Below are 57,671 nucleotides of genomic sequence, written 5' to 3'. Positions count from 1 at the left end.
GGGGCGGAGTTTGTGCCGGGTACCGGGGGCACCCGCGACTTGCTGACCACTGCGCCCAACGGCGCTACCGTTTACGCGATCATCCCGGGCTTCAACGGGAAGGTGGGCGCGACCGATCTGGCGATGGACGCCAACGGCGTAGCGCAGCCAGGCGTGGGCCGGCAGGTTTACCTTTCCGGCGTCCCGGGGCTTGCTGCCGGCTACTACACCCTGTTGCCGGCGCAGTATGCAAACGTACCTGGCGCGATGCGCATCTACCAGGACACGGGTTCGCGCGATATCGCACTGGGCCGTTCCAGCGCCTTTGCTGATGGTGGTTATGCCGTCAGCGGCTACTACGCTGACGCGTTCACCGGCGCCCACGACGCGCGTACGACGACGTTCGTGGTGCAGTCCGCCCCGGTGTGGCAGCAGTACTCGCAATACCGCCTGACCGACGCGGATACGTTCTTCACTTCGGTGGCGGCGAAAAACGGTGGCGTGGCGCCCCCGCTCGCTGCCGACGCCGGCCGCCTGCAGATCGGTGCGGGACAGCGCCTCGACCTCGGTGCCGCGCTGGACGCGACGCCGGCCACGGGCGGGAGGACCTCGCAGGTGGATATCGCCGGCGAGGCGATCGAGATCCTGGGCAGCCAGGGAACCGCACGCGATGGCTACCTCGGCATTTCCGCCGATGGGCTCACCACGCTGGGCGCCGGTAGCTTGCTGATCGGTGGTACACGACGCAGCGATACGGATGGCGACCATGTCGATGTCTCCGCGAACAGCCTGCTGCTGTCGAATGATGCCACGCATCCGCTAGCCGGCCAGGAAATCGTCCTGGTCGCCAACGGGGCGGGTGATGGCATTACCCTGGAAAGCGGCAGCCTGCTCGCGGCGCGCGGCGACGGCAATCCGGTGGCAAGCCAGCCCCTGGTGTTCGGCCGCGACGCCGGCACGGATGTGAGCGGTAAGCCGATCACCGCGATCGACGGCAATGGCGCGCTCCTGCGTGTGTCGCAACATGGGGCCGCGGCTATCGTTCGCCATGGGCTTGCGGACACCACCGCGGCTGGCCAGCTCGCCATCGGCGCCGGTGCAAGCGTGCTGGGTGACCATTCGCTGACGCTGGATGCGACGGGCCGCGTAAGCGTGGATGACCAGGCGCTGCTGACGGGCGACAACATTGATGCCACGGCCAATCGCATCGCCTTTATCGGCGTGGGCGCGGCGGCCCCTGACAATAGCTTGTCCATCGGTGCGGCCACGCTGGCGCAGTGGCGGAGCGCGGATAGCGTGATCCTGCGCAGCCGCGGCGATATCGACTTCATCGGTGCGCAGGATATCGCGGTTGACCATAGCCTGTTGCTCAGCGCAGGCGCGTTGGTCGGTGACGGTAACGATATCGGCATCCACGCGGGCACGTTCACGTTCGCCAATCTCCTGGGTGCGGCGGCGGGTAACGCGCTTGCAGGCGGCGGTACCTTGCGAGTCGACACCGCCGAGCTGGACTTTGGCCAGGGCACGGCGACGCTTCGTGGGTTTGGCGCATTCGATGCCACGGCATCCTCGGGCATCGCCACGGCCGGACAGGGCGGGGTGGACTTTGGCGGTGCCTCCGTGGACCTCACGGCGCCGGCCTTCGTTGTCGATGGCGGCACGGCAACCACGCTGACGACGACGGGCGCCATGCGGTTGCACGGTGCGGACGGCACGGCGCTGACGCGCGATGGCCTCGGCGGCTCGCTTACCCTGCGTGCGTCTACCATCGACGACAGCATGGATCTCACCGCCGCCGCAGGGAGCCTGACCCTCGATGCGACCCAGGGCGGTGTCCACGTTGCGCAAGGCGCCACGCTCGACGTCGCCGGGGTGACGAAGCAGTTCTTCGACACAGCCGCCTATGCGCCGGGTGGCACCTTGACCCTCAACGCGACCGGTGACATCGCCGTCGACCAGGGCGCGGCCATTCGCTACGGCGGAGCGGGCCAGGCGGGCGACGCCGGGGCATTCAACGCCGGCGCTGGCGGAAACCTCGCACTGGGTGGATCGTTCGATGGCCATGCCGCGGCGGGATACCGTGGTGGATACCTCACGCTCGGTGCGGGTGGCGCGCTCGACCTCGATGCGCTCGCGGCGCTGGCGTCCACCAGTGGTGCTACCGGCCTCGTCGACATCACCAGCGGGCAGGGCGATCTGGCGCTCTCGGCCGGCCATACGCTCGCCGCGCAGAAGGTTTACCTGTACGCCAACGGTGGAAAGGCACGTATCGACGGCATCGTGGATGCCAGTTCGCCGGCAGGCAGCCACATCGAGGTGTGGGGCCGCCAGGGCGTGGATATCAACGGCACGCTCGATGCGCACGTGACGACGCCGGAGCAGCGCGGCGGCGATGTGCTGCTGGGTACGACGGGTACGTCCGACGGCACGGTTGACGGTACGTATGGTTACGAAGTCGTACAGCGTGCCGACGCGGGTTACATCCACATAGGCGCCGATGCGGTGATCGATGTGTCGGGTGGCGCGAACACCGCCTTTGCCGGCGGCAAGGTGAGCATGCGTGCGCCGCTGCTGTCTGATGGGGATGTGCCGATTACGGTCGATAACCCCGCCGCCATCAAGGGTGCGCGCGATGTCACGATCGAGCCGTACGCGGTGTGGAGCACGAAGGATGACTTCACGGATCCGTCGAAGCACTTTGATGGCGTGATTGACCCTGCCGGCTGGTTCAAGGCCGACGGTACGACGATGGTGTCCGGCACCTGGACCGACGACAAGGGTGCAGCGCTGCCGCCGCCTGCCGACCTCGCCCAGCAGGCCGACTACCTCACCCGCTACTACTTCACGCCGGATGCCATCAGCACGGATCACGCGGGCTTCTTCGGCTATGCCGGAGGCGACGCGGCCAATGGGCCGGGCACCTTGATGGGGTTTGTCCAGCAGCCGGGCTTTACCTTCGGCGATCGCTTCGCCGGAATAGGCAACCTCAACCTCCGTCCAGGCATCGAGCTACGGAACCCCGCCGATGGCACCAACGGCGGCGATATTCGGGTCGTGACCAACTGGAACCTCGGTGCAGGTGTCACCGGCAGCGATGGCAAGATCCACCTGGCATACCGTTATGACGGTGAAGCGCCGATCCTCACCGTGCGGGCGGCCGGCGATGTGGATCTGAATGCGAGCATCACCGACGGCTTTTACCAGTCGAATGATGGCGCAACGCTCAACGATCCGCCGCCGGATGATGGTGGTACGCCGGACGACCCCGCCTACGATGCTGCGGTGACGGCCTATCAGGCGGCACAGGCTTACCTTGATAACAACGGTCACCTATGGGACGGCTCGATCAACTTGGCAGACGGTGATGCGGCCAACGGAATGACGCCCGGCGGCGGCACGGCGGACATCACCAAGGACCGGTATTACCAACCGCTCACGGCCCCTGCAAAGAATCAGCTTGACGACTACTACGTCAATTACCAGAGGTACGTTGGCGAGTATGGTGACGACGTCAATGTAGCCTTCTCCTGGCTCTTCTGGGCGACGAATACGACCTCGGGCTTCCTGGTCTATAACCCCACCACTCAGACCGCACCGCAACCCTCGGCCTACAGCACGTATGTCGACTACGCCAGTGGCTACGAGAACTGGCTGGAAACGCATTTTGGGTTTGGTCAACCGATCAACGAGACTCCCTCGCCGCTGATGCTGCCCATCGATCAGGATTACACCGCCTGGTCGGGTAACTACGAGACGTACATCTCCGGGCACCAGACGTACATGTTCTACGTGTTCTCCAGCGTCTCGAACGGGATTGCGCCGCAGTTGTACTACGCGCCGTTCGCGCCGAAGGAACATCCCAAGGATCCGCCGAACCCGGCGTACACGGCTGCGTTGTCATCGTACCAAGCGGCCCAGGCGTACCTGGACGGCAACGGCAACCTCTGGAATGGCACCATCAACCTCGCCGACGGGGACGCGGCGAATGGCATGACGCCGGGGGGTGGTACAAAGGACATCAGTAAAGACAAGTATTATCAGCCGCTGACGGCACCCAAGGCCGGACAGTCTGATGCTTATTATACGAACTACCAGAAATACGTTGGCGAGTACGGAGATGATGTCAATGTGGCATTTGCCTGGCTGTTCTGGGCAGCGAATTCGACATCCGGCTTCCTGACCTACAACCCCACTGCGCAGATCGCTCCGCAGCCGTCGGCGTACAGTACGTATTCCGACTATGCCGTCGACTACGAGAACTGGCTGGAAACGCATTTCGGGTTTGGTCAGCCGATCAACGAGACCCCTTCGCCCCTGATGCTTCCCATCGATCAGGACTACACCGCCTGGTCGGATAACTACGGTACGTACATCGCCGGGCACCAGACGTACATGTTCTACGTGTTCTCCAACGTCTCGAACGGGATCGCACCGCAGCTGTTCTACGCACCGTTCGCACCTCGCGACGACGCGCTGGTGACGACCCGGCCTTCGATTCCCTACGGAAAGCCGAGGGCTGACAATTCGCCGTCGAACATGCCCACCTACGGCAATGCGACGTCACTCGCATCGGCCACGCTCATGAATGGGCCGAGCACGTCATACCGGTTCACTGCCGGTGCCGACGTGAGCGGCACCGACCCGCTCGCGACCTTGGCATCGTCCAGCGCGGACGTGCAGCTGGATGGTCACTTCGAAGTAAAGGACACGGTGACCGATCCCACGATCGTCGGTCCGCGCAACAACTTCCAGGGCAAGACCCTGGTCATGCCGACGACCATTCGTACCGGCACGGGCGATATCGACATGACAGCTGCCGGCGACATCCGATGGCTGGATGCGGACTCCCCGGCCACGGTTTACACCGCGGGTGCACCTGCGGATGGCACGACGGCGGCCACCGATATCACCGTGGTCCGGCCGTCGGTCGTGGCCCCGGGATTTACGGATACGCAGCCTGACATGCTGGTGAATGGCCTGGTCAACCCCGATCATGCGGGTGATGTTCACCTGCACGCCGGTGGCGACATCCTTGGCCTCCAGAACGTCGTGGATGCCGATGGTAGCCAGACGAAGGGTGCGGCGGGCACCTCGGTCGCCCAGTATTGGTGGCAGTGGATGCAGATGGGTAACTCGGTGGATGGATCACGCTCATCCATTGATTTCGCGAATTTCCATCAGGGCGTGATGAGCCTGGGTGGCAACGTCGATGTAGCCGCCGGCGGCGATATCAGTGAGCTCTCGGTCTCGCTTCCGACGACCTGGTACAAGAATCCCGATGGCCAGTCCATCACCACCGTGGGTGGTGGAGACCTTAGCGTGCATGCCGGCGGTGACATCCTTAGCGGGACCTACTTCGTGGCTAAGGGCACGGGCGACATACGCGCCGATGGCGCTATCGCTGCCTCGCCGTCGCTGATCGGGGTTAATCCGGCGGCCGCCGTGCCGGGCGTGGAGGATATGACGTCAGTCTCGACGATATTTGCGCTGCAGGATGCACAGCTCACGGTGCGCAGCCGCAGTGGGGCGGATATCGGCGGCGTTTACGACCCGTCCTACTTCCGCTCACCTCAGCTATTCCCGTTGTTGCCTGCAGGGCAATCGGATAGCCAGGGTTACTCGACATCGTCGTCGTTCGACGTTTCGTCGTCCGCTGGGAATGTTGTATTCGGCAGCCTTGGAGGGGTTGTGACGACCTTCGGTGCAAGTATCAAGGCAGGCCCGATCCTTCCGGCGACGGTGGCACTCAGTGCGCTCGGTGGCGATATCGATATTCGCACCGGCGGTGAACTGTTCCCATCCTCGACAGGAAACCTGACTTTGCTGGCGGACAAGAGTGTTGCCCTGGCCTGGGACTCGAGCGACGCAAAGAGTAACTACCTTGGGCTCATTGATTCGTCCCCGGATGACATGCCCTCACCGTTGAACCCCATTTCTTCGGTGGGTGACAGCTGGCTCGGGTTCGATGCGCAGGGCAGTCAGAGGAATTCGGCATTCCACCTGCCGACGGCATTGCATGTCGACGATACGAATCCTGTGCGTGTCTACGCGCTCGGTGGTGATATCGTGAATGGCGACGTCGGGCCGGGCGGCTTCTGGTATGACATGCTGACGTTGATGCCGTCGAAACAGGCGTATGTCCGGGCAGGCCGCGATGTGATTAACCTCTCGCTGATCGGTCAGCACACCCGGCGCGACGACATCACCTGGGTGTCGGCGGGACGCGACATTTACGACACGCCTTATCCCACGACGTTCCAGAGGCAACCGACCAACCCGTTCGCGACCTTGCAGGTGCCACCCGCCATTGTCGTCGGTGGGCCGGGTACGGTGGTCGTGGATGCCGGACGCGATGTTGGTCCGTTTGTCAGTCAGGCGGATCTGTCCAAGATTGCGCAGCCTGGCGTCAAATTTGTGACCGGGGTCCAGACGGTCGGCAATCTGTATAACCCCTACCTGCCGCACGAGAGCGCCGATGTCCTCGTAAACTTCGGTATCAGCCCCGGCATCGACGCGTCAGGGTTCGTCAACCGCTACCTCGAGGGCGGCGATGGCCTGCAGAGCCTGGTACCCGATCTCATCAGCTTCATGCAGCGTCGCGTCGCCGGCGCATCCACGGCGACGGGGCTCGCGAGTGACGATAATCTTGCTCCCATGACGGCCGACGAAGCCAGGGCGCTGTTCGCCAAGCAGCCGGAAGTGATCCAGCGCATGTTCGCCGAACAGTCGCTGTTCAAGTTGCTTGCCACCGTCGGAACCGACTACAACGACTCGTCCAGCGTGTATGCCGGTAAGTATGCGCGTGGTTACGAGGCGCTCGACACGCTGTTCCCGAGCGCATGGGGATATACGGCGAACGGATCGGGGCAGGGTGGCCTCAATGGCGCAGCCCAGACCATCACGACAGGCAACCTGGATATCCGCAGCTCGACCATCCAGACCCAGCAGGGCGGTGACGTCACGTTGCTTGGGCCGGGCGGGCAGGCGCTCATCGGCAGTACGGCCGCACCCGCGCAATACGTTACCAGCGATGGAACGGTTGCCGCGGGCCCAAACACGATGGGTCTCCTCACTCTCGAGAAAGGCAATATCAACGTTTTCACCGATCGCAGCCTGCTGCTGGCCCAGAGCCGCGTCTTCACGGAGCAAGGCGGTGACGTCACGATCTGGAGCTCGAACGGCGACATCAACGCCGGCCAGGGCGCCAAGACCAACAGCGAAGTACCTCCGCCGACCTTCCTTTGCGATAACGATGCCTGGTGTCGCCTCGATGCACGCGGCCAGGTAGCGGGCGCGGGTATCGCCACGCTGCAATCCGTGGAAGGCGCGCCAGAGGGCAATGCGTATCTCATCGCACCCCGCGGTACGGTGGATGCAGGCGACGCAGGTATTCGCGTCTCGGGCAACCTGGTGATCGCCGCCGCACGCGTCGCGAACGCCGACAACATCCAGGTGAAGGGCGATGCGATCGGTATCCCGGTGACCGCGGCCGTGAACGTGGGTGCGCTCAATGCCGCGAGCGCTGCCGCTACCGCGGCGTCGCAGGCTGCGGAAGACGTTGCGCGCAAACAGCAGGGCGATGCGCGCGACAAGATGCCGTCGGAGATCTCGGTGCATGTGCTGCGTGATGGGGATAACACGTCGAGTGTCGCCCCGGTATCGGGCTACGACAACGCGTCACCCGTGCAGGTACTTGGCAGGAAGGGGCAGGAAGGGCAGCTGACTGATGCCGAGAAGAAGGCGATGCGCGGTATCTGACAGAGCATGGAGCGCGCGGCGGCAGGTATGCCGCTGCGCGCGCGTTCGATGACACATCGTGTGACAGCACGCCAACCACGTTTCCGCATTTGCCGAAGTAATGAAGCCATCATAATCACCGACACCGCAGCAACATGTTCGGGTAACCCTGGAGTGCGATGGTAATCGGGCCCCCAAATGGGGGGCTTCTATGCGAAGGGGATACACCATGCGTTGCGATTTTTCGATGGGAAACACCCGCATGAAGTTCGTCGCGGGCGCTGTGCTGCTTAGCCTCGCCTCGATCGCTTCCGCCCAGAGCGTTCCGCTCACCGGTGGTGGCGCCACGCTCCCGGCGATCGGTTACACCGGTAGCAATGCCACCGGTAAGCTGGTTCCGGCGGCTGGCTCGCTGCTGTATGTCTACGCCAACAACACCGGTGGCGTCGCCAGCACCTACTGCACGACCGGTAGCGGCGCCGGTAAGAAGATCCTCGCCGGAAACGATCCGTCCAACTTCGGCGTCAACAACGCGTGCGGCTCTACTGCCCCGGCCGGCTTTGGCGGCACGAGCCTGCCCCAGGCTGACTTCGCGGGTTCGGATGCGCCGATGTCGGTCAGCGAGTTCAACAACTACGTCACGGGCCACGGTGCGGGTTCGGAGCCGGTGCAGCTGCCGTCGATCTCCGGCGCCATCGCTGTGGTGTTCAAGAAGTCGGGCGTGACCTCGCTCAACCTGACCGAGACGCAGATCTGCGGCATCTTCTCCGGCACGATCACCGACTGGAGCTCGATCTCGAGCGCTTCCGGTCCGATCCGCATCGTTTACCGCGGTGATGGCAGCGGCACGTCGTTCTCGTTCCTCAACCACCTCTCGGCCGTGTGCCCGGCCAACGGCGGCGCTTCGCAGTTCAAGACCAACCAGACGTTCACCGCTGGTGTTCCGTCCTACCTGGGTTCGTACAGCTCCTCCGTTGCCGCTACCGGTAACGCCGGCGTCATCACCGAAGTGAACTCGGCCACCGTCGATGGCTCGATCGGCTATGCCGAAGTTGCCAACGGTGTCACGGGGAGCGCCCGCTTCGCTTCCGTGTTCAACTCGCATGCCGCCGCTGGTTCGGCCGCGATCAACCCGAACACGGGCTTTGGTTCCACGGCTCTGAGCGTCGCGCTGTCGTATGATCAGGCGATCGCCGACACGGTGGACGCCAACGGCCGTCCGACCTTGACCCCGCTCACGACCTCGCACCAGTGCGTTGCCGTGGTGAATCCGTCCACCTACGCTGACCCGAACAGCGGCTACCCGATCCTCGCGGTGACCTACCTGCTCGGCAACCGCAACGGCAACGGCTCGAATGCCGCCGCCGTCCGCGGCATCCTGGGCATGCCGTACAACACCACGCTGCGTCCGCAGGTCACCAAGATCGGCAAGATCCTGACCGGTTACTCGTGGCTGGCCAACGCCGACCTGACCCAGTCCAAGGTCGACGGCTGCGTCATCAACTGATCCTGCTCCACCGTCCAGGAAGGATGAACGAAGGGACAGGCGCAAGCCTGTCCCTTTGCGTTGTCGCCATTCCCGACCGCACGGCGACGCGCGGTTGAAACACACGGGTGAGAGCCTCGCACCATGGCTTATCCGCGCTACCCCTGCCGGCCGTTGCAACAGGGCTTCAGCCTGCTGGAGACCATCGCTGCGATCCTCCTGCTTGCGCTTGCGTTTGGCGCCGTCATGCACGTGGCCGGCGCAGCGACCCAGTTGACAGGCCACGCGCGCGAGCTCAGCCGCGTCGGCATGTGGGCCGATTCATCGCTGGATGCAGCGGGGCGTGAGGTGCCGTTGCAGATAGGGACGCATGAAGGCTGGTACGACAAACGGCATCGCTGGCGCATGACCGTCGCGGCGCAGACACCGTTTCCCGGGCAGGCGAAAGACCTGCACATGTATCACGTCGGTCTCGATGTCATGTGGAAGGAGGGTGCGGCGGAGCGTACGGCGCATTTTGCGACGGTGCGCCTGCAGGACGAGCCGTCGCCACCTTCATCCAGCTCGGTGGCCATGCCATGAACTACGCGCGGGGCTTCAGTCTGCTCGAAACGCTGGCTGCGCTCGCGCTGCTCGGTCTCGTCCTGCTTGGTGTCTATTCCGGCGTGCGTTCGACCACGGTCAGCGTGGGACGCGGTGCGACGAGCGTTGCAAGGCTGGATGAAATGCGTGGGGCGCGCGAGTTCCTTCGCCGCTCCCTTTCTTCGGCAACGGCTTTGCCCTGGCGCTGGAACGAGGCAGGGGTACCCGTCGTGTTCGAAGGCGATGCGCGGCATCTTCGCTACGTATCGGTGTTACCTGGCTACCTCGGCAAGCTGGGGCCACAGGTGATCGACGTTGCGCTGGGCAAACCCGAGGTCGCTGGCCAGCCGGGGCAAGAACTGCAGGTATCCCTGGCGCCCTTGCCGACCAGCCACGCGAAAACTGTCGAGGGAACCCAGGAGGTGCTCGTCCAGCGGGTGCGTGGGTTGTCCGTGCGCTATGCGGCACGCGGAAGCGCACAGTGGCAAGACCAGTGGAACGACGCGGCGAACCTGCCCGGCGCGATCGAGATCCGCGCGGTACCGGAAGAGGGCGAGGACGGATGGCCTCCGCTGGTGATTGCACCACGACAGGATCGCGATGCGGTGAACGTGCGTGGTGCCGCCTCGCACTTGCCGGATGTCGCGCGATGAATCGGCGGCAGGGAGGTGTCGCCTTGTTGGTGGTGCTTTGGGCGTGCACCTTGCTGGCCATCCTCGTCGGCGGCTTCGCCAGCATCGCGCGCACCGAAGCGTTGCAGACGCGCTTCAGCCTGGGGCAGCAACGCGCCCGTTACGCGGCCGAAGCGGGGATGATGCAGGCGATCGCGCTGACGGAGGCACGGCGTGGTGCGGCAGACGCCATCTCAGCGGTGCCTTCCGCGGACGCGGGACTGCCCGGTGATGGGCGCGCCGTCGCCTTTGCTTTCGAGCACATCAAGGTCGCGGTCGCCATGATGGACGAAACCGGCAAGGTCGACCTCAACACGGCGAGTACCGAGACACTGAGGCGCCTGTTCCTTGGCGTGGGTTGCACGGCGACGCGAACCGACACGATCGTCACCGCCATCAACGCCTGGCGCGGCCCAGTCGTGGTCTCGGGCGACGATGCGGCCGTGCTGTCGGGGCGGCTGGCCATGGGCGCAGCCGACCCCGCGCATTACGCCCCGTTTTTCGCGGTGGAGCAGCTGCAGGGCGTGGAGGGCATGGATCCGGCGCTGTATGAATTGATCGAGCCGCTCGTCACCGTCTGGTCGGGGCGGCCGGTCCCCGAGCCTGACTTCGCCCCGGCAGGGGCACTCGCGAGCCTGCCGGGGGTCGATCCGGCGACCGCGCGCGAGGTGGTGGCGATACGCGACGCGGCGCCCCAGGGCACGATCCTTCCGAACCTCCCCGGGGGGCTTACCCTGGGTGGTGCGCTGCCGGGTAACACCGTGACCTTCCGCGTCGATGCCGACGATGGTGCGGGCAATCGCAGCCAGATCGAAGCCACCGTGCAATTTCCACCCCACGGTGTGAAACGCGATCCCCGCGTCCCCCTCTACACGATCCTACGCTGGCGCGACGGCCCCCCTGGATAACGTCGCGGCGCCGCGTAGAAGCAGGCGTGGCACGAAGCTCTTGCCGACTTCGTGCATTCCCCGCTCCCCGACGCGCAGATAAACGACAGTGCATACACCCGCATCACGACGCGGGTCGCAGATTGACGGGCAGTGAAGCTGTAGGGGGTGCACGTGATCCAGGACCTTGCCGGCTGGTCAAAAGTCCTCGAGTTGATGCCCACCGCGATGTTCGTTCGCGATGCCGGGCACCGCTGGGTGTTCGTCAACCGGATCGGTTGCGAGTATTTCGGGATCACGCCCGATGATGTGTTGGGCAAGAGGGACACGGAACTCTTCCCGCCGGAGCAGGCCGAACGTTTCGCCAAGGGCGACGATGTGGTGCTGCGCGGCCACGAGGTGGTCGAGACCGAGGAATCCGTCTACGACCTGGTCGGCCGCTCGCGCACGCTGCTCACCCGCAAGACGTGCATCGAACTGGACGGCGAGCCCCACGTGCTCGCCTCGGTCACCGACATCACCGAATTACGTGAATCCGAAGCCCACGTGCGCTGGCTCGCCTGCCACGATGCGCTGACCGGGCTTTCAAATCGCACCGCCTTGTTCAGCCGCCTGGATGCCGCCGTGGCGCGCGCCGCGGAGGGTTCCGCCCAGGCTGCGCTGTTCTACCTCGACCTGGACGGTTTCAAGAAGGTGAACGACACCTTTGGCCACCTCGTGGGCGACGAGCTGCTGGTGCAGTTTGGCCAGCGCTTGCGTCATGCGGTGGGCCCCAACGATGTCGTCGCCCGCATCGGTGGCGATGAGTTCGCCGTGCTTGTGGAGAACAGCGGGGATCTCGACCTGGATGGCGTGGCCGAAAAGATGTTGACCCTGGCCTCCATTCCGTTCGACGTGCTTTCGGCCCGGGCCTTTGTCGGGACCTCCATCGGCGTCGTGCCGTTGGGGCGTGACGCGGTGGCGTCCGGCGAGATGGCACGCAAGGCCGATAGCGCCCTCTACGAGGCGAAGAAGCGCCGCAACCGCTACGTGATCTACACCGATGCCCTGGATGCCTCGCTGGCCCACCGCCGGGAGGTGGAGGTCGCCCTGGAGGATGCGTTGCTAAGCGGCGAAGGCCTTAGTTGCCACTACCAGCCGATGGTGCGTGCGAGCGATGGCAAGGTCATTGGACTGGAAGCGCTTGCGCGCTGGCGTCATCCGAAGCTGGGCGTCGTGACCCCGGTGCAGTTTGTCGCGGTGGCCGAAGAAACCGGCTTGATCGGGCGCCTTGGGGAATGGGTGCTGCGCACGGCGTGTTCGCGCATGACCGCCGTGGACGATCTTTTTATCGCAGTGAACGTAAGCGCCGTGCAACTGCGTGACGATCGTTTCGCCGATACGGTGATGAAGGTGCTTGCGGAAACCCGCCTGCCACCGCGGCGGCTGGAACTGGAAATCACCGAGACCGCGATCGTCAACGCGGATGGCGCCGCCGTGCGCCTGCTGAAGAAGCTGCGCAAGGCGGGCGTGCGCATTTCCCTCGATGACTTTGGCACGGGCTATTCCAGCCTCACGCTGTTAAAGGATCTGGACGTCGATAAAGTGAAGATCGATCGTTCCTTCGTGCAGATGGCTCCGCTGGCGGAGGACTCCGCGGCGATCGTACGCGCCGTCTCCAACCTGGGCTCTGCCCTCGGTCTGTGCGTGGTGGCGGAAGGCGTGGAAACGGAGGCCCAGCGGCAGTTCCTGCGCGATGCCGGCTGTGACGAACTACAGGGCTACCTGTTCTCGGCTGCCGTGCCGGAGGACCGGATCGAGCGGGTCAGCGGGCTGCTGCCGACCCTGGCCATGGCTCACTCAGCCGGGTAAGCGCTGACGGGCATGGGCCAGGTCCGGCGCAGGTCGGGCATGCCTGGCATGGTGGTCGGCTGCGGCAACGGCAAGGGCATTTGCGCACCCGCCAGGCCCCCCGTGGCATCCCCCACGATGGCGATAACGCAGCTGCCACTTTCCTGCGACGTGCCGAAGGACAACCGGCCCCAGGGCATCTGCATCATCGTGTAGCGGTTGGGCAGCATGGAGGGTGCCGAGGGCAGGGCGGTCTCCGAGCTGTTCACGTGGAAGTGCTCGGCGATGTCCTGGCGAGTGAAGCAGGGCCGCTGTTCCAGTTGGATGGAGGTGAAACGGGCCATGGGTACGTCCCCCCCTTCGTTGAAGCCGCGAACCTCCAGGGCGGAAACCCGGAACCCGTCGCGGGTGATGAAGGGGGCGCTGCGGACGATCTGGGGCGGGGCATCGGGCGTGGCGTGCAGGCCGCCCGGCACCTTGGCCGAAAGCTGGTTCACCGCGTTAGGCAGCGTTCCCATCGTGCCTTCAATCAGCTCCACCAGCGTCTTGTCGCTACGCGGCGGCACGGCCGCAGCGGCCGGCGATGCAGCCAGCACGGCGAACAGGGCAGCGGTGGCGATAAGCGAACGCATCGTGGCTGTCGGTACAGGTTCGGGGGCGCTAGTGTGCACGTTTTCGCGATGGTGTGGTGAGCCGGCGACCTTCAATGATGGACCACCCCTTTATAGGAGCGCGCTTGCGCGCGATCCACGTTGCCGCAGTGCCCATCGCGCGCAAGCGCGCTCCTACAGGGGGTTGTCGCAACCGCCCCTAGGCCGGATATAGGTAGCTAACGCCCAACTGCCCGCTCCGATGACAGATCTCGCCTTCGACAACGCCTTTACCCGTGAGTTGCCCGCCGACCCCGATACCCATCTCGCCCCGCGCCAGGTAACCGGTGCCGCCTTTTCATGGGTCGAGCCCACGCCCGTGGCGGCCCCGCGGGTCGTGGCGGTTTCCGATGAGGTGGCGGCCATGCTCGGCATCGATCCGGCGCGGCCGGACTTCGCGCAGGTTTTTGCCGGCAACGCCTCGCTACCGGGCATGACCGGCTACGCGATGACCTACGGCGGGCATCAGTTCGGCCACTGGGCCGGGCAGTTGGGCGATGGCCGGGCGATCGGCCTGGGCGAGGTACTGACGGCCCACGATGGGCGCCAGGAGATCCAGCTGAAGGGGGCGGGGCGCACCCCGTACTCGCGTGGGGCGGATGGACGGGCCGTGCTGCGCTCGTCCATTCGCGAGTTCCTGTGCAGTGAGGCCATGTTCCACCTGGGCGTGCCCACCACCCGTGCACTGGCCGTGGTGGCGACGGGCGACGCCGTGGTCCGTGACGTGATGTACGACGGTAACCCGGCCCCGGAGCCGGGTGCGATCGTTACCCGGGTCGCCCCGAGTTTCCTTCGTTTCGGGAATTACGAGCTGCCCGCGTCGCGTGGCGATACGGCGCTCCTTCGGCAACTGGTCGACTTTACCCTCCGCACGCATTTCCCCGCGATCGGGGCGCTGCCAGAGGGCGAGCGTTACGCCGCGTTCTTTCGCGAGGTGTGCGCGCGTACCGCGCGGCTCATGGCGGAATGGCTCCGCGTGGGCTTCGTGCACGGGGTGATGAACACCGACAACATGTCCATCCTCGGGCTTACCATCGATTACGGTCCCTATGGCTGGGTCGACGACTTCGACCTGGATTGGACGCCCAATACGACCGACCGCACGCACCGCCGGTACCGCTTCGGCCACCAGCCGCCCGTCGCCTACTGGAACCTGCAGGCGCTGGCCCAGGCGCTGTCGCCGTTGTTCGATGGTGCAGGGGCCCTGCAAGCCGGGCTCGACCACTATGTGGAGGTGTTCGAGGCGACGGATGCAGCTTACTCGGCGGCGAAGCTGGGCCTCCTGCATGCGCGTGAGGGCGATGGCGACCTGGTGGCTGACCTGCGCGGTGTACTCACCGCCGGCGGCATGGACATGACGACCTTCTACCGCGACCTGGCGATGCTAGATGTGGCGGCACCGCACGCGGGCGTCGTGGGTGCTTCCTTTTACAGTGAAGCGCAGCGCGTGGCGGTGGATGAGGCGCTTTCCGCGTGGTTGGCGCGCTATGCCGCACGCGTCCGCGAGGACGAGGCGACCGAGGCGGAGCGCCTGGCGCTTATGCATGCCAGTAATCCGCGCTACGTGCTGCGTAACTATCTCGCCCAACTGGCGATCGACAAGGCGGAGCAGGGTGATAACAGCGGCGTCCTCGAATTGCTCGAAACGCTGCGCGATCCCTACGACGAACAGCCTGGCCGCGACCATCTGGCCGGTCGCCGGCCGGAGTGGGCGCGCGATCGGGTCGGTTGTTCGATGCTTTCCTGCAGCAGCTAAAGCAAAGTAGGAGCCCACCCTGTGGGCGACATCTTTCGCGATAACGCAGCAGGGCCTGCAACGATTCAGCGAAACATGTCGCCCACAGGGTGGGCTCCTACATGGGGTGGCGGCAGTCGGGGGCTTGTGTCGGCTATCAGCCGCGGGCGAAGGCCAACAGGTCCGCGTTGAACTTGTCCTGTTCGGTGGTCACCAGGCCGTGCGGCGCGCCCGGGTATTCCTTCAGCGTGCCGTTCTTCAGGCGTTTCACGCCGGAGCGGGCAGCGGCGTCGATGGGCACGATCTGGTCATCGGTGCCGTGGATCAGCAGCACCGGCACATCGATCTTGTCCAGGTCCGGACCGTAATCCACTTCGGAGAACTCGCGGATGCAGTCGTACTGGCCCTTCAGGCCTCCGAGCATGCCCTGCATCCAGAACGAGCGGCGCGCGCCTTCGGAGACCTTGGCACCATCACGGTTGAAGCCGTAGAACGGCAGGGAAAGGTCCCAGTAGAACTGCGAGCGATCATTCCACACACCGTCGCGAATACCGTCGAAGACGGATTTCGGCAGGCCCAGCGGGTTGGCGTCGGTCTTGATCATCTGCGGCGGCACGGCGCCGACCAGCACCGCGCGGGCTACGCGCTTCGTGCCATGGCGGCCCATGTAATGCGCCACTTCGCCACCGCCGGTGGAGTGGCCGACCAGGATGATGTCTTTCAGATCCAGCGCTTCGATCACCGCGTGCAGGTCATCGGCATACGTATCCATGTCGTTGCCATCGAACGTCTGCGTTGAGCGGCCGTGGCTCCGGCGGTCGTGCGCGATGGTGCGGAAGCCATTGTTCGACATGAACATCATCTGCGGATCCCACGCATCGGCACTGAGCGGCCAGCCGTGCGAGAACACGACCGGCTGGCCGTTACCGAAGTCCTTGTAGAAGATCTCGGTGCCGTCTTTGACCTTGATATAAGGCATGGGGGTGCATCTCCATGGGGGAAAGTCGGGAACGCAGAGTCTGGGCGGTGGTGGCGTGGTGTTATTGGACAAAAATGCGGGGGCGCGCAAAAAGATAGAATGGGAGGTCCAAGCCTTCCTGGGATAGCCCGCCTTGTCCGCCGGTACCGCCTCCGACGCCGCGCTAGAAGCGCTGTTCGTGCCCTTTACGACGGGCGAGCTCGCCTTGCCCGCGCAAGGTGGCGTGCTCATGCTGCGCGCACGTGAAGGCGTCGCCCTGCGCGAACACATTCGTCCCGGCTGGCTGCTACAGCAATCGTTCGCCCCCGCCGCCAATGCCCTGGCACGCCACCGCTACGACGTCATAGGCGATCCCGCTCTTGCAGGAGCGCGCTTGCGTGCGACTGGCGCCGCCGAAACATTCAACGTCATCCTCATCCTCCCCACCCGCCAACGCGAAGAAACCCGCGCGCTCTTCGCGCAGGCCATGCAACGGGTCTCGCCCACCGGCGTCGTTGTCGCCAGCGTGGCGAATGACGAAGGGGCGAAGACGGCCCAGGCCGATCTTGCTCTGCTGGCAGGTCCGGTAGGCCAGCTCTCCAAACACAAATGCCGCGTCTTCTGGTCGCAGGCTGGTGCGGTGCCCAATCCGGCGTTGCTTGCCGAATGGCTCGCCCTGGATGCGCCGCTGCCGATCGCGGACGGGCGCTATGTCAGCCGGCGCGGCCTGTTTGCCTGGGACCGCATCGATACCGCATCGGCGTTGCTTGCCAGCGTGCTTCCCGGCGATCTCGCTGGCCGCGTCGCCGATCTTGGCGCAGGTTTCGGCTTCCTCGCGTGCGAGGTGGTCGACCGGTGCCCGGGCGTGACATCGGTTGACCTGTTTGAAGCCGAGGGTCGTGCCATCGAACCGGCCCGCGCGAATATCGCAGCGGCCATTGCACGCAGCGGCCGTGGCATCCCTACGCGCGTCGAATGGTGCGACGTCACCCTGGGTGTCAATGGCCGCTACGACACCATCGTTTCCAATCCACCTTTTCACCAGGGCCGCGCCGACCAGCCGGATCTCGGCCGCGCCTTCATCGTTACCGCTGCCCGCGCGCTGGCGCCGGGCGGCCGCTTCTGGATGGTCGCCAACCGCCATCTTGCGTATGAATCCACGCTCGATGCCTGTTTCAAGCAGGTACGTACCGTGGTCGAGCGCGATGGCTTCAAGGTGATCGAAGCCAAGGATCCCCGTTGATGAAACTCGTACGCCTTCTCGCCAACCTCGGTTACGGCAGCCGCAAGCAGGTCGCGCAGCTGTTTCGCGAAGGGCTCGTTACTGATGCCTCAGGCGACGTGCTGTACGCCGACGACAAGGTCGAGCATGCGGATGTGCGCTTCGAGGGCGAGCCGCTTGATCCCCCGCAGGGCATGATCCTGATGCTCAACAAGCCCACGGGCTTTACCTGTTCGCGCAAGGATGTCGGGCGGCTGGTATACGACCTGCTGCCACCGCGCTTCGGCGTGCGTAATCCTGTGCTTTCCACCGTGGGGCGGCTGGACCGGGACACGTCCGGCCTGCTGTTGTTCACCGATGATGGCCAGCTACTGCACAAGATCATTTCGCCGAAGAGTGCATTGGCGAAGGTGTATGAGGCGACGCTTGCCGAAGACCTGCGCGGTGACGAAGGTGAACTGTTCGCCGCCGGCACGCTCATGCTGGAGGGCGAGAAGGACCCGCTCGAGCCTGCTGTCCTCGAGGTGCTTGGTCCGCGCCATGTGCGCCTGTCCATCACCGAAGGCCGTTACCACCAGGTGCGCCGCATGTTCGCTGCCGTCGGCAACCATGTGGAAACCCTGGGGCGCATCGCAGTGGGCGGCCTCACCTTGGGCGATCTTGAACCTGGCAAGTGGCGCCTGCTTTCGGAAAACGACATCCGAACCCTCTTCAGCTCCCTGTAGGAGCGCGCTTGCGCGCGATCCAGGCTGCGGGAGACCGTATCGCGCGCAAGCGCGCTCCTGCAGCGCGATCGCCCACCTGTGGACGCGGTGTGCACGCCCGGTGCAGTATCCCGGGCTACGCCTTATCCAACGCTGGGAGAGCAAGATGAGAAAAATCGTACTGATCGCCGCCGGGCTGCTGGTGTGTGGCGCCGCGCAGGCGGCCGACAAGAGCGTGACGGTGCCGATGACGATGGTCTCGACCGACGGTACCGGTACGTCCGTGGGCTCGGTCACGGTGAGCGAAAGCGCCGGTGGCCTCGTCTTCACCCCGGATCTCAAGGGCCTGCCGCCCGGCGAGCATGGCTTCCACCTGCACGAGAAGCCGAGCTGCGCACCGGGCGAAAAGGATGGCAAGAAGGGCGCGGCACTCGCAGCGGGCGGCCACTTCGATCCGGAGCACACCGGCAAGCATGAAGGCCCGGATTCGGCCGCAGGCCATGAGGGCGATCTGCCGAAGATCACCGTGGGGGCCGATGGCACCGATACGACGGCTGTCACGGCGCCGCGCCTGAAGAGCCTGGCCACGCTGAAGGGCCATGCGCTCATGATCCACGCGGGCGGCGACAACTACTCCGACCAGCCCAAGCCGCTGGGCGGTGGCGGGGATCGCATTGCCTGCGGCGTCGTGAAATAACCGCGATCACTTGTAGGAGCCCACCCTGTGGGCGACATCTTTTCGCCATGGCCCACACGTCCCGTGGCGTGATTCTTAAGAAGAACGCCGCACGGGGCCGGTGACGCGGTCGCGAACAGCGTCGCCCACAGGGTGGGCTCCTACGGGTAACGCGGGGTCGTGCCGGCGTCAGAACAGATCGATGCTGCCCAGCGCTACCGGCGCGCCCAGTTCGCCACGCTCGGTCAGCGTCTCGAACCCCTGCACGCTGTTCCGGCCATTCTGCTTGGCGTAGTAGAGCGCCTTGTCGGCGCGATCGAGGACGATCTCCGGGTAATCGTGCTCGCTGATCCGTGCGTAGCCGATGCTCACAGTCACATGGCCGACCTGCGGGAACGCCCAGTTCGCCACGTGCTCGCGGAACCGCTCCAGGGCACCCGCTGCCGCTGCCTCGTCTTCCGAGGCGATCAGCATGACGAACTCCTCGCCGCCGAAGCGGAACAGTACGTCGTTCTGGCGGAAGCAGGCACGCATCTGCTGGGCGAGCATCAGGATGACCTCATCGCCGTAAACATGGCCCCAGGTATCGTTGATGCGCTTGAAATGATCGATATCCAGGATGGCCAGGTAGATCTGCGCGACGTCCTCGCAGGCGATGCGGCGCTCTTCATCCTTGCGCAGCACGCGGGCGCGCTGGCGCTGGAGCTTGAGCAGGCGCTGCAGGCGCTGCTCGAAGCTGCGGCGGTTATACAGGCCGGTGAGCTTGTCGCGCTCGCTCTCGTTGAGCAGGGCAATGTAGTTGGCGTAGATACGGGCGAAGCCCTCCACCATCACGCGCACGCCATCCAGCGTATCGTCGGCTTCGAGCATGAGCGCGCCAATGGCGACGTGTTCGCGAATGATCGGCACCACCAGGCGGCAGCGACCTTCGTCGGTCACGTCGGAGATGACTTCCAGGGTCTCCATGGCGCATACGATCGTGTCCACCGGATCGCCATCGCGCATGGGTTCCACGGCTTCAACGACGCAGCGGCCATCGTTTTCGCGGGTGCAGACGGTGAGCGATTCGACCGGGTGCTGCAGGCTGTCGCCGGCTTTGCACAGCGTCACGCTCTTTACCGCGACCAGCTCGGCCATGGAGAGCACCAGGCTGTGGTCGAGGGCATCGATATCACGGTGGTGGGTGAACTCGGCCACGGAGGCCAGCAGGCGGGATTCCGGCATGCCACCGGCGAGCGAATGCCAGGGCGCGGTCACGGCCGGCCCTTTCCCGCGGCCCCACGGCCGCTGTTGAACGCAAGAAGTCGCACCGAACCCATCCTCCCCCGAGAAGGCCCCCTGTCAGGCCTGGTGATCGCGACGCACGGTGGAAGCTGCCCACTTCCCCTTGCTTACGTATAGCGACCGGCAAGCCGACAACTTTAGTGCAATTTCTCACGATTGGGTGAGAACTGTGACGAAGGTCTCACCCGTCGCCCTTCACATGTCCGCTACTCCATTGTAGGAGCCCACCCTGTGGGCGACATTTTTCGCCATACCATCGCAGCCCTGTCGCAATATCGCGAAAGATGTCGCCCACAGGGTGGGCTCCTACGGAAGGCGAGACGGGTCAGGCCCGTGGCCAGGTGGTCAGGATCCCTCGATCGACGCCCACGCGGCGACAGGAGCGGGTGGCGACGCCTTCGGTCAGCGCGGCGCGGAACAGCGGTGCCATGCCGCGCAGCGTCGCGGCGGCCACGCGGCCCTTCACCTGGTCGGCCGGTGTGCGCCGCAGCAGGTCGCTGGCCCACGGCGGCAGGAGGTGCGCGCCCGCGTGCAGGAACACGTCCCGGGACAGACCGGCCAGCGGCACGGGCAGGTCCAGGTCGGCCAACACCTCGAGTACCACGCGTGTGCGTTCGGTGTAGACGAGGGTGGGGATGATGCTGCGAACGTAATCGTCCAGTGCGGCGACAGAGCCCGGCACGTCCCGCGCGCCCAGGGCTTCGGCGACGCGTCGCGTTTCGTTGAAGTAGGCGTCGGCCGCGGCGTCGGGAACCGCCATGGGGCCGTAAGTGCGGAAGCCGGCGAGGAAGCTGGCCATCTCGCTGACGTGGACCCAGGTCAGCAGGTCGGGATCATCAGCGGAATAGGGCATGCCGGCTTCGTCCAGGCCGCGCACCTGGGCATGGATGTCGCGCACCCGGGCGATCATGTGTTGCGCTTCGGCCGTGGGCGCATAGGTGGTCCCACCGACGAACGCGGTTGTGCGACGTAACCGCCCGACCAGATCGGTACGGAAGTTCGAGTGATCCCAGACGCCGGCCAGCGCGCGCGGATGCAAGGTCTGCAGGTACAGCGCACAGAGCCCGCCGGCCAGCATGCCGCAGAAATCGTTATGGATGCGCCAGGTGACCGAATCGGGGCCGAACAGGCCCGGGTCGCCCACCGGGTGCTCGTAATCGATGCCGCCCGAAGGCGGCTTGGGAAACGCGGTCATGACCCAGCGCCGGATGGGCGCGGTAGCGGGGCGGAGCAAGTGGCCAAGCACGATTCAGTCCCCCGACCACCAGCCGCGCCACTTAAAGAACAGCACCGGTAGCGCCATGCTGATCAGCATCACCGCGATCGCCATGGGGTAGCCCCAGTGCCAGTTGAGCTCGGGCATATCCTTGAAGTTCATGCCCCATATGCCGGCCAGGATCAGCGGCGGGATCGTGGCAACGGAGGTGACGGTAAGCACTTTCATCACGTGGTTCTGGTCGGTACTGATGAAGCCCAGCGTGGCATCGAGCAGGAACTGCAACTTGTTGGTGAGCTGGTCGTCGAACTCATCCAGCGTGCGCAGGTCGTGTTCCACCACGCGCAGGCGCACCTCCACGGCGTCGGCCATCCAGTCGGGCTTTTTCGCGCGCACGAACGAAACGATGCGTTGCACGCCGAGCATCGATGAGCGGTTACGCGCCTGCATGCCTTCCAGTCGGCCCACTTCGAGCATGCAGCCGCGCAGCACCGGGGTGCCCAAACGCTCAGGGGTGAACACCCGGTCGGACAGTTTCTTCAGCTCCGCCGATACATCTTCCATGCGCTGCGCACCCAGGTTGACGATCGCCTCGATCAGTGTCGCCAGCACATCGGCGCTGGATTCCCACTTCTGGTGCTCGCAGCTTGCATTGGCCAGGTCGAACGCGGGTGACTCACTGAACCGCAGGGTCATCAGCACGTGGTTGGTCACGACGATGCCCACCGGTTGGGCGGCATGGCCGTTGTTCGTATCGGCGAAGTAGGGGATCGACAGGTACATGGCGTCGTCATCCGTGCGGATGCGACTGGATAGCGCGAGGTTCACGATATCGGAGCGTTCGGGCACGCGCAGCCCGGTGATCTCGGCGGCGCAGCGGCGCTCGTCTTCGCTGGGCTCCAGCAAGTCGATCCAGATGGGCGCCTTGGGCTTGCCCATGCCCGCGTGCCAGACGGTCGGGCGTTCGTGTTGGCCGTGTTCGTGGACGATTAGCACGTGCGTTCGGGTTCCTGGCTGCCGGTAGCGCCACCGGGCAAGCCCGGCGGCGCGGGCAGTTTACGCCTCCAGCGTGGCGTCCAACGTGATCTCGGCCTTCAACACCTTGGAGACCGGGCACCCCTCCTTCGCCTGCTTCGCGATGCCGGCGAAGGTCGCCTGGTCGGTGCCCGGGACCTTGGCGCGCGTGGTGAGGTGCACCTTGGTAATGCTGAAGCCCTCGCCATCCTTTGCCAGGGTCACGTCCGCCTTGGTCTCGATCCGGTCGGCGGTCAGGCTGTTGTTACCCAGGATGAGCGACAGGGCCATGGTGAAGCACGCGGCGTGTGCCGCACCCAGCAGCTCTTCCGGGTTGCTGCCCGGTCCATCTTCAAAGCGCGATGCGAACCCGTACGGCGCATCCTTGAGTACCCCGGTCTGGGTTGAGATGAGCCCCTGGCCTTCCTTGATGTTGCCGGTCCAGACTGCCTTGCCCCATTTCTGCATGGTGGTTCTCCGGTGGGTGATGGATTGTGCGCGTGAAGGCGCGCATGCTCTGCTCTCGACGACCCTAGCGCCTGGTCTATCGACAGAATGCGAAACGGCGCCGCTGATGGCTTGGAGAGAACGACGATGAGTGCGAACCCGAAACCGCTGGACATTACCCATGACCGGGTCAATACGGTGTTTTTGGCGAAAGTGGATGGCAGTGAGTGCGAGCTCGATTACCGCCTGGATGGCAAGACCATGACCATCACCCACACCGGGGTCCCGGATGCGGTGGCGGGGCGCGGCATCGCCAACCTGCTCACCCGCAAGGCCGTGGAAGTGGCCGCCCATAACGGCTGGAAGGTGCATCCGGCATGTTCTTACGCCGTGCGCTGGTTCGAGCGGAACACGGAGTTCAGGAACCTGCTGGTTTGACAGGTCGGCCCGGGACCACCGGCAGTTCGGTGGGACCCGGCAGGTGTGCTAGGTTTCACGGCTCCTGAACATCCTGAGCCAAAACCGATGCGTACAACGTGGATCGCCGCTGCCGTAGCGCTTGCCTGTGTCACCGCCGCCCAGGCCGAACCCGCCCCGAAAGCTGACGATCCGCGCATCGCCGCCATCCTCGAGAGCCTTGGCAAGGTTCGCACCGTGGAATCGGTGGCCCTCTCGCCCGATGGCAAACACCTGGCCTGGGCGGTGAAGACCGATGGCAAGCCGGTGCTGCAGGTCGCCGATGCCGATGGCCACAACGCGCGCCGGGTGACCGCCACGAAGGGCTGCAGCGAAACCAGCGTGGCCTGGGCTCCCGATTCGAAGCACCTGGCCTTCCTCTCCGATTGCGCCGGCAAGACCGCGGGCGTGGAGGAGGGCAAGCAGAACGACATCCAGGTGGTCGATACCACTACGAAGGCGCCGCCGCAGCGCCTGACCCACCTGACGGGCTATGTCAGCGCCCTGGAGTGGTCGGCCGATGGCAAGCAGCTCGCCTTCCTTTACGTGCCCAATGCCACCCGCCGTGCCAGTGCCACTGCCGCGGCCAAGCCGCAGTTGGGCGAGATCGGCGTGGAAGGGCTCGAGGTGCAGCAGGTCGCGACGGTCGATGCGAAGGGCGGCGCCGTGCGCGTGCTCACGCCGGCCGGCTTGCATGTGTACGAGTACGCGCTTTCTGCCGATGCGAAGCAGCTGGCCTACCTGGCCGCCGAGCCGCCGGGTGACAACAACTGGTGGGTGGCTGAGCTTTACGTCCAGCCGGCCAGCGCAGGCGCGAAGGGTAACGTCATCGTCGATACCAATAAGCTGCAGGGCCCGCTGAAGGATCTGCAAATCGCGGTACCGCGTTTCTCCCCGGATGGTTCGCGCATCGCGTTCATCGGCGGCCTGATGAGCGACCAGGGCTCCACGGGCGGCGATATCTGGACCGTTCCTGCTGCCGGCGGTTCGCCGACCGACATCACCCCGGGCACGCGCACCACGCCGGTGTGGGTATCGTGGGCCGCCAACGATCGCCTGATCGTCTCCGAGCAGGTGGCTGGGGCCAGCCGCGTGTCCAGCTACGCGGTGCCGGCCGAAGGCGTCGCCACGCCCACCACGCTGTTCGACCTGCCGATGTCGCTGGGCGATGGCCGCCTTTCCATGTCGCTGTCGCTCAGCCAGGACGCCAGCCACGCGGCGTTCATCGCCAGCTCCTTCGACAAGCCTTACGAAGTGCACACCGCTGACCTGGCTGCCAAGGCGGCCCCGGTCGCGATGACCTCGTTCAACGCCGGGCTCAAGCCGTCCTGGGGCAAGGCCGAATCCATCACCTGGAAGAACGAAGGCAACGATGTGCAGGGCTGGCTGCTGTACCCGGCCAATTACGACCCGGCCAAGCGCTACGGCATGATCGTGTCGATCCACGGTGGCCCCGCCGCGGCCGTACTGCCGCGCTGGCCCGGTAGCGGCTACGGCGCGGCGCCCTTGTCCGCCCTTGGCTACTTCGTGTTCATGCCCAACCCGCGTGGCAGCTTTGGCCAGGGCGAGGCCTTCGTGCAGGCCAACCGCAAGGATTTCGGTTACGGCGACCTGCGTGATGCGCTGGCCGGCGTCGATACGATCGAAAAGACCCACCCGGTGGATGACAAGCGCCTGGGCCTCACCGGCTGGAGCTACGGCGGCTTCATGACCATGTTCGCCGTGACCCAGACCGACCGCTTCAAGGCGGCCGTGGCTGGCGCGGGTATCTCCAACTGGCAGAGCTATTACGGCCAGAACCTCATCGACCAGTGGATGAAGCCGTATTTCGGTGCCTCGGTCTATGACGATCCGGGCGTTTACGGCAAGAGTTCGGCCATCAACTACATCAAGAACGTGAAGACCCCCACCCTGGTGGTGGTCGGCGAGCGCGATGCCGAGACCCCGGCCCCGCAGTCGTTCGAGTTCTGGCATGCCCTGCGTGCCCAGGGTGTGCCGACCTCGCTGGTGGTTTACCCCGGCGAAGGCCACGGTTTTGCCCGCGATGCCAGCCGCCGCGACGTGCTGGCGCGGGCCCTGGCCTGGTTCGATACCTACCTGGCCGCCCCCGCCAAGGGCCGCTGACCGGCCCCCGACGAACGGCACGGATTGCGTTTTTTCGCCGAGCCAGCATCATGCGTACCGGAACCGCCGATCTCACGAAATGTGAAGACGGCGGGATGCGGTATCGCAAGGGGCATTAAAGTTGGGAGCGCCCATGGCCGATAAGACACGGATGAGTGGTATCGCGTCCGGGCTCTCCTCAGGCTCCTCGGCGAGGTCACAATGTTTGGTTGGTCCCAGCGCCTGGCAATGCCGGGCCGGAGCGAGGCGTGCTGACAATTAGCGTCGAAAACGGCATGCACCATGCCGTCTCGAACTGCGCACGCTGGCCCTTCGCAGGGTCGGGCGCCCCCGGCTGCTCGGGATTCGGCACCAGCGGCGCCGGCCTGGGCTGGCTGGTGACCCTGGTGGTGGTGTGTGCCGTGGCCTCGGTGGTCATCGCCATGCTCATGACCCAGCGGCGCAAGCTGCACGCCAGGCTGAAGGACCCCCGCGAGGTAGCCCGCCGGGCCCTGCAATTCCACGCCTACCACGACACGCTGACCGGGTTGCCCAACCGCGCCTTCCTCATGCAAGAGCTGGAGGAGGCCCTGAAGGAACCCCGCGACAGCATGCTCGCGGTGATGTTCATCGACCTGGATGGCTTCAAGTCGATCAACGACACCCTGGGCCACGAGGCCGGTGATACCTTCCTGCGGGCAGTGGCCACCTCCCTGCGCAGCAGCGTGCGGGAGCGCGATACGGTGTCGCGCTTTGGCGGCGACGAGTTCGTCGTGGTGGTCAAGGCCTACGGTGGCATGGAGAACCTGGTGCGGGTGTGCCGCAAGGTGCTCGATCTGGTGTCCCAGCCCGTTAGCGTGGCCGGTCAGCTGGTGGCGGTCAGCCCGAGCATCGGTGTCGCCATTGCCCCGAAGGATGGTCGTGAGGCCGAGGCCCTCATTCGCAACGCGGATGCCGCCATGTACGCGGTGAAGGAAACCGGCAAGGCCGATTTCCGCTTCTACGAAGAGGGCATGCTTGAAGCGGCCCGCGAGCGCCTGGCGCTTACCGTGGAACTGCGCGAGGCCCTGCAGCGCGGCGAGCTCGATGTGGAATACCAGCCCAAGCGCAACCTGCGCGATGGCAGCCTGGCCGGCGTAGAGGCGCTGGCGCGCTGGCATCACCCGGTGCGCGGCGATGTGCCGCCCTCGGTCTTCGTGGCGGTGGCCGAGCGTTCGGGGCTTATCCATGCGCTGGGCGAGTATGTGCTGCGCGCGGTACTGGCCCAGGTGCAGCAATGGGATACCGCCGACCGGCATGTGGATTACGTGGCGATCAACCTCTCCATGCACGAGCTGAGTCGCCCGGCATTCGTTGAAACGCTGCACCGCGTGGTGCGCTCGTTCGGTGTGGACCCCACGCGCATCCGTTTTGAACTGACTGAATCGACCGCGATGCGCGAGCCGGAAGAGACCCTGCGCCAGCTGGTGAAGCTGCGCTCGCACGGTTTCGACCTGCTGATCGATGACTTCGGCGCCGGGTACTGGAACCTTAGCCACCTGCGTGAGCTGCCGGTGGGCACCATCAAGATCGACCAGAGTTTCGTGCGCGGCAGCGATTCGAACCTGGCCGACCGGGAAATCACCGAGGCCATTGTTGGCCTGGCCAAAAAGCTGAACATGCGCACGATCGCCGAGGGCGTGGAGACCGAAGCGCAGGCCGATTGGCTGCGCGGCCTGGGCTGCGATGTCGGCCAGGGCTATTTCTTCGCACGCCCCATGACGGCTGACGCTTTCAGCCGTTACCTCGACCCTTCGATGGCTTATGCGGGCTGAGCGTACGAATCGGCCCTCCCGCTTCCTCCTGTTGCGCGCGCTGCTGGTTTCATTTGTCACCTCTGTGTTGTGCATCGGCGGCGTCGCGGCGCAGATCGCGCCGAAGGTAGCGGTCGATCCGTGGGCCGCTTACGAGACGGCCTGGTTCGATACCGTGGGCGTGGCCGATGGATTGCCGCACTCGACCACCACGGCCATCGTGCAGGACAAGGCGGGGGTCATCTGGATCGGCACGTTTGGCGGCCTGGCCCGTTACGACGGCTACCGCATGCAGGTCTTCGGCCAGGAGCCGGATTCGTACGGCGGGGCCGTGCTGCCCGATGCCTATGTACGCGCGCTGATGCCGCTGGATGACGGCGGCCTGCTCGTCGGTACCAATGCCGGCGGCCTGCTTCGGTTCGATCCCAAGGCCGTGCGTTTTCATCTTTACCCGGTGGGGAAGGGTGGTACGGCCAACGGCAAGGTGTTTGCCATCGCCCGTTCGCATGATCCGGATGTGTTCTGGATCGCTACCGAAGGGGGCCTGGACAAGCTCCAGCTCTCCACGGGCACCATCACCCACGCCTCTGGCCAGCCCGGCGACGATCCGTCCATGGTGCCGCGTACGTTCGCGGTCAACGAAGACAGTGCTGGCAATGTATGGCTAGGCCTGGATAACGGCGTGTTCGTGCGCAAGCCCGGTGGTCACTTCGAGCGGGTGGTGTCGAACGACCCCGAGATCGATCCGATCCTGCACGACCAGGTCTGGGCGCTGTACCAGGACAGCAAGGCGCGGATGTGGATCGGTACCGGGCAGTCGGGTGCGGTGTTTGTCACGGCCGACGGGCATGCGCACGCGGTCCCGGGGTACTCAGGCAAGGCCGGCATGGCGCGCCGGCGCACGATCCGCGCGTTCCGCGAAACCCCCGAGCATGTGTTGTGGGCGGCGACCGACGGCGCGGGCGTCGTTACCTACGATTTCAACACCGGGCAGTTGCGTGGGTTGTCGCATGACGCCGCCATGGCCTCCTCGCTGCCGGGCGACATCACCCGCGACATCTTCCAGGATCGCACCGGGAACATCTGGGTGGCGACCGAGCTGGGCGCGGCCCATTACGATCCGAATGGCCGCAAGGTCTTCTCGGTGCTGCCGTCGCCCCTGCAATCGCACACGCTTTCCAACGCCAACGTCCATTCGGTGTTTGTAGACCCGCGGGGGCGTGTCTGGCTCGGCCTCGGCATGGGCCGCGTGGATGTGCTCGATCTCGCCACGGGCGGCATGCGCCACCTGCAGCTGGGCGGTGAGCAGGCCGAGCGGGATGTGCAGGCATTTGTCGTGGCGCCGGATGGCTCGATCTGGGCCGGCGCGCAGGGTGTATCGCGCATCGATCCGAACACCTTTGCGCTGCAGAGCTCCATGATCCCTTCGCTGGATGGCCGGCTCATCCTCTCCATACAGCGTGACGGGGATGACCTGCTCATCGGTACCTACGATGGCTTGTTCCGCTACAACACGGTGACGCGCGAGCTGCGGCAGATGCGCCACGACGACAAGGATCCACGCAGCCTGGTGGGTGACCAGGTCCGGCACATCGTGCGCATGGCGCATTCATGGTGGTTCGCGACGATCAGCGGCATCAGCATTGCCTACGATGGCGAGCCCGGCTTTGTGAATATCCGCCACGAGCCCGCCGATCCGCGGAGCCTGCCGCAGGATTACACCGGCTCGATGGCGTTCGATTCACACCACCGCCTGTGGCTGGGTACGTTCGGTGGCATCGCTTACCTCGATGAATTCAACGAGCGCGGGCCGTTCCGTTTTGGATTGATCGGTGCGCGCGAGGGGCTGGTGAATACCAAGATCAACGCGCTGCTCGTCGACCGCGACGATCGCGTGTGGGCCTCCATGGCGAACGGCGTGGCGATGGTGGATGCCGCAAGCCACCGTGTATTCGACCTGGGCATCCGCGATGGCCTGCGTATTCCGAGCTATATCCATCGTGCCGCGGCGGAGGCGCCGGGTGGTGAGCTGATGTTCGGCGGGCTAGGTGGCCTGACCGTGGTCCGGCCGTATTGGGTGGCGCCCGAGGTGGCGACGCCGCAGCTTGCGGTAACGCATATCGCGATGAACGAGAAATCCGTGCCGCTGGCCGCGTTGCCGGCCGAGGGCGGCCGGATCAAGCTGGATGGTGACGGCCGTAACCTGCGCGTGGATTTCGCGCTGCTGGATTACCGTGCGCCGCAGGAAACGCATTACGCGTACCGCATGGACGAGACGGATTCGTCCTGGAACGAAGTGGCGCGTGGTATTCCGCCGAGCGCAATCTACACGAACCTGGCGAGCGGCACATACACACTGCGGCTGCGCGCGACCATGCGCGGGCTGGATGCGCGCACGATCGAGACATCGGTGCGGGTCGAGGTGGTGCCGCGCTGGTATGAGAGCCCGTGGACGCTGCTGCTGGGCGTGGCGCTGGCGGTGGCGATGTTCTTTGGGCTGGTGTACCTGCGCACGTTGTTCCTGCGCCGCCGTGCAGAGTTGCTGCAGGCACAGGTGGAGGCGCGTACGCGCGACCTTAAGGCGGCCAATGAGCGCCTGGATCACCTGGCGGGTACGGATGAGCTGACGGGTTCGCTGAACCGCCGGCGGTTCCTGGAGCAGGCGGAGCGGGTACGCCAGGGCGCGGCGACGGATGGTATTCCGTTCAGCATGGTGTTGCTGGATATCGACGACTTCAAGACGGTGAACGATACGTTCGGGCATCTGGCGGGGGATACGGTGATCCGGGAGACGATGCGGGTGATTTCGTCGATGTGCCGTGCGGATGATCTGGCGGGCCGCTTTGGTGGCGAGGAGTTCATTCTTTGCTTGCCGGGGGCACTGGCGGAGCATGCGCTGGATATCACGGAGCGGGTGCGACATGCGCTTGCTTCGCAGGTGATCGTGCACGGGGATTATCGTATCCGCATTACGGTGAGCGCGGGCGTGGCGATGTGGCGTGCGCCGGAGTCACTGAATTCGCTGCTCGGCCGCGCGGATGAGGCGCTGTACGAGGCGAAGAACGACGGGCGTAATCGCAGTCGTATTGCCGGCCTTTGACCAGGGCTTGCCTTCGGCTTCGCGCTTTTCAAGCGGTTCATTCGCTGGCGCGAATGCATGTAGCCAGCGGCTTCGCCGCCTCGCTCTGGTTGGGATGAGGCCGAGAGCCGTCGGTGCCCACCCTCGCTGCTCAGACAGGTCCTCCGCGTTCGGTGCGGAATGCCGCTGCGCGGCATGGTTTACCTATATGGCCTACGGCCGCTCTCTTGTGCGGAACTCGCCTCGAGGGTGGGCACCGACGGCTCTCTTCACCCATGAGGCTTCGTGGGGGCGAGCTCGCTGCTGGTGCGCCATGCCGTTGTAGGAGGCCACCCTGTGGCCGACAGCTTTCGCGATACCGCCGCAGGGCCTGGGTGCTCGGCGAAAAGATGTCGCCCACAGGGTGGGCTCCTACAAGATGTGCCACGAATTAATGAATGAACACGCACGGCTCGTGTAGGAGCGCGCTTGCACGCGATCAACCCACGCAGCGATGACGCCATAACGCATCACCACGCGACGATCGGCAAACGCTGCCAAGACGCCGCGCTTGCCGATACACGCCGCACGGCCGCCCCTGTCGGGTGACGGAGCCGCTGTCCGCCCACGCATGCGCGACCGCACCGATCTCCCCGCAGACAACGCCGCGGCTCTCCACCCACCCAACCTCATGGGTCAAAAGAGCCGTCGGTGCCCACCCTCGAGGCGAGTTCCGCACAAGAGAGCGGCCGTAGGCCAGCCTTAGATGGGGCTGGCCCATGGCTCGTTCGCGGGGCGGCGGTTGTAGGAGCGCACCTTGTGCGCGAATCGAGGACACGGCGGCGTAGCCGCAGCATCGACGCGAGGGTGGGCACCGACGGCTCTTCGCCTCAACACCTCAAGCGCGAGGCGGCGCAAGCCGCTGGTCACACGCATTCGCGCCAGCGAATGAACCGCTTGATCAGGCGCGAAGCCGAACGCGAGCCGTTAGTCGCGGAAGTTCTCGAACTGCAGCGGGAGTTCGAAATCGGCCTTGCGGAGCAGGGCGATCGCGTCCTGGAGGTCGTCGCGCTTCTTGCCGGTGACGCGGATTTTCTCGCCGTTGATCTGTGCTTCGACCTTGAGTTTCGCTTCCTTGATTTTCGCGATGATCTTCTTGGCGACAGGCTGTTCGATACCCTGCTTCACGGTCACTTTCTGCCGGGCTTCCGCCAGGTTGGTTTCCACCTTGCCCACATCCAGTGCACGCACGTCGATCTGGCGCGCGGCCAGGCGTGTGCGCAGGATCTGGTGGATCTGCTCGATCTGGAATTCGTTATCGGCCTTCTGCGTGATGACGCTGTCTTCCAGCTCGAACTTCGCCTTGGTGCCCTTCAGGTCAAACCGGTTCGACACCTCGCGGTTTGCCTGGTCCACCGCGTTGCTCAATTCGTGCTTATCGACTTCCGAAACGATGTCAAAGGAAGGCATGGGGGGAAATCCTCGCTAGGGGTTACAGCCGACAAGTTTACGCGACCCGGCTACCATATGCGTTTGCACCATCAGGCAGGCCCCCACCCATGGAATACGATGCCATCGTCATCGGCGCAGGCGCCGCCGGGCTGATGACCGCCATCGTCGCCGGCCAACGGGGCCGGCGGGTGCTCGTGGTCGATCACGCCAATAAAGCCGGCAAAAAGATCCTCATGTCCGGCGGCGGGCGCTGTAATTTCACGAATACCAACACCACCCCCGCCAACTTCCTCAGCCGCAACCCGCATTTCTGCAAATCGGCCCTGGCCCGGTACACCCCCTGGCACTTCATCGACCTGGTCGAGAAGCACCGGATCAAATACCACGAGAAGAGCCCTGGCCAGCTGTTCTGTGACGAGTCCTCCAAGCTCATTGTCCGCATGTTGCTCGATGAATGCGCGGCGGCCGGCGTGCGGGTGGAGCTGAACACGGGGGTCACGAAGATCAAGGCGGGCGATGGCGGCTTCGGCTGCGATACACCCCTGGGTCACGTGCGGGCGCCGTCGCTGGTTATCGCCACCGGCGGTTTGTCCATCCCCAGCCTGGGGGCCAGTGGCTTCGGCTACGACGTGGCCAAGCAGTTCGGCCACGCGGTGCTGCCCGTTCGGGCTGGCCTGGTCCCGCTGACGCTTAGCGGGAAGCACCAGGAGCGTTACGACGGCCTGGCTGGCGTGGCGTTGCCCATTGAGGCGCGAGCCCACGGTACGGCGTTCCGTGACGCCATGTTGTTCACCCACCGCGGGGTGAGTGGGCCAGCCATCCTGCAGATCTCCTCGTACTGGGAACCCGGCGTGGACCTTCGCCTGGATCTGCTCCCGGGCGCCGACGCCTACGAAGCCCTGCGCGTGGGTCGCGAGGAACGCCCCGCCGCGGAGTTCCGCACCGTGCTTTCCAGCCTGTTGCCGCGCCGCCTGGCGGAGCGCCTTTGTGAGGTCTGGATCCCCAGCAAGCCGATGCGCCAGTACCGTGACGCCGAATTGAACGACATCGCGGCACAGTTGCAGGACTGGCCGCTGGTCGCCAGCGGCACCGAGGGCTACCGCACGGCCGAAGTTACCCTGGGCGGCGTCGATACCGATGAGGTCTCGTCGGCGACGCTAATGTCCAAGCGCCAGCAGGGCCTCTACTTTGTTGGCGAGGTGCTCGATGTGACGGGCCACCTCGGTGGCTACAACTTCCAGTGGGCCTGGGCATCCGGCCATGCGGCCGGCCAGGCTCTTTAAGTACAGGAGCAGTCGCAATGCGTATTGGTTTTCTCGGATTGGGCAGCATGGGCGCGGGCATGGCCGCGAACCTGATCAAGGGCGGCCACGACGTGGTGGTGTGGAACCGCAGCGCCGAGGCGGCCAGGCCGCTGGCGGAGCAGGGCGCGAAGGTCGCCGCATCGCCCGCGGAGGCGGTGAAGGGTGCCGAAGTCGTCCACAACATGCTGGCTAATGACGCCGCCGTGCGCGATGTCATCCTGGGGGGCGGTGGCGTACTGGCCGCGCTGGAGCCCGGTGCCGTGCACGTCAACCACGCCACCATCTCGGTGGCGCTCGCGCAGGAGCTCGCGGATAGCCATGAGGCCCGCGGCGTGGGTTTCGTCTCCGCGCCCGTGTTCGGCCGCCCGGCCGTGGCCGCAGCCGGTGAGCTCAACATGGTCGCTTCCGGCAAGCCCGCGGCCATCGCGAAGGTGCAGCCGCTGCTGGAGCTGCTGGCGGCGAAGGTGTGGCCCATGGGCGATGACCCGATCCGCGCCGCCGTGGTGAAGATCGGCGGCAATTTCCTCATCGGCGCCGCTATCGAAAGCATGGCCGAGGCCAGCGCGCTGACCCGGTCCTATGGGGTGGAGGCGAAGGATTTCCTCGAGGTCATGCAGAACACCCTGTTTTCCGCGCCGGTGTACAAGATCTACGGCGGCATGATCGCCGCGAACACCTACGAGCCGGTCGGGTTCAAGCTCAGCCTGGGTTTCAAGGATGTGGGCCTGGCCCGCGCAGCGGCCGAGGCCCGGCGGGTACCGATGCCCGTGGCGAGCGTCCTGCACGACGCCTTGCTGGAATCGCTGGGCCGCGGGGATGGTGACATCGACTGGGCCGGCCTGGCCCGCGTGGCCGCCGCCCGGGCCAACCTGAAGGATTGAAGCGTTAGAGCGTTTTTACGCACGTCTTCACAATCGCTACGCCGCCGGGTTGGTGACAATCGGGCGGCACGATGTTGTGCGGCTTCCCAGGCGAGAAAACATGACCGCAAGCTGGAAAACGGTGTACGAGGGCCAGCACGAGGGCCGGGCGGTGACCGTGCGTGAGTCGAACGACGGCACGTTCAAGGTGCTGACCAAGCAGACCGTGCACGACGAAGGCATCGCGTACCAGGATGGCCACCGCTTCGTCCACGTCTCGCCCGCCAGTGTCGGTGAGCAGGTGGAGAGCGAGGTAAACTCCCGGGAGTCCCTGCGCGAGGCGCTGATGGAGCTGCATTTCTCCTCGCTTTCGGTGGATGCGATCTGCGACGGCCTGCATTGACGCGCCACCGCGCCTTTCTGCCATGATGGGGGCTCGTTCCCCCGTCAAGGCGCATAGCTTCCATGGCAGAAACGACCCCGACCTTCGAGCGCACGGTGCCTCGCATCCTGATGTGCGCCCCCACGTATTTCGAGGTCAGCTACGTCATCAATCCCTGGATGACCGGCCATGTACATGACACCACGAGCGAACGCTCCGAGCGTCAGTGGGATGCGCTTCGTGAGACGGTGCAGCGCCACGCCGACGTGGTGATCCAGCCCCCGGCACCGGGGCAGCCCGATATGGTGTTCGCCGCGAACGCGGGCCTGGTGTTCGGCAACAGCTTCGTGCCCAGCCGCTTTCGCTACGACGAGCGCAAGGGCGAAGAGCCGCATAACCATGCGTTCTTTGCCCGGCACGGCTTCGATATCGTGGAACTGCCGGACGGCATCTTCTTCGAGGGTGCCGGTGATGCGCTGTTCGATCGCGGGACGAACCGTCGCCTGTGGATGGGCCACGGCCACCGCTCCGACCTGGATGCCGCCCCGGCGCTGGCCCGGTTGCTGGATGTCGAGGTGCTGCCACTGAAGCTGGCCGATCCGCGCTTCTACCACCTGGACACGTGTTTCTGTCCGCTGGCGAATGGCTACACGCTGTATTTCCCGGCGGCCTTCGATGCGGCCTCGCTCGCGCTGATCGAGCGCCACGTGCCGCCTTCAGAGCGGATCATCGTGGATGAACACGATGCCGTGGCATTCGCCTGCAACGCGGTGAACGTGGGCCGCGTGGTTATCCTCAACCGTGCCAGCCCGGATTTGCGTTCGCGTCTGGAGGCTGCCGGGTTCATGGTCATCGAGGTCGCCCTCGATGAGTACATGAAGTCCGGTGGGGCGGCGAAGTGCCTGACCCTGCGCCTGGATGAAGCGATGGGCGCCTGAGTGATCAGGCGTCGCGCCAATCCACGCTGCCATCGATGATGGTGTTGGTGCGGCCGCCCACCCACACGTGTTCGCCCTCGATGCGAATGATGATCCGGGCATCGTGGCCCACTTCGCGGCCCTGGCTGACGACATAACCCCTGGCCAGTGCACCGCTGGTGTCATGCGTGGCGACGTAAGCGGCAATCAGGCCGTTGGCGGCGCCCGAGGCGGGATCCTCGACAATGCCGACGCCCGCGGGAAAGGCGCGGACGGCCAGGCCTTCGGGGGTGCGTGCGAAGATGCACAGGCCCAGCGTATCGGTGGCCAGCGCCAGGGCACGGATGGCCGCGTGATCGGGCCGCCAGCCGCGCAGGGCGGCTTCATCGGCAAATTCAGCAACCCACCAGCGGCGGCCACCTTCCACGCAGGCCGGCTTCAGCGCGCCGAGGGCGACGCCATAGAGCACGCTTGAAAGGCATTCGCCGCCGCGCGAGGCATCGCCGACGACGCGCGCCTTGGGCGATTGCACGAACAGCTCGCGCTCGGGACCCGTCCCTTCCACGAGGATCGGAAGCACGCCGGCGCCGCATTCCTGCCAGACGACGCCTGCCGCATCCGGCGTGATCAGGCCGGCGTCCAGCGCGGCATGCGCGCTGCCGATCGTGGGGTGGCCGGCGAAGGGAATTTCCTTGCTGGGCGTGAAGATACGCGCGCGGTAATCGGCGCCTTCGGCACGTGCCGGGAGCAGGAACGTGGTCTCGACCAGGTTGGTCCAGTGGGCAAAGCGCTGCATGCGTTCGTCCGACCAGCCCTGGGCATCGATCACTACGCCGAGGGGGTTGCCACCGCCATGGCGGGCGGCGAAGACATCGAGCTGCTTGTATCGAATGGGGGACATCGGCAGGGGTGGGGAAGGGGGGGGCGTGAATGATAGCCCCCATCGGGGGTGTGGCGGGGTTCACAAGCCCGCGCGATGCCGCCAAGATGCGCGCTGGTTTGCCGTTTCCAGGACGCAGTCGTCACGCATGATCACCACGATCCTCATTATCCTCGTGACCTGTGTGGTCTCGTTCATCGCGCTACAAAACCGCCGGCTCATGGATGACCTGGTGCTGTGGCCACCCGCGATCAACCGCAGCCGCGAGTACTACCGCCTGGTGAGCTATGGCCTGGTGCACGCGGATTTCGGCCACCTGTTCTTCAACATGCTCACGCTGTTCTTCTTCGGCCGGGTCATGGAGCAGCTCTACACCGCCTCGATGGGACCCTTGGGCTTCGTCACGTTCTATATCGGCGCGCTGCTCTTTTCGATTCTTCCGACGTATATGAAGAACCGCAAGAATGCCGGTTACACCAGCCTTGGCGCGTCGGGCGCGGTGTCCGCCGTGCTGTTCGCTTATGTGCTGATCGCTCCGTGGTCGAAGATCCTGGTGTTTATCATTCCGATGCCCGCGATCCTCTACGCCATCCTGTTCGTGGTGTATTCGATCTACATGGATCGCCGGGGCGGCGATAACGTCAACCATGGCGCCCACCTGTGGGGTGCGGCCTACGGCGTGTTGTTCACCATCATCCTGCGCCCGGATGTGCTCCCGCACTTTCTTAGTGTCATCTCGCAGCCAGGCGCTTTCTGATTCGGAACTGAACTTTTCCGACAAATTGATGTGACTTCCGCCGACATGTGTTAGATCATCCGACTACCGGATCGTTTTGATCGCTTTTGATCGTCCGGCATGCACGCGGGTTTCCCCGCTGGGGGGCGGTTCGCGTCGGCTACTACCGCAGGAGGAGTGAGCGCATGGCAACCACCCGTAAGTCTGCCGCGAAGAAGTCCACGGCGAAGAAATCGGCAACGAAGAAATCCGCAGTAAAGAAGGCATCGGTCAAGAAAGCCGCTGCCGCGAAGAAAGCCGTACGCAAGGCCGCACGTCCCGCCGCGAAGAAAGCGGTGAAGAAGGCGCCGGCCCGCAAGGCGGCGGCAAAGAAGGTCGCGAAGAAGGCCGCTACCAAGAAGGCCGCGACCAAGAAAGTCGCGACCAGGAAGGTAGCGACGAAGAAGGCGGCGAAGAAGGCATCGGTCAAGAAGGCCGTGGCCCGCAAGGCGCCCGCCAGGCGCACCGTTGCGAAGAAGGCCGCGCCCAGGCCGGCGGCTCGCAAGGCCGCAGCGAAGAAGGTCGCGGTTGGCGCATCGCCGAAGACGGCGGGGCGGAAAGCGGCAGCGAAGCGGGTAACCGTGGGTGCCGCGCCGAAGACGGCCAGCCGCAAGACGGCAGCAAAGAAGGTTTCCGTGGGCACGGCACCGAAGACCGCCAGCCGCAAGGCGGCCCCGAAGAAGGCACCGGCGACGAAGCCCGTCGCACCGGCCGCGACACCGCCGAAGGCGGCACGCACGGCGCCGCGTCCGCGTCCCGCGCCGAAGGCCAAGCCCGCCGCGCCCGCGAATGAGCCGGTCCAGCACATCAGCCAGGAAGAGGCCGTGGCGCATATCCAGGCTTTGCTCGAGGCGAAGAAGGAGCGCGATCGCCAGCCGCCGTCGTGGCCAGCCGGTGATCGCAATGGCAACCCGGGTACGCAACCGGGTAACGAGACGGATGCGCCCAAGGTGCCGTCGCCGGAAGCCAGCTATTCCAACAGCGCGCACGAGCGCGGCGATCAGCAGAAGAACAAGGGCTGATCCGTTCCGCCTGAACAGAGGGAAAGGGCCGCTTTCGCGGCCCTTTCTTTTTTAGCGCCCGTTCAACGAACGCGGCGCAGTGTGGGAATCACTCACACCGAGGCTCGTATGCGCCGATTGTCGCTGCCCCTGCTGGCTTTGCCTGCCTGTCTTGCGCTCACCGGGTGTTACTACGATCCGGGCTATGGCTACGTGCGTAATGGCACGGGTGCGGATACGTATTACGGCACGCAAACCACGACGACCGTGGTGGGCGGCGGTGTCGGCTATTACGACGGTCCGGACTACGGCTATTACGGGTACGGCGGGTGCTGTTATGGCGGCACCACGGTGATCTATCGCGATGCGTATGGCCGCCGTTATTACGGCGACCGTTATGGGCACGGCCGTCCACCGCCGCCAGGCGGTTGGAATAACCGACCGCCGCCGCGGCCCGGTGATGGTGGCTGGCACGGCCGCCCGCCACCGCCGGGTGGGTGGGGTAACCGCGGGGACGATCACCGGCCGCCGCCGGGTGGCTGGCACGATGGTGGCAGGCCGCCTCCGCCGGGTGGATGGCATGGTAACCGGCCATCGCCGCCGTCGAACGTGGGCGGTGGTCAGCGGCCGCCGCAAGGATCGCCCGGGCAGGGGCGCGATCGCGGTTCGCGCGGCAGGCGGGATTGAGCTGACATCGCTTAGCGTCATACGCCGACACAGCGTGTAGAGCCATTGCCTTTGTGTTGCCTCCTACGCTGGCGATCCTCATTCGCCATCGCAGGCCACCGCGTTGTTTCGTGCACCACCGTTCAACTTGTGCACCTTCGCGGTCGCCGCACTGGCGGGCTGTGCGGTGGTGCAGGTGCTTCCAGCGCTACCGTCGGTGCTGGCGCTTTGCATGGCCGCAGGGCTGGCCTTGTTGCTGCTTGTCGTCCGGCGACTGGCGCTCCTGCGCCTGCCAGCCGTCATCGTCGTGTTTGGATGTTGGGCCGCGCTGCACGCGGCGCATCGCATGGCCAATCGCCTGGAGCCGGGGCTGGAGGGCACGGATCTTGTCATCACGGGCCGTATCGCCGATTTACCGCGCCGCCGCGGCGCGGATATCGCTTTCCTGTTCCAGCCCGTGCCCCGTGCCGGCGAACCGCATCTTGGCGGTCCCTTGCGGCTTACCTGGTACCGCGCGAACCGGGCCCCTGCGCCGTGTGAATACTGGCGTCTCACGGTACGCCTGCGCAGGCCACGCGGCGTCGTCAATCCAGGCGGCAGTGATGCAGAACGCAGGGCGCTGCTGGCAGGCGTGGTGGCCACGGGCTATGTGCGCCCATCGCCGACGAATGCGCGACTGGCCCAGGGGCGTTGCATCAATGGCTGGCGCGATGCGATCGGGAAGCGCGTCGATGGCGTCATTGGTGGACGCGAAGCGCGGGTGCTCAAGGCGCTGGCTGTGGGCGACACGCGCGGGCTGGATGCGGCGGACTGGGATGTGGCGCGGGCGACGGGCACGTCCCATCTCATCGCGATCTCCGGCTTTCATATCGGCGTCGCCGCCGGCGGAGGCGTGTTACTGGTCCGGGGCGTGTACGTGTTGTTGCCGTGGCTTGCCACGCGCTTGCCACGGCGTATCGCGCAGGCGGTGTTCGGCATGGGGGTCGCGCTTGGCTATGGTTTGCTGGCGGGCATGGGGCTGCCCACGGTGCGCGCGCTGCTCATGGTCGCGGTGCTGGTTATCGCCGCCGTGGCCCGTCGCCGGGCAGGTGGTCTTTCCTTGCTGGCATTCGCGCTGCTCGCGGTACTCGTCGTCGATCCCCTGGCCGTGCTCGCGCCGGGGTTCTGGCTTTCGTTCGCGGGCGTTGCATTCCTCATGGCCTGTGTCGCTCCCGCGGCAAGCGGGTGGTACGGGCGGCTCATGGCCATGGTCCGTACGCAGGCCGTGATGAGCGTGGCGCTGCTACCGGTGTCGCTGTGGCTGTTCGGCAGCGCCTCGCTCGTGTCGTTCGCCGCCAATGTCATTGCGGCGCCGTTGGTGAGCTTTGCGGTGATCCCGCTCGTCCTCGTTGGATGTGCGAGCCTGCCGCTTGCTGCCGTGGCATCGCCGCTGCTCCAGGCCGCGTCGGCCCTCTTGCAGGGTCTCTGGCGCGTGCTCACACCCCTGGCGGCCGTGCCAGGTGGCCAGCTTACCGTGCCCGATTCCGGACCCTGGACGGTGCTGCTCGCGACCGCCGCGGCCACGTGGGTGTTTGCGCCGCGTGGCGTGCCCCTGCGGGGCTTCGCGCTGCTTGGTTTTCTTCCGTTGCTGGTGCCACTACGCGAGTCGACGACGCCGGGCGGGTTTCGTGCCTGGGTGCTGGATGTGGGCCAGGGGCTCGCCGTGCTGGTGCGCACGCGAACGCACACGCTGGTGTACGACGCCGGTCCCGAGCTCGCCGCAGGCCACGACGCGGGCGCAGGCATCGTCCTGCCGGCTGTCACAGCCCTGGGCATGGGGCCGGTGGACATGTTGGTGGTGAGCCATGGCGATAACGACCACGCCGGGGGTGCGCGGTCGGTGCAGCGGCGTTATCCCGGTGCGCGCGTGCTTTCCGGCGAGCCTGACCGGCTGCCTTTTCCCGCCGAAGACTGCGCGGCGATAGCGCCGTGGGAGTGGGATGGCGTGGGCTTTCGCTTTATGGCGGTCCCCGGGCCCACCACCGGCAAGGTGAAGGCCAATGAGCGCTCGTGCGTCATGGCCATCGAGGGGACGGGTGGCCGCCTTTTACTGACTGGCGATATCGGCGCCGTGTCGGAGGCGCGCATGCTCGCGGCGGACCTGGTGTCGGCCTTGCCCACGGTCACTACGATCGCGCACCACGGTAGCCGCCATTCATCGTCCGCGGCGTGGCTGCGCAAGGTGCGGCCTGGCGTAGCCGTCGCATCCTCGGGCTGGCGCAACCGGTTTGGCCATCCGCATCCCCTGGTCGTGGATCGGCATGCCGCGGTGGGTGCGCAGGTGTACGACACGGCACGCAGCGGTGCGGTTCGCATCGATGTGCCCGCGAGCGGGGCGCCCCGCGTTGCCCGCGAGTGGCGACGGCCAGCGAATCGCTACTGGAGGGAGTAGGGATAGCGGTCACAGGTGGGGCGCATGTGTTGCAGTGCGGTTTGACATTCGCGATTTAGAACGATTTAAATGCGCGATCCATAAAACTTAGGGGAACAGCGCGTGGGCGAAACGAAGCTGGGATGGAGCAGGGCGGCGCTTGCCCTCGCGATCGCATCGTTGGTGGTGCCGGCAGGTGTGCTGGCGGCCACGCCGGGATTCCACAGTTCGTTTGAAGCCGGTGACCCCGCGCTTTCCGCGGCACCGTTTGGGGGCCTGGACGTCCAGATTGCGGGCGGCCCCTCCAAGGACGTCGTGCTGACCGCAAAGCCCGATGTCGGCTTTACCGGTACCCATTCGCTGCACTACGCAGGGACCTCCACCGGGTCGCCGCTCACCGCGCGCCTCTTTGCCACGAGCGTCCCGGTAGCCGACAACACCGTGCTTTCGTGGCTGGTGTTCCCGCGCTCCAACAAGGATGACCTGACCAACCCGGCCAACTACGTCAGTGTGGACGTGGTGTTCGATGACGGTTCAAGGCTGTCGACCACGGCCGCCCGTGACCAGCACCGTGTACCGGCCACGGCGAAGGGCCAGGGCGAGGGCCGCGTGCTGTACCCGGACCAGTGGAATTACGTCAGCGTCGACCTGGGCGCGGTGGCAAAGGGCCGCAAGGTCAAGTCCATCGAACTGGCCGCCGATGCGCCGGCCGGCAAGGCCTTCGAGGGCTGGGTGGATGACATCCGCATCGGCGCGCAGCCGGCGTTCGAAAGCAGCCACCCCACCGATTACGTCGACACGCGCCGTGGTTCCAATGCCAATGCGAATTTCTCGCGTGGCAATAACTTCCCCGCCGTCGCCATGCCGCATGGCTTCAACTTCTGGACGCCCGTCACCAACTCGGGCTCGAACTGGCTCTACCAGTACCAGGATCGCAATGGCGACGATAACCGCCCGCGTATCGAGGCGTTCCAGCTCTCGCACGAGCCCAGCCCGTGGATGGGTGAGCGGCAGACCTTCCAGGTCATGCCGGCCCAGGCCGAAAGCGGCGCGCCGGCGCTGAAGCGGGAAACCCGCGCGCTATCGTTTACCCATGACGAAGAAACCGCACACCCGGATTACTACGGCGTGCACTTCGATAACGGCATCCGCACCGAAATCACCCCGACCGACCATGCCGCGCTGTTCCGCTTCACCTTCACCGGCAAGCGCGCGCAGCTGGTGTTCGACAACCTCAACGACAAGGCCTCGGTCACGCTGGACCCGGCGGGCCGCAGCATCCAGGGCTGGTCGGATGTGAAGAGCGGCCTCTCCACGGGCGCCACCCGGATGTTCTTCTACGCCGAGTTTGACAAGCCGGTGGCCGAGAGTGGCCGCCTGGCCGGCGAGAAGCGTGATGCCGCGTCGGCCTGGTTTGGTTTCGATACGGCGAAGAAGGGCGGCAAGCAGGTGACGATGCGCATCGCCACCTCGCTGATCAGCGTGGACCAGGCGAAGGCCAACCTCAGCCAGGAAGTGGCTGCGAACGATACCTTCGACAGCGTGCGCGAGCGCGCCCGCAAGGCCTGGGATGATCGCCTTGGCCGTTTCCAGGTGGAAGGCGCCAGCCGCGACGAGCGCACCATCCTGTATTCGAACCTGTACCGCCTGTTCCTGTACCCGAACCAGGCCTACGAGAACACTGGCACCAAGGACGCGCCGAAGTGGCAGTACGCCAGCCCGTTCTCCGCCGCCACGGGTGAAAACACCGATACGCACACCGGTGCACGCATCGTGGATGGCAAGCCGTACGTGAACAACGGCCTGTGGGACACCTACCGCACGGCGTGGCCGGCGTACGCGCTGTTCACCCCGACCGAAGCCGGCCAGATGATCGACGGCTTCGTGCAGCAATACCGCGATGGCGGTTGGATCGCGCGCTGGACCTCGCCGGGCTACGCCGACCTGATGGTGGGCACCAGCTCCGACGTGGCCTTCGCCGACGCCTGGTTGAAGGGTGTGCGCAACTTCGATGTTGCCAACTTCTACCTCTCGGCTATCCGTAACGCTTCCACGGTGAGCACCGATGTAAAGGGTGCGGGCCGCAAGGGCATCGAGCGCTCGCTGTTCAACGGGTATACCGATGACGATGTGAAGGAAGGCCTGTCCTGGTCGACGGCCGGCTACATCAACGATTTCGGTATCGCCAACCTGGCCGACGCGCTCTCGAAGGACGGTGCCAACGCTGGGTCCTACAAGAACTACGCTGACGATGCGCAGTGGTATCGCGCCCGCGCCGTGGGTTACGCGAACCTGTTCGAGCCGGAAGTCGGCTTCTTCGTGGCGCGTGATCCGGCCGGCAAGTGGCGTTGGAACGCGAAGAACTTCAGCCCGATTCGCTGGGGTGGCGATTACACCGAGACCAATGCCTGGAACATGGCATTCGATGCACCGCAGGACGGCGCCGGCCTGGCCGGCCTCTACGGCGGCCGCGAGGGCCTTGGCGCCAAGCTGGATGCCTTCTTCAGCGCACCGGGCAACTACGACGTGGGCGATTACGGCGGCGAAATCCACGAAATGCTGGAAGCCCGTGACGTGCGCATGGGCCAGTACGGCCACTCGAACCAGCCGTCGCACCACATCATCTGGATGTACGACGAAGCGGGCCAGCCGTGGAAGACCCAGGACAAGCTGCGCGATGCGATGTCGCGTCTTTATGTCGGCAGTGAGATCGGCCAGGGTTACCCAGGCGATGAAGATAACGGCGAGATGTCGGCGTGGTGGATCTTCGGCGCTGCCGGTTTCTACCCACTGCGCATGGGTACGCCGGAATACGTCATCGGCGCGCCGTACTTCCCGCACATGAGCATCAAGCTCGAGAACGGGGCCACGCTCGACATCCGTGCGCCGGGCGTTAGCGATACCAACCGGTTCGTCCAGTCGCTCAAGGTGAACGGCCAGCCCTGGAACAAGCTGACCCTGCCGCATGAACTGCTGGCGAAGGGCGCGACGCTGGAATTCACCATGGGTTCGGCGCCGTCGAACTGGGGCACTGGCGCGGATGCGCTGCCGGCATCGATCACGGCCGAAGGTGCCAAGCCCTCGCCGCTGCACGATGTGCTCCAGGCGGCCGATCTCACCCTGGATGGCAAGAAGGCGGCGTCGCTGGCGGCGGCGGTCGACAACGATTCGTCGACCGAGCTGGCCCTGCCCACGGGCAAGGCCGTGATCGTGGATCGCCTGGCCAAGCCGGCTAACGTGTCCATGTACACGATCAGTTCGGGTGCCGCGGCTGCCGCGCCGACCGGCTGGAAGCTGGAAGGCTCGACCGACGGCAAGCATTGGCAGGTGCTGGATGCGCGCCAGGGCGAGACCTTCCCCTGGCACCGCCAGACCCGTGCCTTCGCCATTGCCAAGCCGGGCGCGTACGCCCATTACCGTCTCACGCTCGATGGCACCGGCCCCGCGGCCGTGGCCGAACTGGAGCTGCTGGCCCGCTAGGGTCAGCAGCCAAAACCTCGCTTTCTGTAGGAGCGCGCTTGCGCGCGATGGGTGCTGCCACAGACCCATCGCGCGCAAGCGCGCTCCTACAGGCGATTGGGGCCGCCATGTCCGCAAACCCTTACGTTCAGCCAGTGTGAAGGCCTACGCAGTCCCGTTCCCGGGCCCTGCTATCATGCCCGCCTGACTGATAAGTACCCTTGGGGTTCACGTGCTCGAGATTCTTCTTGCCGGCGGCTGGGCGCTCCTGCCCATCCTCATCTGCTCCCTTGTCGCGCTCGCGATCGTGCTGGAACGCTTCTGGGCCTTGCGCCGCGCGGCGGTCCTGCCGCCGGGCCTGGGTGCGGAAGTCCGTGATTGGGCTCGCTCCTCGCAGCTCGACGCCGCCCACCTGGCCGCCCTGGAAAAGGGCTCGCCGCTGGGTGAGCTGTTCGCGGGTGCCTTGGCCGTGCGTGACCGCCCGCGCGACATCATCAAGGAGCGCATCGAGGATACCGGTCGCCATGTCGTGCACCGCATGGAGCGTTACCTCAACACGCTGGGTACCGTCGCGCTCATCGGCCCGCTGCTTGGCCTGCTTGGCACGGTCATTGGCCTCATCCGTATGTTCATGAACGTCATGGCCGGCGGCATCGGCGATCCGACGAAGATGGCCGGTGGCATTGGCGAAGCCCTTATCTGCACGGCCTTTGGTCTTATCGTTTCCATTCCTGCCTATGTGCTGCACCGTTATTTCCGTTCGAAGGTGAGCGGCTATGTAGTGCAGATGGAAAAGGAAGCCACCGCACTGCTCGACGATCTGTCGGCCCGCGCGCCCGCGCCGCGCCGTCGTGCCACCGATGCACAAGCCCCGGCGCAGGTCGGCTGATCCATGCGTATTGGTGCCCGTCGCGAGGACGATTTCGAGATCAACGTGATCTCGCTGATCGATGTCCTGCTTACCCTGCTCATGTTCTTTGTGCTCAGCACCACCTTCGTGGAGCACTCCCGGCTCAAGGTGAACCTGCCCAAGGCCGATGCCGAGGCGCGCGAATCCACGGACAACGCGCTCACCGTGGTGGTGGATCGCGATGGCCATTACTCCGTCGGCAGTGATGAGGTGATGGGTGAGGGCATCGAGCTGCTCAAGAGCGCGATCGAGCGCGTGGGTGGTGACAACCACGATCGCCTCGTGGTGATTCGCGCCGATGCGCTTACGCCGCACCAGAACGTCGTGCGCGCCATGGATGCGCTGGGCCAGGTGGGCTTCACCCGCTTGTCCATCGCCACGACGCCGACCGAGGCGGCGGGCGCGAAGTGAGCGCCCAGCCGAAGAAGGTATCGGTCTGGGATGCCCGGACCTGGGCCACCTATAAGCGCCTGCTGACCTACACGAAGCGTTTCCGCACCGCCGGCTACGTCGCGATCATCGGCATGATCATCGATCCGATCTGCCTGTCGGTTTTCACCGGCTCGTTGAAGCCGATGATCGATAACCTGTTCGTCGACAAGAATCCCGAAACGATCTTCTGGATGCCGATCTGGATCATCGGCATCTTCCTCGTCCGCGGTGTCGCTTCGTACATCACCGACTACGGCATCGCCTACGTGGGGCGCAATGTCGTGCAAGCCATGCGCATCGACGTGTTCGCGGCGTACCTGCGGCTGCCGTCGGCGTTCTTCGCCCGGGAACCCTCGGGCCAGCAGATATCGCGCGTGACCTATACGAGCGAGCAGGTGGCCGCCGCCTCGGCCGATTCGCTGAAAGTCGCGATCACCGAAGGCTTCACCGTCATCGGCATGCTCTGCGTCATGCTGTATTACAGCCCTTACCTCACCATGGCATTGCTGGTGCTGGTGCCGTGCGTGGTCGCCCTGGTGACGGTCATCAGCCGCCGCTATCGCAAGATCAGCAAGCGCATCCAGGGCAACATGGGCACGGTGACCAGCGCGGTGGAAGAAGCCGTGGCCGCGAACCGCGAAGTGCGCATCTATGGTGGGCAGCAGCGCGAAGCCGAGCGTTTTGGTGAGGTCGCCGAACGCCAGCGCCGTCTCAACCTCAAGGTCTCGGCCACCAGCGCCGCCTCCAGCGCAACGATCCAGACCGTGGGCGCCATGGCCCTGGCCATGCTGGTGTTCCTGGCGACGCGGCCGGACATCCTCAATACGATCTCCCCAGGTATCTTCACGGCCGTGCTCACCGCCATGGGCGCGATGATGCCGTCGCTGAAACGGCTGGCAGGTATCCAGGCCAGCTTGCAGAAGGGCGTGACGGCGGCCGAGGATCTGTTCGAGATCATGGATCAGCCGGCGGAAGTCGATACCGGTACCGAAGTGCTTGGACGAACCAGGGGCGACATCCGCTTCGAGGACATCCACCTTGTATACGAGCGCAACGAGCATGTCGCACTGCGCGGCGTGACACTGGCCTGCGCGCCGGGCACCGTCACGGCGCTGGTGGGGCGCTCCGGCAGTGGTAAATCCAGCCTGGTGAGCCTGCTGCCGCGCTTCTACGAGCCGACGAAGGGCCGCATCCTGATCGATGGCCGCGACTACACGCATTACACGCTGCCGTCGCTGCGCAAGCAGATAGCGTGGGTGGGGCAGCACGTGGTGCTGTTCGACGATACGGTGGCCGCCAACATCGCTTACGGCGAAATGGCCGATGCGACCGAAGCCGAGATCACCGCGGCGGCCAGGGCCGCCAATGCCATGGAGTTCATCGAGCGCCTGCCCGAGGGCTTGAACACCCGCATCGGCCAGGGCGGCAACTCGCTTTCCGGTGGCCAGCGCCAGCGCATCGCCATCGCCCGCGCCATTCTGAAGAACGCGCCCATCCTGGTGCTGGATGAGGCCACCAGTGCGCTGGATACCGAATCGGAGCGTCTGATCCAGGATGCGCTCACACGCCTCATGCGTGACCGCACCACGCTGGTCATCGCGCACCGCCTGTCCACGATCGAGCACGCCGACCAGATCGCCGTGATGGAACAGGGCAGGGTCGTGGAGCTGGGAACCCATCGTGAACTGCTCGACATGGGCGGCCAGTACGCCGCCCTGCATCGCATGCAGTTCCACGAGCAGGCCACGGCGGGCTGAGCGTGGCCCTGGGCGGGTCGTTACAACGGCGTTGGTATGGCGTGGGTCGCCCACCGTGGTGGGCGCGACCGCTCGAGGCGCTGTATGCCAGCACGGTGCGCCGCCGGGCCGAGGCGTTCCGTGCCGACCCGTCGAAGGTCGTGCGGTTGCCGGTGCCCGTGGTTGTGGTCGGCAACATCACGGTGGGTGGCACCGGCAAGACGCCACTCATTATCGCCCTGGCCAGCGCCATGGCTGATCGCGGGTTCCGGCCGGGGGTGGTCAGCCGTGGCTATGGCGGCACCGAGCGCGGCCCGTACCTGTTGAAGGAAACCGATCCGCCGGCGATGGTGGGTGACGAGCCGTCGCTGATCCGCCAGTACGAGATTCCCGTCGCTATCGGCCGCGAGCGGCCCGAAGCGGCGCAGCTGCTGATCGATGCGGGTTGCGACCTCGTACTGGCCGACGATGGACTGCAGCACCATCGGATGGGGCGCGACGTCGAAATTTGCGTCATTGACGGTGAACGCCGCCTCGGTAACGGGCACCTGCTTCCCGCCGGACCGCTGCGCGAGCCAGCGTCGCGCCTGGCAACTGTCGACTTCATCGTGGTGAACGGCGGCACGCCGCACGCGAACGAAGTACCCATGCGGCTGGAAGGCGGTGTGGCGGTCAATCTGGATGATCCGACACTATCGGCGCCCCTGTCTGATTTTGCAGGGCGCCCGGCACATGCGGTGGCAGGCATCGGCAACCCGTCGCGGTTCTTCGCGAGCCTTGCCGCGCATGGTATTGCGGTGGATGGCCACCCGTTCGCGGATCATCACGCATTCACCAGCGGCGACTTCACGTTCGCTGATGGGTGCCCGGTGTTGATGACGGACAAGGACGCGGTGAAATGCCTTCCGTTTGCGCGGTCGAACTGGTGGCGCGTACCGGTACGGGCGGTGATGCCCGAGTCGTTCTGGGATGCGGTGGCGGCGAAGGTCCGTAGCGCTCGTTAGCCGGTTCATTCGCGTTCGGATTCGCGAACGCAAATGGATCGCCAACCGTATGAAGCAAAAAGGCCGCGATCGCTCGCGGCCTTTTTTGTGGAGGGCCAACGTCGCGGCTTTACCGCTTCGTCGGCTTTTCGCGCGCAAGCGCGCCCCTGCATATAAGCCGCCGGGCGGCTTACTGCACGCGCTGTACGTTGCCCTGGTCGTCGACGACCACGGTATCGCCCTCGCGGAGGCCCGAGGCATCCTTGACGGTGACGTTGGCGTAGCGGCCATTGCCCATCTTGATGTTCAGCGTGTAGTTCTCGCCGCCACCGCCCTTGCCGATGGCATTGCCGGCGAAACCGCCGCCGACCGCGCCGCCGACCGTGGCGAGGGTCTTGCCCTTGCCCTTGCCGACCTGGTTGCCAAGCACGCCACCCGCGATCGCGCCGATCACGGCGCCCGCGGTGCCGTGGTCGCGGCCCTGGGTAATGTTGGTATCGATACGCTGGATGACGCCGCACTGGTCGCAGCGCACGTAGATGCCATCGGGGCGTGTCAGGGTCACCGCCGCTGCCGGCGTAGCGACCGCAGCGGCAAGCAGGGCGGCCATGGGGATGCCGAGGATGGTCTTGATGTTCATGAGGATCTCCTATTCGCGGGGCCGGGCAGGGAATGGGACCGCGCGTAGGCACAGTCTAAACATTCCATCTGAATGAATTGGGATCGGCATTCGCATTTCACTTGCAACGTGGATACTACGCCGATGACTACCGCTATCGTCTGGTTCCGCCGCGACCTGCGTCTTGCAGATAATCCCGCCCTGGTGGCCGCCGTTGAGGGCCATGACAGGGTTATTCCGCTCTACGTCCATGCCCCGGATGAGGAGGGCGAGTGGGCGCCGGGTGCCGCCAGCCGGTGGTGGTTGCACCATTCGCTGGAGGCGCTGGACAAGGGGCTGCGGCGGCATAGGGGGGCGCTGCAGGTCGTTATCGCGCGCAAGCGCGCTCCTGCGGGGGGCGGGGGCACGCTCGGCGCATTGCGTGAGGTCATCAAGGCGACGGGTGCGACGGCCGTCTACTTCAACCTTCTGTATGACCCGGCTATTCGCAAGCGCGATGCGCAGGTGCGCAAGGCGCTGGAGGCCGATGGGATCGACGTGGCCTCGTATAACGCGAACCTGTGGTGCGACCCATGGGAGATCGCTACGAAGGAGGATGAGCCGTACCGGGTGTTTACCCCGTTCTGGCGCAACCTGCGCACGCGGATCGATGAACATGGGGCGCTCGATGAACCCTCGCCGTTGCGTCTGGAGGCATTGAAGGCGTCGGCCGCGCTGAATGACCTGGCACTGTTGCCAACGCTCGACTGGGCTAAAGGCTTCGATGAGTGGACCCCGGGTGAGGAGGGTGCGCAGGAGATGCTAAGCCTGTTCGCCGATGACGCCGTGGGCCATTACACTACTGGCCGCGACCTGCCCGCCCGTCATGGCACTTCGCGCCTGTCGCCACACCTGCATTTCGGCGAGATTTCACCCAGGCAGGTCGCTGACCGCTTGCGGGCCCACTTTGCGCGCCGCAAGAATGCGCCAGACCTGGAGCCTTACCTGCGTCAGCTCGGCTGGCGCGAATTTGGCCACCACCTGCTGTGGCACTTTCCGGATACGCCCAAAAAGAACTTCAACAAGAAGTTCGATGCGTTCCGCTGGGAAAAACGCGACGCACACGCGCTGCGCCGCTGGAAGCAGGGCAAGACCGGCATTCCCATCGTGGATGCCGGTATGCGCGAACTGTGGGCCACGGGCTGGATGCACAACCGCGTACGTATGCTGGTGGCCAGCCTGCTCACGAAAAACCTGCGCCAGCACTGGCTGTTGGGCGAGAAGTGGTTCTGGGACACCCTGGTCGATGCCGACCTGGCCAACAACGCCATGGGCTGGCAGTGGGTGGCCGGTAGTGGCGCCGATGCCGCGCCGTATTTCCGCATCTTCAACCCGGTGACCCAGTCGGAGAAGTTCGATCCCGACGGCGCCTACATTCGCCGCTGGGTGCCGGAACTGCGCGATGCCCCGGGACGCCTCGTTCATGCCCCTTGGGAAGACGAGCGCTACCTCAAGGCATCGGGCTACCCGCCGCCGATCGTCGACCTCAAGGCCAGCCGCGAAGACGCCCTGCTGGCCTACCAAAAATCGAAATCCGCGTAGGAGCCCACCCTGTGGGCGACGCGGTTCGCGATATCGCTACAGGCCCTGTGGCGGTGTCGCGAAAGATATCGCCCACAGGGTGGGCTCCTACAGGCGTTATGCGGGTTTCTTGAGGAGCAGGGCGAGGATGGGGGGTGTGACCATCGCCGTCAGCAGGGACATCGCGACGATGACCGCGTAGATCGTTTCATCGAACACGCCAGCGGCCAGGCCGAGGCTGGCGATGACCACGCCCACCTCGCCGCGCGGCACCATGCCGAAGCCGACGATCGTGGCGCCGCGCTTGCCCAGCTTCAATGCGCCAAGGAAGCCGCCGGCCAGCTTGGACACGATGGCGATCAGCGTCACCACCAGCAGGGCAAGCAGCGCGCTGGCATTGCCCAGCGCCGCCAGGTTTACCTTGGCGCCGGTCACCACAAAGAAGAAGGGCGTCAGGAAGGCGAGCAGGGGCGCGGTCTGCTCTTCGAGCTGGTGCCGCTGGCGCGTCTCCGAGGCGATCATGCCGGCGAGGAAAGCGCCGATGATGGCGGCGAGGTGGAAGCGCATGGAGAGGTAGGCCAGGCCCAGGCACAGGGCCAGCACGATCGCCAGGGCGGACATGGGGTTCGAAGGCTTCTCCAGCCACCCCGAACCACGCCGCATCACCCGCGTGCCGCCCCAGCCGATGATGGCGACGAAGCCGACGGCGCCCAGCAGCGTGCCGACCAGGCTGCCGACATCTACGTTGCCACCCCCCTGTAGCGACGACACGACGCCGAGCAGCAGCATGGCGAGGATGTCATCGATGACGGCGGCGCCCAGGATGATCCGTGCCTCTTGTCGTTGCAGGACGCCGAGTTCCTGCAGTACGCGTGCGGTAATGCCTGCCGAGGTGGCGACGAACGCCGCGGCCACGAACATGGAGCGGATCCAGTCGAAGCCCGAGCCATGCGCCCACAGCGCGCCGAGCGCGAACGGGATGAACACGCCGAGCACGCCGACCAGGAACGCGCTGGCACCCACCTTCTTCAGGTCATCGAGCCGTGTTTCCAGGCCCACTGAGAAAAGGAGCAGGATTACGCCGATTTCGGCGAGGACATCCAACGGTGTGCCCACGGCGATATCGGGCAGGGCAACCCAGCCCAGGGCGCTTGGCCCGATGGCGCAACCAGCGGCGATTTCGCCCACGACAGCTGGTAATTTAAGGCGCTGCGCGATTTCGCCACCCACCTGGGCGGCGACGAAGATGATGAAGAGGGTAAGCAGGATGCCTGCCGAATCGTGCATGGTGATCGTTCCTGATCTGACACCGCCAGAACGCGCGGCCTCCCGAGGTTAGCGGTTATTCGTCCGCCGTGGCGAGCTTGGCGTCGGTCGCCGTACTCGGTGCCCGCGTATCGCGCAGGCGGCTGAATACCCAGCTGGCGGCGAGGGTGATCAAGCCCAGCACAATCACCGACCAGCGGAACGCCCACACGTACGGGTGCTTGTCCGATGAACCCAGGAAACCGGCCATCAGCAGCGTCGCCAGCGCGATGCCGAAGCTCATGGACAGGTATTGCGCGGTCGATGCCATGGACGAGGCCATCGAGGCCTGCTTCACGTCGACATCCACATAAGCCAGCGTGTTCATCGAGGTGTACTGCACCGACATGACCGCGCCGTACACGTACACGAACGAGGCAATGATCCACGTGGGTGTATCGGTATCGAGCAGCGCGAACGAACACAGCACGAGGCTGACCAGAATGGTGTTGCCCAGCAGCAGCCGGCGGTAGCCAAAATGAGTGATCAGCCGGTGGATGAAAGGCTTCACCGTGATCGAGCCGAGCGCCTGCGGCACCATCATCAGGCCGGCCACCAGCGGTGACCACCCGCAGCCGATCTGCAGGAACAGCACCAGCAGGAGGTACATGCCTGACACGCCCAGGCGGGTGAACAGGTTGCCCGCCAGCGACACCCACACGCTGCGTACCTTCAGCAACGACAGGTCGCTTACCGGGAACGCCACGCGGCGGCTATGCCGGATGTACAGCGCACCCAATACCGCGGCACCGGCGGCGCAGGCCACGATCCACACGGCGTCGCCATGGCCGCCCAGGGTCTCGGCCACCAGCAGGCACAGCGCTGAGGTGCCCGCGAACAACAGGAAGCCCAGGGTGTCGAAGGGGTTGGCGCGATCCAGGCGGAAATCCGGCATCTCGCGGCGGTTCAGCCACAGCCCGACCAGGCCCACCGGCACGTTGATCAGGAAAATGAGCCGCCAATGGGTGAACTCGACGATGGCCCCGCCAAGCAACGGCCCGAACACGGAGCCAAGCAGGCCAAACGTGGCGACGGTGCTCATGGAGCTCACGAATTCACGACGGTCGATGCTGCGCACCAGGACGTAGCGTCCCACCGGCATCAGGGCCGCACCGCCCAGGCCTTGCACGATGCGCGCGGCCACCAGTTGCGGTAACGACTGCGCGATACCGCACAACAGCGAGCCCAGCGCGAAGACCAGGATGGCGCCGCCATACACCTTGCGCGTCCCAAAGCGATCGCATAGCCACGGGCTCATCGGGATGAAGATGGCCAGCGTCAGCACATAGCTGGTCAGGGCCGTGCGCATGCTGAGCGGCGTGACATCCAGCGCGTTGGCGATGGAAGGCACCGCCGTGTTCACGATGGTGGAATCCAGGGCTTGCATGAAGAAGCCGGCCGCCACGAGCCAGATCAGGCCGCGGTAACGGGCTTTGCTGGAGGGCGCCGCCGGTGCCAGGGCGGGGGTGTCGGTAGGCAGGGCGTGGACGTCGGGGGTTTTGGGGGAATCGATGACGTCGTCGGCAGGCATGGCCAAGCCATTATAGCGGAACGGGGATATTGCTTTTGGCGCCTCTTCGGCCGACCCTTTAAGGTCGCGTTTGGCCACGCGCCTTCATCACGGATCCTGCACATGCCACAAGCCATCGCCCCCATCGACGCCGCCAAGCGCGCCGCCGACCTCCGCCGCCGCATCGAGGACGCGAACTACAAGTACCACGTGCTGGATGACCCGGATATCGCCGATGCCGAGTACGACAAGCTCATGCGTGAGCTGGAAGCACTGGAATCGCAATACGCCGACCTCGCTACCGATGACTCACCCACCCGCCGCGTGGGCGCGCGTGCCCACGGTGGCTTCGCCGAGGTAACGCATGCCGTGCCCATGCTCTCGCTGGGCAACGCGTTCGAAACCGAGGGCGATTCGGATCGCGAAAAGTACCGTGAGGTCGCCGATTTCGAACGCCGGATCGAGCAGACCCTCGGCCGCACCAAGCCCGTGTTCTCGGTGGAGCCCAAGCTGGATGGCCTGGCCATCAGCCTGCGCTACGAGAGCGGCGTGTTCGTGCAGGGTGCGACCCGTGGCGATGGCGCCGTGGGCGAGGATGTGACCGCCAACCTGCGCACGGTGAAAGCCATTCCATTGCGCCTGCGCGGCGAAGGCTGGCCGCGCGTCCTTGAGGTGCGCGGTGAGGTCATCATGCCCCGCGCCGGCTTCGAGGCCTTCAACGAGCGTGCGCGTGCGGCGGGCGAAAAGCCGCTGGCCAATCCTCGTAATGGTGCGGCGGGTTCCTTGCGCCAGCTCGATCCAGGCATCACGGCGAAGCGTCCCCTGGCCTTTTTCGCCTACGCGGTGGGCCGCGTGGAAGACGGGGAGCTGCCGGCGACGCACTCGGCCACGCTCCAGAAGCTGCGCGAATGGGGCTTTCCGGTATCGCCGGAAGTGTCGACGGCGGCAGGGTTCGAAGGCCTCATCGCGTACTTCCGCAAGATCGGCGCGAAGCGCGATGGCCTGCCGTACGACATCGATGGCGTGGTCTACAAGCTGGATGATTACGAAGGCCAGCAGGAGATGGGCTTCGTCTCCCGCGCGCCACGCTGGGCCATCGCGCACAAGTATCCGGCGCAGGAACAGATGACCACGGTGGAGGGGATCGAGATCCAGATCGGCCGCACGGGCGCCGCCACGCCCGTTGCCCGGCTCACCCCCGTGCAGGTCGGCGGTGTGACCGTCACCAATGCCACGCTACACAACGCGGATCAGATTGCGCGCCTCGATGTGCGTGTGGGCGATACCGTGATCGTGCGCCGCGCCGGCGATGTGATCCCCGAAGTAGCCCGCGTGGTGGACGATCGCCGCCCCGAAGGCACCGTGCCGTGGCATATGCCGGCCGTTTGCCCGGTGTGCAACTCGGAACTGATCCGCGAGGAAGGGGCGGCGGCCTATCGCTGCTCGGGCGGCCTTATCTGCGCCGCGCAACGGAAAGAGGCATTGATCCACTTCGCCTCGCGGCGCGCCATGGATATCGATGGGCTGGGCGATCGCTTCGTCGATGCGCTGGTCGAGTTCGACATGGTGAAGACACCTGCCGACCTCTACAGCCTCACCGTGGAAAGCTTTGTTGATATGAAGCGCCGCGCTGATGAGCGCGACGGCACCACGCCGGAGACCGTGAAGCAGGGCAAGGTCGCGACGAAGTGGGCCGAAAACCTGGTCGAGTCCATCGAGGCTAGCAAGCGCTCCACGCTACCGCGGTTCCTGTTCGGCCTGGGCATCATGCATATCGGCGAGAGCACGGCGAAAACGCTGGCCTTGTGGCTGGGTTCGCTCGCGGTCGTGCGGCGCACGCCTGCGCCGGTGCTGCGCGTGCTTCCGGATATTGGTGATGAGGTGGCGACATCCATCGCCACTTTCTTCGAGCAGGAGGGGAACGAGAAGGTCGTCGATGCGCTGCTGGCCGCGGGAATCACATTTGCCGACGAGGGCGCGCCATCACCGAAACTCCGCGATCGCCTTGGCCTGGACGTGCTGCTGGATTCGGCGAAGATCCCGAAGCTGGGGCCCAAGAGCACGGCCTTGCTCGGTAAGCAGTACGCTTCGCTGGAAGCGCTGGTGAAGGCCAGCGAGCACCAGTGGATCGTGGCCGGCGTGCCGCAGGCCGCCGCATCGAACCTTACCGCGTACCTCGCCGATCCGAAGCAGGCCGCTGAGCTGGCCCGTAACGACTGGGCCATGCGTGCGCTGCTTGATGCGCTGCCGGCGACATCGGTCGCGGCGCTGCCATTGGAAGGCCACACGTACGTGATCACCGGCACCATGGAAACACTCAAGCGCGATGACGCAACGGAGCGCCTGGAATCACTGGGAGCCAAGGTCGCCGGTTCCGTATCGAAGAAGACCACCGCTGTGTTCGCGGGCGAGGCTGCCGGCTCAAAGCTGGACAAGGCCAACGAGCTGGGTATCCCTGTCCATACCGAGGCCGATCTGATCGCACTGCTCAGTGAACACGGCGTGGCGCCATGAGCCGCGATATGAAGCATCTCCACCTGCGCGCGGCCACGTATGCGCGCATCCGCGCCTTCTTTGCCGAGCGTGGCGTGCTGGAGGTGGAAACACCCATGCTTTCCGCCGCCGGCAATACCGATCCGAACATCCAGAGCTTTCATACGCGTTTTAGCGGCCACGTGGATGCGGGTCCTGCACAGCGCTGGTTGCGAACGTCCCCGGAGTTCCCGCTGAAGCGCCTGCTCGCCGCGGGGCTGGGCGACTGCTACGAATTGGGGCGTGTGTTCCGCGATGGCGAGGCCGGCGGGCGTCACAATCCCGAGTTCACCATGCTTGAGTGGTATCGCGTGGGTTGGGACCACACCCGGCTTGCCCGCGAAGTGCTCGATCTGCTCGAGAAGCTCCTTCTCGAGGCGGGCCGGAACTTCGAGATCGTAGAAACCACGTATCGCGGTCTCTTCCACGATGCACTGGGCGTGGACGCGTTGACGGACCCGGTGGAGGTGCTGCGCACTGCGCTGGGCGATGTGCACATTAATGGCGACGGCCTCACTCGCGATGACTGGCTTGATCTGCTCATGACCCACCGCATCCAGCCGACCTTCCCGCGTGACCGGGTAACCGTGGTGTCGGACTTTCCTGCCTCGCAGTGCGCGCTGGCACGCATTCGCAAGGTCGAGCCACCCGTGGCCGAGCGCTTTGAGGTGTACGTGGGGCAGTACGAGGTGGCCAATGGTTACCACGAGCTCAACGATCCCAAGGAACAACGGGCTCGCTTCGAGCGCGATAACGCGGTACGCCGCGAGCGCGGGCAAAACGAGGTGCCGCTCGATGACAAGCTGCTGACCGTGCTCGGCAAGATGCCTGATTGCGCGGGCGTGGCGCTGGGCGTGGAGCGCCTGTTGATGGTGCTGGCGGATACCGACCGTATCGCCGATGTGCTGGCCTTTCCCTTCCACGAGGCGTGAGCACCATGCTGAAGGCAATCCATCATGTGGCGATCATCTGCTCGGATTACGCGCGTTCGAAGGCGTTCTATACCGAGGTGCTTGGGCTGAAGGTGGTCCATGAGGTGTACCGCGAGGCGCGCGATTCGTGGAAGCTGGACCTGGAGGTGAGTCCGGGCGTACAGATCGAGCTGTTCTCGTTTCCCTCACCACCGCCGCGTGTGTCGCGGCCCGAGGCACAGGGCCTCCGGCATATCGCGTTCGCGGTCGATGATATCGACACCGCGGTAGCGCGGATCGAAGGCCATGGCGTGGTGTGCGAGCCTATCCGCGTGGATGAGTACACGGGCAAGCGATTCACGTTCTTTGCCGACCCGGATGATTTGCCGGTGGAGCTTTACGAACGATAGATCCCGCGAAACGGCCGTAGGAGCCCACCCTGTGGGCGACAGCTTTCGGCGGAACGCGACGGGCCCAGGGCTCTATCGCGAAAAGATGTCGCCCACAGGGTGGGCTCCTACGGGGCGTTGGCGATGAAGGCTGCTATGGCTTCAGAATTCCAGCTCCTGCGCCGCGCAC

43 protein-coding genes (2 of these 43 cut by a window edge) are annotated in these 57,671 nt (G+C 65.4%); 31 read left to right on the top strand and 12 right to left on the bottom strand.

Going from position 1 to position 57,671, the window contains the following annotated elements; genetic code table 11:
* From L2Y97_RS13850 to L2Y97_RS13825, 6 genes are all read left to right on the top strand, one after another.
* On the top strand, positions 1 to 7,737 hold the 3' portion of the coding sequence (locus L2Y97_RS13850; RefSeq protein WP_247427558.1) for a filamentous haemagglutinin family protein. 5,091 nt of this gene lie to the left of the window's left edge; the window shows 7,737 of its 12,828 coding nt (coding positions 5,092-12,828); its start codon lies beyond the left edge, outside the window; its stop codon occupies positions 7,735 to 7,737.
* 241 nt (positions 7,738 to 7,978) lie between these two features.
* Positions 7,979 to 9,223 (top strand): substrate-binding domain-containing protein, encoded by a 1,245-nt coding sequence (locus tag L2Y97_RS13845; RefSeq protein WP_247427555.1) that lies wholly within the window; start codon positions 7,979 to 7,981, stop codon positions 9,221 to 9,223.
* A gap of 123 nt (positions 9,224 to 9,346) precedes the next feature.
* Positions 9,347 to 9,784, top strand: a complete 438-nt coding sequence (locus tag L2Y97_RS13840; protein WP_247427552.1) for a prepilin-type N-terminal cleavage/methylation domain-containing protein — start codon at positions 9,347 to 9,349, stop codon at positions 9,782 to 9,784.
* A complete protein-coding gene (locus tag L2Y97_RS13835) occupies positions 9,781 to 10,437 on the top strand; it encodes a prepilin-type N-terminal cleavage/methylation domain-containing protein (RefSeq protein WP_247427549.1) in 657 nt (218 codons plus the stop codon). Before L2Y97_RS13840 ends, L2Y97_RS13835 begins: the two co-directional genes overlap by 4 nt.
* Positions 10,438 to 10,487: 50 nt before the next feature.
* The gene (locus L2Y97_RS13830; protein WP_247427546.1) at positions 10,488 to 11,363 is read left to right on the top strand and encodes a type II secretion system minor pseudopilin; all 876 of its coding nucleotides are present in this window, start codon (positions 10,488 to 10,490) and stop codon (positions 11,361 to 11,363) included.
* Between the two features lie 153 nt (positions 11,364 to 11,516).
* The gene (locus L2Y97_RS13825) at positions 11,517 to 13,193 is read left to right on the top strand and encodes a putative bifunctional diguanylate cyclase/phosphodiesterase (protein ID WP_247427543.1); all 1,677 of its coding nucleotides are present in this window, start codon (positions 11,517 to 11,519) and stop codon (positions 13,191 to 13,193) included.
* Here L2Y97_RS13825 and L2Y97_RS13820 read toward each other — a convergent pair.
* Complete coding sequence (locus tag L2Y97_RS13820; protein WP_247427540.1) at positions 13,178 to 13,804, bottom strand: hypothetical protein; 627 nt, start codon at positions 13,802 to 13,804, stop codon at positions 13,178 to 13,180. The genes L2Y97_RS13825 and L2Y97_RS13820 overlap by 16 nt on opposite strands.
* 220 nt (positions 13,805 to 14,024) lie before the next feature.
* On the opposite strand from L2Y97_RS13820, the gene L2Y97_RS13815 reads away from it, so the two are divergent.
* Entirely contained in the window at positions 14,025 to 15,578 is a 1,554-nt protein-coding gene (locus L2Y97_RS13815) for a protein adenylyltransferase SelO (protein ID WP_247427538.1), read from the top strand.
* A gap of 136 nt (positions 15,579 to 15,714) precedes the next feature.
* Here the strand turns inward: L2Y97_RS13815 and L2Y97_RS13810 are convergent, their stop codons facing one another.
* On the bottom strand, positions 15,715 to 16,536 hold the full coding sequence (locus tag L2Y97_RS13810; protein ID WP_247427535.1) for an alpha/beta fold hydrolase: 822 nt from the start codon (positions 16,534 to 16,536) through the stop codon (positions 15,715 to 15,717).
* Between the two features lie 133 nt (positions 16,537 to 16,669).
* Here L2Y97_RS13810 and L2Y97_RS13805 point away from each other — a divergent pair, with 133 nt between their 5' ends.
* From L2Y97_RS13805 to sodC, 3 genes are all read left to right on the top strand, one after another.
* A complete protein-coding gene (locus L2Y97_RS13805) occupies positions 16,670 to 17,758 on the top strand; it encodes a class I SAM-dependent methyltransferase (protein WP_247427532.1) in 1,089 nt (362 codons plus the stop codon).
* Positions 17,758 to 18,462 (top strand): pseudouridine synthase, encoded by a 705-nt coding sequence (locus tag L2Y97_RS13800; protein ID WP_247427529.1) that lies wholly within the window; start codon positions 17,758 to 17,760, stop codon positions 18,460 to 18,462. The genes L2Y97_RS13805 and L2Y97_RS13800 overlap by 1 nt, the downstream gene beginning before the upstream one ends.
* 145 nt (positions 18,463 to 18,607) lie before the next feature.
* Positions 18,608 to 19,138 carry a superoxide dismutase [Cu-Zn] SodC gene (gene sodC / locus L2Y97_RS13795; RefSeq protein ID WP_247427527.1) on the top strand — a complete coding sequence of 177 codons (531 nt, stop codon included), beginning with the start codon at positions 18,608 to 18,610 and terminating at the stop codon, positions 19,136 to 19,138.
* Between the two features lie 168 nt (positions 19,139 to 19,306).
* Here sodC and L2Y97_RS13790 read toward each other — a convergent pair whose 3' ends face one another.
* The 4 genes from L2Y97_RS13790 to L2Y97_RS13775 all read right to left on the bottom strand — a co-directional run bounded on the left by L2Y97_RS13790 (position 19,307) and on the right by L2Y97_RS13775 (position 23,099).
* Entirely contained in the window at positions 19,307 to 20,374 is a 1,068-nt protein-coding gene (locus L2Y97_RS13790) for a GGDEF domain-containing protein (protein ID WP_247427524.1), read from the bottom strand.
* A 352-nt stretch (positions 20,375 to 20,726) separates the two neighbouring features.
* Positions 20,727 to 21,596 (bottom strand): oxygenase MpaB family protein, encoded by an 870-nt coding sequence (locus tag L2Y97_RS13785; RefSeq protein WP_247427521.1) that lies wholly within the window; start codon positions 21,594 to 21,596, stop codon positions 20,727 to 20,729.
* 54 nt (positions 21,597 to 21,650) lie between these two features.
* Complete coding sequence (locus L2Y97_RS13780; protein WP_247427518.1) at positions 21,651 to 22,613, bottom strand: CorA family divalent cation transporter; 963 nt, start codon at positions 22,611 to 22,613, stop codon at positions 21,651 to 21,653.
* A 60-nt stretch (positions 22,614 to 22,673) separates the two neighbouring features.
* Positions 22,674 to 23,099 (bottom strand): OsmC family protein, encoded by a 426-nt coding sequence (locus tag L2Y97_RS13775; protein ID WP_247427516.1) that lies wholly within the window; start codon positions 23,097 to 23,099, stop codon positions 22,674 to 22,676.
* A gap of 126 nt (positions 23,100 to 23,225) precedes the next feature.
* On the opposite strand from L2Y97_RS13775, the gene L2Y97_RS13770 reads away from it, so the two are divergent.
* The 4 genes from L2Y97_RS13770 (at position 23,226) to L2Y97_RS13755 (ending at position 30,530) form a co-directional block, all read left to right on the top strand.
* Positions 23,226 to 23,516: a GNAT family N-acetyltransferase gene (locus L2Y97_RS13770; protein WP_247427513.1), complete on the top strand. Its 291-nt coding sequence runs from the start codon at positions 23,226 to 23,228 to the stop codon at positions 23,514 to 23,516.
* Between the two features lie 87 nt (positions 23,517 to 23,603).
* Complete coding sequence (locus L2Y97_RS13765) at positions 23,604 to 25,658, top strand: S9 family peptidase (protein WP_247427510.1); 2,055 nt, start codon at positions 23,604 to 23,606, stop codon at positions 25,656 to 25,658.
* 248 nt (positions 25,659 to 25,906) lie between these two features.
* Complete coding sequence (locus tag L2Y97_RS13760; RefSeq protein ID WP_247427507.1) at positions 25,907 to 27,451, top strand: putative bifunctional diguanylate cyclase/phosphodiesterase; 1,545 nt, start codon at positions 25,907 to 25,909, stop codon at positions 27,449 to 27,451.
* Positions 27,441 to 30,530, top strand: a complete 3,090-nt coding sequence (locus L2Y97_RS13755) for a ligand-binding sensor domain-containing protein (protein ID WP_247427505.1) — start codon at positions 27,441 to 27,443, stop codon at positions 30,528 to 30,530. The genes L2Y97_RS13760 and L2Y97_RS13755 overlap by 11 nt, the downstream gene beginning before the upstream one ends.
* A gap of 945 nt (positions 30,531 to 31,475) precedes the next feature.
* Here the strand turns inward: L2Y97_RS13755 and L2Y97_RS13750 are convergent.
* The gene (locus L2Y97_RS13750; protein WP_247427502.1) at positions 31,476 to 31,958 is read right to left on the bottom strand and encodes a YajQ family cyclic di-GMP-binding protein; all 483 of its coding nucleotides are present in this window, start codon (positions 31,956 to 31,958) and stop codon (positions 31,476 to 31,478) included.
* An 89-nt stretch (positions 31,959 to 32,047) separates the two neighbouring features.
* On the opposite strand from L2Y97_RS13750, the gene L2Y97_RS13745 reads away from it, so the two are divergent.
* From L2Y97_RS13745 to L2Y97_RS13730, 4 genes are all read left to right on the top strand, one after another.
* On the top strand, positions 32,048 to 33,223 hold the full coding sequence (locus tag L2Y97_RS13745) for a BaiN/RdsA family NAD(P)/FAD-dependent oxidoreductase (protein ID WP_247427499.1): 1,176 nt from the start codon (positions 32,048 to 32,050) through the stop codon (positions 33,221 to 33,223).
* Between the two features lie 17 nt (positions 33,224 to 33,240).
* Positions 33,241 to 34,125 carry an NAD(P)-dependent oxidoreductase gene (locus L2Y97_RS13740; protein WP_247427497.1) on the top strand — a complete coding sequence of 295 codons (885 nt, stop codon included), beginning with the start codon at positions 33,241 to 33,243 and terminating at the stop codon, positions 34,123 to 34,125.
* A 100-nt stretch (positions 34,126 to 34,225) separates the two neighbouring features.
* Entirely contained in the window at positions 34,226 to 34,507 is a 282-nt protein-coding gene (locus tag L2Y97_RS13735; RefSeq protein WP_247427494.1) for a hypothetical protein, read from the top strand.
* Between the two features lie 62 nt (positions 34,508 to 34,569).
* Positions 34,570 to 35,424, top strand: a complete 855-nt coding sequence (locus tag L2Y97_RS13730; RefSeq protein ID WP_247427491.1) for a dimethylarginine dimethylaminohydrolase family protein — start codon at positions 34,570 to 34,572, stop codon at positions 35,422 to 35,424.
* A gap of 4 nt (positions 35,425 to 35,428) precedes the next feature.
* Here the strand turns inward: L2Y97_RS13730 and L2Y97_RS13725 are convergent, their stop codons facing one another.
* Positions 35,429 to 36,304 carry a PhzF family phenazine biosynthesis protein gene (locus L2Y97_RS13725; protein WP_247427489.1) on the bottom strand — a complete coding sequence of 292 codons (876 nt, stop codon included), beginning with the start codon at positions 36,302 to 36,304 and terminating at the stop codon, positions 35,429 to 35,431.
* Positions 36,305 to 36,431: 127 nt separating this feature from the next.
* On the opposite strand from L2Y97_RS13725, the gene L2Y97_RS13720 reads away from it, so the two are divergent.
* From L2Y97_RS13720 to lpxK, 9 genes are all read left to right on the top strand, one after another.
* Positions 36,432 to 37,040: a rhomboid family intramembrane serine protease gene (locus L2Y97_RS13720; protein ID WP_247427486.1), complete on the top strand. Its 609-nt coding sequence runs from the start codon at positions 36,432 to 36,434 to the stop codon at positions 37,038 to 37,040.
* 164 nt (positions 37,041 to 37,204) lie between these two features.
* Positions 37,205 to 38,080, top strand: coding sequence for a hypothetical protein (locus L2Y97_RS13715; protein ID WP_247427484.1), 876 nt, complete (start codon positions 37,205 to 37,207; stop codon positions 38,078 to 38,080).
* Positions 38,081 to 38,188: 108 nt separating this feature from the next.
* Positions 38,189 to 38,746 carry a hypothetical protein gene (locus L2Y97_RS22385; protein WP_256452047.1) on the top strand — a complete coding sequence of 186 codons (558 nt, stop codon included), beginning with the start codon at positions 38,189 to 38,191 and terminating at the stop codon, positions 38,744 to 38,746.
* A gap of 127 nt (positions 38,747 to 38,873) precedes the next feature.
* Entirely contained in the window at positions 38,874 to 41,156 is a 2,283-nt protein-coding gene (locus L2Y97_RS13705) for a DNA internalization-related competence protein ComEC/Rec2 (RefSeq protein WP_247427481.1), read from the top strand.
* A gap of 102 nt (positions 41,157 to 41,258) precedes the next feature.
* Positions 41,259 to 44,615 carry a GH92 family glycosyl hydrolase gene (locus tag L2Y97_RS13700; protein WP_247427478.1) on the top strand — a complete coding sequence of 1,119 codons (3,357 nt, stop codon included), beginning with the start codon at positions 41,259 to 41,261 and terminating at the stop codon, positions 44,613 to 44,615.
* 211 nt (positions 44,616 to 44,826) lie between these two features.
* Positions 44,827 to 45,483, top strand: coding sequence for a MotA/TolQ/ExbB proton channel family protein (locus L2Y97_RS13695; protein WP_247427475.1), 657 nt, complete (start codon positions 44,827 to 44,829; stop codon positions 45,481 to 45,483).
* A gap of 3 nt (positions 45,484 to 45,486) precedes the next feature.
* Positions 45,487 to 45,915, top strand: a complete 429-nt coding sequence (locus L2Y97_RS13690) for an ExbD/TolR family protein (protein WP_247427472.1) — start codon at positions 45,487 to 45,489, stop codon at positions 45,913 to 45,915.
* A complete protein-coding gene (gene msbA / locus L2Y97_RS13685) occupies positions 45,912 to 47,693 on the top strand; it encodes a lipid A export permease/ATP-binding protein MsbA (protein ID WP_247427469.1) in 1,782 nt (593 codons plus the stop codon). The genes L2Y97_RS13690 and msbA overlap by 4 nt, the downstream gene beginning before the upstream one ends.
* 41 nt (positions 47,694 to 47,734) lie before the next feature.
* Positions 47,735 to 48,676 carry a tetraacyldisaccharide 4'-kinase gene (gene lpxK, locus L2Y97_RS13680; RefSeq protein ID WP_343218373.1) on the top strand — a complete coding sequence of 314 codons (942 nt, stop codon included), beginning with the start codon at positions 47,735 to 47,737 and terminating at the stop codon, positions 48,674 to 48,676.
* Between the two features lie 169 nt (positions 48,677 to 48,845).
* Here lpxK and L2Y97_RS13675 read toward each other — a convergent pair whose 3' ends face one another.
* On the bottom strand, positions 48,846 to 49,295 hold the full coding sequence (locus L2Y97_RS13675; protein ID WP_247427462.1) for a glycine zipper 2TM domain-containing protein: 450 nt from the start codon (positions 49,293 to 49,295) through the stop codon (positions 48,846 to 48,848).
* A 123-nt stretch (positions 49,296 to 49,418) separates the two neighbouring features.
* Here L2Y97_RS13675 and L2Y97_RS13670 point away from each other — a divergent pair, with 123 nt between their 5' ends.
* Entirely contained in the window at positions 49,419 to 50,855 is a 1,437-nt protein-coding gene (locus L2Y97_RS13670) for a cryptochrome/photolyase family protein (protein ID WP_247427459.1), read from the top strand.
* A 96-nt stretch (positions 50,856 to 50,951) separates the two neighbouring features.
* Here L2Y97_RS13670 and L2Y97_RS13665 read toward each other — a convergent pair whose 3' ends face one another.
* Positions 50,952 to 52,121 carry a cation:proton antiporter gene (locus L2Y97_RS13665; RefSeq protein WP_247427457.1) on the bottom strand — a complete coding sequence of 390 codons (1,170 nt, stop codon included), beginning with the start codon at positions 52,119 to 52,121 and terminating at the stop codon, positions 50,952 to 50,954.
* A 55-nt stretch (positions 52,122 to 52,176) separates the two neighbouring features.
* On the bottom strand, positions 52,177 to 53,670 hold the full coding sequence (locus L2Y97_RS13660) for an MFS transporter (RefSeq protein ID WP_247427453.1): 1,494 nt from the start codon (positions 53,668 to 53,670) through the stop codon (positions 52,177 to 52,179).
* Between the two features lie 102 nt (positions 53,671 to 53,772).
* Here L2Y97_RS13660 and ligA point away from each other — a divergent pair, with 102 nt between their 5' ends.
* Genes ligA through gloA2 form a run of 3 tightly spaced genes read left to right on the top strand, consistent with a single transcriptional unit; the run spans position 53,773 to position 57,502 of the window.
* Positions 53,773 to 56,163, top strand: coding sequence for an NAD-dependent DNA ligase LigA (ligA, locus tag L2Y97_RS13655; RefSeq protein WP_247427450.1), 2,391 nt, complete (start codon positions 53,773 to 53,775; stop codon positions 56,161 to 56,163).
* A complete protein-coding gene (epmA, locus tag L2Y97_RS13650; protein WP_247427448.1) occupies positions 56,160 to 57,113 on the top strand; it encodes an EF-P lysine aminoacylase EpmA in 954 nt (317 codons plus the stop codon). Before ligA ends, epmA begins: the two co-directional genes overlap by 4 nt.
* Positions 57,114 to 57,118: 5 nt before the next feature.
* The gene (gene gloA2, locus L2Y97_RS13645; protein ID WP_247427445.1) at positions 57,119 to 57,502 is read left to right on the top strand and encodes an SMU1112c/YaeR family gloxylase I-like metalloprotein; all 384 of its coding nucleotides are present in this window, start codon (positions 57,119 to 57,121) and stop codon (positions 57,500 to 57,502) included.
* A 141-nt stretch (positions 57,503 to 57,643) separates the two neighbouring features.
* On the opposite strand, the gene L2Y97_RS13640 is transcribed toward gloA2, so the two are convergent.
* Positions 57,644 to 57,671, bottom strand: partial view of a DUF2461 domain-containing protein gene (locus L2Y97_RS13640; RefSeq protein WP_247427442.1) — the 3' portion only. 662 nt of this gene lie beyond the right edge of the window; 28 of the gene's 690 nt are visible here — the last part of the coding sequence; its start codon lies off the right edge, out of view; the stop codon is at positions 57,644 to 57,646.

This window comes from Luteibacter aegosomatissinici (assembly GCF_023078495.1).
Classification (GTDB): domain Bacteria; phylum Pseudomonadota; class Gammaproteobacteria; order Xanthomonadales; family Rhodanobacteraceae; genus Luteibacter; species Luteibacter aegosomatissinici.
Note: the sequence above shows the minus strand (reverse complement) of the source record. Positions and strands in the feature narration are given on the sequence as shown.

Bases quoted from the DNA above. Each gene is read 5' to 3' on its own strand.
- L2Y97_RS13675 (WP_247427462.1), bottom strand. From the start codon at position 49,295: ATGAACATCAAGACCATCCTCGGCATCCCCATGGCCGCCCTGCTTGCC.
- L2Y97_RS13770 (WP_247427513.1), top strand. From the start codon at position 23,226: ATGAGTGCGAACCCGAAACCGCTGGACATTACCCATGACCGGGTCAAT.
- gloA2 (WP_247427445.1), top strand. From the start codon at position 57,119: ATGCTGAAGGCAATCCATCATGTGGCGATCATCTGCTCGGATTACGCG.
- L2Y97_RS22385 (WP_256452047.1), top strand. From the start codon at position 38,189: ATGCGCCGATTGTCGCTGCCCCTGCTGGCTTTGCCTGCCTGTCTTGCG.
- L2Y97_RS13665 (WP_247427457.1), bottom strand. From the start codon at position 52,121: ATGCACGATTCGGCAGGCATCCTGCTTACCCTCTTCATCATCTTCGTC.
- L2Y97_RS13745 (WP_247427499.1), top strand. From the start codon at position 32,048: ATGGAATACGATGCCATCGTCATCGGCGCAGGCGCCGCCGGGCTGATG.
- ligA (WP_247427450.1), top strand. From the start codon at position 53,773: ATGCCACAAGCCATCGCCCCCATCGACGCCGCCAAGCGCGCCGCCGAC.
- L2Y97_RS13670 (WP_247427459.1), top strand. From the start codon at position 49,419: ATGACTACCGCTATCGTCTGGTTCCGCCGCGACCTGCGTCTTGCAGAT.
- L2Y97_RS13660 (WP_247427453.1), bottom strand. From the start codon at position 53,670: ATGCCTGCCGACGACGTCATCGATTCCCCCAAAACCCCCGACGTCCAC.
- L2Y97_RS13730 (WP_247427491.1), top strand. From the start codon at position 34,570: ATGGCAGAAACGACCCCGACCTTCGAGCGCACGGTGCCTCGCATCCTG.
- L2Y97_RS13740 (WP_247427497.1), top strand. From the start codon at position 33,241: ATGCGTATTGGTTTTCTCGGATTGGGCAGCATGGGCGCGGGCATGGCC.
- L2Y97_RS13810 (WP_247427535.1), bottom strand. From the start codon at position 16,536: ATGCCTTATATCAAGGTCAAAGACGGCACCGAGATCTTCTACAAGGAC.
- L2Y97_RS13785 (WP_247427521.1), bottom strand. From the start codon at position 21,596: ATGACCGCGTTTCCCAAGCCGCCTTCGGGCGGCATCGATTACGAGCAC.
- epmA (WP_247427448.1), top strand. From the start codon at position 56,160: ATGAGCCGCGATATGAAGCATCTCCACCTGCGCGCGGCCACGTATGCG.
- L2Y97_RS13750 (WP_247427502.1), bottom strand. From the start codon at position 31,958: ATGCCTTCCTTTGACATCGTTTCGGAAGTCGATAAGCACGAATTGAGC.
- L2Y97_RS13755 (WP_247427505.1), top strand. From the start codon at position 27,441: ATGCGGGCTGAGCGTACGAATCGGCCCTCCCGCTTCCTCCTGTTGCGC.
- L2Y97_RS13690 (WP_247427472.1), top strand. From the start codon at position 45,487: ATGCGTATTGGTGCCCGTCGCGAGGACGATTTCGAGATCAACGTGATC.
- sodC (WP_247427527.1), top strand. From the start codon at position 18,608: ATGAGAAAAATCGTACTGATCGCCGCCGGGCTGCTGGTGTGTGGCGCC.
- L2Y97_RS13820 (WP_247427540.1), bottom strand. From the start codon at position 13,804: ATGCGTTCGCTTATCGCCACCGCTGCCCTGTTCGCCGTGCTGGCTGCA.
- L2Y97_RS13735 (WP_247427494.1), top strand. From the start codon at position 34,226: ATGACCGCAAGCTGGAAAACGGTGTACGAGGGCCAGCACGAGGGCCGG.
- L2Y97_RS13815 (WP_247427538.1), top strand. From the start codon at position 14,025: ATGACAGATCTCGCCTTCGACAACGCCTTTACCCGTGAGTTGCCCGCC.
- L2Y97_RS13725 (WP_247427489.1), bottom strand. From the start codon at position 36,304: ATGTCCCCCATTCGATACAAGCAGCTCGATGTCTTCGCCGCCCGCCAT.
- L2Y97_RS13835 (WP_247427549.1), top strand. From the start codon at position 9,781: ATGAACTACGCGCGGGGCTTCAGTCTGCTCGAAACGCTGGCTGCGCTC.
- L2Y97_RS13715 (WP_247427484.1), top strand. From the start codon at position 37,205: ATGGCAACCACCCGTAAGTCTGCCGCGAAGAAGTCCACGGCGAAGAAA.
- L2Y97_RS13800 (WP_247427529.1), top strand. From the start codon at position 17,758: ATGAAACTCGTACGCCTTCTCGCCAACCTCGGTTACGGCAGCCGCAAG.
- L2Y97_RS13775 (WP_247427516.1), bottom strand. From the start codon at position 23,099: ATGCAGAAATGGGGCAAGGCAGTCTGGACCGGCAACATCAAGGAAGGC.
- L2Y97_RS13840 (WP_247427552.1), top strand. From the start codon at position 9,347: ATGGCTTATCCGCGCTACCCCTGCCGGCCGTTGCAACAGGGCTTCAGC.
- L2Y97_RS13845 (WP_247427555.1), top strand. From the start codon at position 7,979: ATGAAGTTCGTCGCGGGCGCTGTGCTGCTTAGCCTCGCCTCGATCGCT.
- L2Y97_RS13720 (WP_247427486.1), top strand. From the start codon at position 36,432: ATGATCACCACGATCCTCATTATCCTCGTGACCTGTGTGGTCTCGTTC.
- L2Y97_RS13765 (WP_247427510.1), top strand. From the start codon at position 23,604: ATGCGTACAACGTGGATCGCCGCTGCCGTAGCGCTTGCCTGTGTCACC.